Genomic DNA, 57,671 nt, shown 5'->3' with positions numbered 1-57,671 from the left:
TCTATTTTTTATATTTTTAGCAATGGTAATAATAGGAATAGGATCGTCTATGAATAATATTATTGTTACCATTTATATGCAGAAATTCGCAACTAATGACAACTCGGCTAAAATATTTGGCTTAACATCAATTTCTGTTGGTTTTTCCATGTTTTTTGGCCCTTTGATAGGTTCCACAATATCTTATTTTTTTTCCATAAGCATCGTTTTTTTTACAACATTTATAGGTGTTTTTTCAACCATAATTGTGGTTGTTTTAATAAATCGTAAATCTACGTCATGATACAGTTTTACTGAGGAGCAGTGGAGGGTGTATTTTAGAAAAGGTATTAAAAGACAATTTAATGTTGTAAATAAATGTCTTGTTGTTTTGTAGATATGCCAAGTTTATTTGTATTCATAACTTGGCTATTTGAATCAATATGGTTTATGACCAATAAAAATAAATTTATGATGGACCTAATTAAAATTTAAATTAAATTGATTAAGTTAAATTGATATGTATTTTATAGAGTTTTCTTTAATATGAAAATATACTTTTCATGAGCCATGTAAATAATTTTACTTATTTTAAATAATCATTTTACTGATTATTATTTCAGGTTATTTAATGATGAAAATGAATATTTATGTATCTAGGTAAATATTGAATGTGTGAGATTATCCTTCCAAGAAAAATAATGGTTTCTATTGTATTCTATAATTAAAGTGAGGTAAATAGATTTTACCTGAATGAATTATTCACAATAGCTATTCAGAAACGATGAAATTATGATTAAATTATCTGAGGCATTCGTCCGCACTTCCTTTATCAGATTTATGCTGTGGTGACTTAAACGATTTTGAAAACTGTTTTTTAGTTTTTTATCGTATATATACCGGATAATACCTATATGTTGTCGTTCTTTTCAGGTATAGCCACTCATATTCTACTTAATTTGAGCTTCTTGATAGTAAGATAGCGCTTACAGAAGGCATTTAGAATTGCCATAAAGTTGCTATTCTGCCTTTACTCACATTGCTAACACCCGTCTCTGGCGTTATGTTAATTAACTCAGCATCAATATATCGCTGAGAGGCCATTCGCCTTACTAAAATAAAAGTGGAAGGAACTTCCGATTTATTCACTTGCAAACAGAGCCTGGAGGAAAACCTATGGAGATGTTATCAGGAGCTGAAATGGTCGTCCGATCGTTAATTGATCAGGGCGTTAAGCATATATTCGGTTATCCGGGGGGGGCAGTACTGGATATTTATGATGCCCTGCATACGGTTGGGGGCATTGAGCATATCCTGGTACGTCATGAGCAGGGGGCAGTTCATATGGCTGATGGTTATGCTCGTTCTACCGGGAAGGTGGGGGTGGTATTGATTACTTCCGGTCCAGGAGCAACCAATGCCATTACCGGTATTGCCACAGCTTATATGGATTCAATTCCGATGGTTGTATTGTCCGGTCAAGTCGCCAGTTCCTTGATTGGTAATGATGCATTCCAGGAATGTGACATGGTAGGGATATCCCGTCCGATCGTGAAACACAGCTTTTTGGTGAAAAAAGCAGAGGATATTCCGAAGGTACTGAAAAAAGCCTTCTATCTAGCTTCCAGTGGTCGTCCGGGGCCGGTAGTCATTGATTTACCAAAAGACACGGTAAATCCAGCAGTAAAACACTCCTATATTTATCCTGAGCAAATAAGCCTGCGTTCTTATAATCCGACGGTGCAAGGGCATAAAGGGCAGATTAAACGGGCATTAAGAAAACTGTTGAATGCAAAGAAACCAATCATATATGTGGGTGGTGGGGCAATTAATGCAGATTGTTCAGCAGAATTGCTGGTATTAGCAGAAAAATTCAATATTCCGGTTGTAAGCTCCCTGATGGGGTTAGGCAGTTTTCCGGCAACTCACCAGCAGAGCCTGGGAATGCTCGGTATGCACGGTACATTTGAAGCTAACAAAGCAATGCATAATTCCGATGTGATTTTTGCTGTTGGTGTACGTTTTGATGATCGTACAACCAATAATTTGGCGAAATATTGCCCGGAAGCAACTGTTTTGCATATTGATATCGATCCAACATCAATTTCGAAAACGGTTGCCGCAGATATACCTATTGTTGGTGATGCTAAACAGGTGCTGCGGCAAATGTTGGAACTGTTGGAGACAGTGGAAGATACACAGGACCCGGATGCGCTGAAAGATTGGTGGTTATCTATTCAGCAATGGCGTAGCCGCAAATGCCTCGATTTTGATCGCAGTGGTGAAAAGATTAAACCGCAAGCGGCTATCGAGGTTCTCTATCGTCTGACTAAAGGTGAAGCTTATGTCACTTCGGATGTTGGACAGCATCAGATGTTTGTTGCATTGCATTACCCATTTGACAAGCCAAGACGTTGGATCAGTTCCGGTGGTTTAGGGACGATGGGATTTGGCTTACCGGCTGCATTGGGGGTCAAACTGGTGAAACCGGAAGCAACAGTAGTCTGTGTGACGGGGGATGGCAGTATTCAGATGAATATTCAGGAATTGTCCACGGCGTTGCAATATGGGTTGCCGGTACTGGTTCTGAACCTGAATAACCGTTTCCTGGGGATGATAAAACAGTGGCAAGACATGATTTATGCAGGCCGTCACTCTCAGTCCTATATGGAATCTTTGCCTGACTTTGTCAAACTGGCTGAGGCTTATGGTCATGTTGGCATTTCTATCCAGAGTTATGACGAGCTGGAAGGTAAATTGGCAGAAGCCTTGAAAGAGGTGACTGAAAATCAGCGGCTGGTATTTGTTGATGTCACAGTGGATGAAACTGAACACGTATATCCTATGCAGATCCGTGGAGGAGCAATGGATGAGATGTGGTTAAGCAAAACGGAGAGAACCTGATTATGCGCCGGATTTTATCTGTATTACTTGAAAACGAATCAGGGGCTTTGTCCCGTGTTGTTGGTCTGTTTTCTCAGCGTGGCTACAACATTGAAAGTTTAACTGTGGCGCCAACTGACGATCCAACGTTATCACGAATGACAATTCAGACTAAGGGCGATGCCAGGGTACTTGAACAGATTGAAAAGCAATTGCACAAGCTGGTAGATGTACTACGAGTCAGCGAGTTGGCATCGGGTTCTCATGTAGAACGTGAAATTATGCTGGTGAAATTGCAGGCCAGTGGGTATGGACGTGAAGAGATCAAGCGCAGTACCGATATTTTCCGTGGGCAGATCATTGATGTGACTTCTACTTTATATACCGTACAACTGGTAGGAACCAGCGATAAACTGGATGCATTTCTGGATGCCGTTCGTGACGTTGCTGAAATTGCTGAAGTTGCTCGTTCCGGTATTGTCGGTGTATCTCGTGGGGATAAAATTATGCGATGAAAAATCGCAAACTGCGGGGCAATATACATACATTTATGAGGCTCTGCGATAAAGTAGGGCCTTTTTTAGTGTCTATGAAGGAGTTAATGTGAAACTGGATGAAATCGCCCGCCTTGCAGGTGTTTCACGCACAACGGCCAGTTATGTGATTAATGGTAAAGCCAAACAATACCGAGTCAGTGATAAAACGGTAGAAAAAGTGATGGCAGTGGTCAAAGAGCATAATTACCATCCTAATGCTGTGGCAGCCGGTCTCCGTGCAGGACGCACTCGTTCTATAGGTCTGGTTATCCCAGATTTAGAAAATACCAGCTATACCCGCATTGCGAATTATCTCGAGCGTCAGGCTCGTCAGTGTGGTTATCAATTATTGATAGCCTGTTCTGAAGATCAGCCTGATAATGAAATGCGCTGCGTTGAGCACTTGTTACAACGGCAGGTGGACGCAATTATTGTTTCTACCGCATTACCGCCGGAGCATCCTTTTTATCAGCGCTGGGCAAACCGCTCTTTACCTATTGTTGCGCTTGATCGTGCATTAGAAAATGAACATTTTATCAGCGTAGTGGGCGATGACTTTGAAGATGCCAAAATGTTGGCCCAAGAGTTTCGTCAATTCCCCGCTGAATCTGTGCTGTATCTCGGCGCATTACCTGAACTGTCAGTCAGTTTTCTGCGTGAACAGGGATTTCGTGAAGCATGGAAAGATGATCCTCGTCAGGTTATGTACCTTTACTCAAACAGTTATGAGCGTGATGCTGCGGCTGAAGTGTTTGCCAAGTGGTTGGAAACTCACCCAATGCCACAGGCGTTGTTCACTACCTCTTTTGCTCTGTTACAGGGAGTCATGGATGTTACGCTTAAACACAGTGGCCGGTTACCCAATCAATTAGTAATTGCAACTTTTGGTGATCATGAATTATTGGATTTCCTCGAGTGTCCGGTGCTTTCTGTAGCGCAGCGTCATCGTGAAGTGGCGGAACGGGTATTGGAACTAGTATTGGCAAGTCTGGATGAAAAGCAGAAGCCAGGACCCGGTATCACACGGATACACCGTGACTTATGCCGGAGAGGAAGTTTGAGTCGGAAATGATGATAAAAGCGCCTCATTAATTCTTTGATGGGGCGCTTTTGCTACCAGATTTGTAGAAAAATATGCAAGGGCAACTTTAAGGCAACGTTTATCTGAGCGTTTCAGCGCGCTCAAATGCAATTTCGTTCATACATAAATTATTTAGTAGAGGGAAGGGCAGGTAGCAATGTCTTTTCAGATTGGTGTTTGCCTATTTTCTGCTTATTTTTACTGCTATTTATACATTAAATTGATTTTAATAATATTTATCGTATGGTGTTTTTATTGCCAATTGGTTTTAACGTTGAATGCATCAAATTAAATGATAAATATTTCTGTACAGTTGTCGAATAGTAATGAAATGTAAATTATGTAAATAAATTAATAACACAATTATTTTTTCATTATTTTGTCATAAACATTTATTCTCCTTTGCTGGTAAAATTATTCAAAATTATCATGGTCTTAATTATTATTGATATTGCTAAATTTAATAATTATCCCCCTTAACTGCCAAAATTCTTCTGCGAAATATAGCTAAAGCGCATCGGCTCTGGCTTGACAAGGTTTTCGTCCCATCCGTAAACTCCTTATTGTGGGGATTAGTGGGATAAAGTGGTAATTTTTGATCGCCTAAGGCAACCTGAAGATGTTTCGTGGAGCAACGTTGGTTAATCTCGATAGCAAGGGGCGGCTCGCCGTACCTACCCGATACCGGGTTATGCTAAACGAGGAATCACAAGGGCAAATGGTGTGTACCATTGACCTCCATCAGCCATGCCTGTTGCTTTATACACTACCTGAATGGGAAATTATTGAAGAAAAGCTCTCCCGCTTATCCAGCATGAATCCGGCGGAGCGCCGGGTACAACGTTTGCTCTTAGGTCATGCCAGTGAATGCCAAATGGATAGTGCAGGACGTCTTTTGTTAGCAAATACACTGCGCCAACACGCAGGGCTAGCCAAAGAGGTCATTCTGGTTGGTCAGTTCAACAAATTTGAACTGTGGAATGAGCAGACTTGGTATCAACAGGTTAAGGATGACATTGCGGCTGAGCGATCTACTCAGGAACCTTTATCAGTACGGCTACAGGACTTATCACTATAAACATGGCAAACAGTCATTTTAAACATACCAGTGTATTGCTGGATGAAGCAGTCAATGGACTGAATATTCGTGAAGATGGAATCTATATTGATGGCACATTTGGCCGTGGTGGGCATTCGCGTCTGATTTTGTCGCAACTGGGGACGGCAGGTCGTTTAATTGCAATTGATCGTGATCCGCAGGCAATTGAAGCGGCAAAAGCGATCACAGATCCACGTTTTTCAATAATATATGGGCCGTTTTCTGCATTGGCTCACCATGTAGAAGACGCCGGGCTGACCGGCAAAATCGATGGTGTATTACTGGATTTAGGTGTTTCCTCACCACAACTGGATGACCCGGAGCGTGGTTTTTCTTTTATGCGTGATGGGCCACTGGATATGCGGATGGATCCGACTCGCGGGCAATCAGCAGCCGAATGGCTAATGAAGGCAGAAGCGGATGATATTGCATGGGTGTTGAAAACGTTTGGTGAAGAACGTTTCGCTAAACGTATTGCCAGAGCCATTGTTACACGTAATCAGGAAGAGCCCATTACCCGGACAAAAGCACTGGCCGATTTGATTGCTCAGGCCAGTCCGGTAAAAGAGAAGCATAAGCATCCTGCGACCAGGAGCTTCCAGGCTATCAGGATTTATATCAACAGTGAGCTGGAAGAGATTGAGCAGGCGCTGGCAGGCGCATTACAGGCACTTGCACCACAAGGGCGGCTGTCAGTTATCAGTTTTCATTCACTGGAAGATCGTATTGTTAAGCGCTTTATTCGTCATAACAGTCGTGGGCCACAAGTACCGGCAGGATTACCACTGACAGAAGAGCAATTGAAAGCGCAAGGTGGGCGTAGCCTGAAATCTGTCGGCAAGATGAAACCGTCAGAGGAAGAAGTGGCTGATAACCCGCGGGCTCGTAGCTCTGTTTTGCGTTTTGCTGAAAAAGTTAGCGAATAATGGCAGGTGAACGTCACGGGTTAACCGGTATTATCGGCAGCGATTTGTTTAGGAATGCAAAAATACCGTTGATCCTTCTAATAGTTGTCATGATTTCAGCCATAGGTGTTGTAACCACGGCACATGAAACCCGTTTGTTGACGGCGGAAAGAGAACATCTGGTATTGGAACGTGATGCGTTAGATATTGAGTGGCGTAATCTGATCCTTGAAGAAAACGCCCTTGGTGATCACAGCCGGGTTGAACGGATAGCCGTTGAAAAAATGCATATGCAGCATGTTAATCCTGCACAGGAAAACATCGTTGTTTCACAGTGAATTAATTTGATGATTATAAGGTAAGCGATGAAAGCAGCACGCTTCGCGAAGTTAAAACGGCAAGAAGATAAAGCCAGTTTTGTCAGCTGGCGTTTTACTTTGCTGTGTGGAGGTATTGCCCTTGCTTTAGTTTGCTTGTTGCTGAGAGTGGCTTACTTGCAAGTCATCAATCCGGAGCAATTAGTTAAAGAAGGGGATTTACGTTCCCTGCGCGTGCAGTCAATTCCGACTGCACGCGGTATGATCAGCGATCGTCTGGGGCGACCTCTGGCTGTCAGTGTTCCGGTAAATGCTGTCTGGGCAGATCCGAAAGAGGTTTTTGAAAAAGGGGGAATTACTGATGATACCCGATGGAAAGCTTTGTCTGATGCGATTAATCTGCCGGTTGAACAGCTTACCAGTAAAATTAGTGCTAATCCTAAAGGTCGCTTTGTTTATCTGGCGCGTCAGGTTAACCCATCGGTTGGTGATTATATTCATAAACTGAAATTGCCAGGAATTTATTTGCGTCAGGAATCCCGACGTTATTACCCGTCAGGTCAGGTAACTGCCCATATTATCGGTGTGACTAACGTTGATGGTCAGGGCATTGAAGGTGTCGAAAAAAGTTTTGATCGCTGGCTGACTGGTCAACCAGGTGAGCGGACGGTACGCAAAGACCGTTTTGGCCGTGTCATCGAAGATATTTCCTCTGTTGATAGTCTGGCGGCACACAATCTGGTATTGAGTATTGATGAACGTTTGCAGGCACTGGTTTACCGCGAATTAACCAACGCGGTCGCCTTTAATAAAGCAGAATCCGGTACAGCGGTATTGGTGGATGTGAATACCGGCGAAGTGCTGGCAATGGCAAACAGCCCATCTTATAACCCAAATAATCGCATCAATACGCCAAAAGAAGCGATGCGTAACCGTGCTATCACCGATATTTTCGAGCCAGGTTCCACTGTTAAGCCTATGGTGGTCATGGCTGCGCTGAATAATGGTATTGTCAAAGAAAATACCGTTATTAATACAATACCTTATAGGATTAGCGGCAAGGAAATTAGAGATGTGGGCCGTTATTCTGAATTATCTATCACTGGTATCTTACAAAAATCAAGTAACGTTGGTGTTTCTAAGCTGGCGTTAGCGATGCCTGCGACAGAGTTAGTGGATGTTTATTCTCGTTTTGGGTTGGGAAAACCGACCAATCTGGGGTTGGTCGGAGAAAGCAGTGGCTTATATCCAATAAACAGACAACGGTGGTCAGATCTTGATAGGGCTACCTTTGCTTACGGCTACGGGTTGATGGTTACGCCATTACAGTTAGCGCGGGTCTATGCAACGATTGGCAGCATGGGTGTTTATCGTCCCTTGTCAATTACTAAGGTTGATCCACCCGTGCCAGGCACAAGAGTCTTTCCTGAGCCAATTATGCGTACGGTCGTTCATATGATGGAAAGTGTGGCCCTGCCCGGTGGCGGCGGAGTAATGGCCGCAATAAAAGGTTATCGGATTGCAATCAAAACGGGTACTGCGAAGAAAGTCGGGCCGGATGGCAAGTACATTTATCGATATATCTCTTACGCCGCAGGGGTTGCTCCTGCAAGTAATCCAAGATTTGCACTGGTTGTGATCATTAATGATCCACAAGCAGGTAAGTATTACGGCGGTGCGGTTTCTGCGCCGGTATTTGGCGCCATTATGGGCGGTGTTCTGCGCATCATGAATGTGGAGCCGGATGCTTTGGCAGCAGGTGATAAAAATGAATTTGTGATTAATAAGAAAGAGGATACAGGTGGCAGATCGTAATCTACGCGATTTACTCGCGCCATTGGGTATTGATGCCCCAGAGTGCGCGTTACGCGAAATGACATTGGACAGCCGTAAATCGGCTGCCGGAGATCTGTTTGTTGCCATTAAAGGGCATCAGGCAGATGGTCGACACTACATTCCTCAGGCCATCGCACAAGGTGTCGCGGCGGTTATTGCAGCAGCTCAGAGCGGAGCTGATAACGGGACTGTGCAGGTTATGCACGGTGTTCCGGTTGTTTATGTGAACGATTTGAATAATAAGCTATCACAATTAGCAGGTGAGTTTTATCGCCATCCTGGTAATAAATTGCGTCTGATTGGTGTTACTGGAACCAATGGAAAAACAACCACGACTCAATTGCTTGCTCAGTGGAGTCACGGATTAGGTGAAACCAGTGCAGTAATGGGAACTGTTGGTAATGGTTTACTGGGGCGTGTCGCGCCAAGTGAAAATACCACCGGTTCAGCCGTTGATATTCAACTGGATCTGCAACAACTTGTTCGGCAAGGGGCGACCTTTGCGGCAATGGAGGTCTCTTCTCACGGGTTGATTCAGGGGCGGGTGACCGCGTTGCCATTTGAGGCGGCGATATTCACCAATTTGAGCCGTGATCACCTTGATTACCACGGTGATATGGAACACTACGAAGCAGCCAAATGGTTGTTATTCTCTACTCACAATGTGAAACAGCAAATCATTAATGCTGATGATGATATTGGCCTGAAATGGTTATCCCGTTTACCACAAGCGGTAGCTGTGACGATGGAAAACCGTCTGCCGGAAAACTGGCAGGGGCGTTGGTTGGCGGCTCGTGAAATAAAATATTACGATAAAGGTGTATCTATTACTTTCGAGTCCAGTTGGGGAGGCGGTACAATTGATAGTTCCCTGATGGGAGCATTTAACGTCAGCAACCTGTTGTTGGCGCTTTCCACCTTATTAGCTTTGGGCTATCCACTGGAAAAGCTGCTTGAAACTGCTTCCTGCCTGTCGCCGGTCTGTGGGCGAATGGAAGTATTCACTGCACCGGGCAAACCGGTTGTCGTCGTCGATTATGCTCATACACCTGATGCGCTGGAGAAAGCTTTGGCGGCTGCACGCTTGCATTGTAAAGGTAAGCTTTGGTGCGTTTTTGGTTGTGGCGGCGATCGCGATAAAGGCAAACGTCCTCTGATGGGAAGTGTGGCAGAACAGTGGGCTGATTATGTGATTGTTACTGATGATAACCCGCGCAGTGAAGAGCCTCAGACAATTGTTGCTGACATTCTGACGGGTTTTATTGATCCGGGCCGCGCGATAGCGATTCATGGCCGTGTTGAAGCGGTAACCAGTGCGATTATGCAGGCAAGAGCAGATGATGTTGTATTGATAGCGGGTAAAGGCCATGAGGATTATCAATTGGTAGGTCATCGTCGCCTGGATTATTCAGATCGATTGACAGTTGCCCGGTTACTGGGGGTGATCGCATGATTTCCCTCACACTGCAACAACTGGCGCAAGTGACTAATGGCGCACTGAAACAGGTTACTGAACAGCAGGCCGCAGGTATCTGTATCAGTGATGTTACTACTGACAGCCGTAAAGTTGGAAATGGCAGTCTGTTTATTGCATTGAAGGGTGAACGTTTTGATGCCCATGATTTTTCTGCTGATGCAGTAAAAGCGGGGGCCAGTGCTTTGCTGGTCAGCCGTGTCCTGGATGTTAATTGTCCACAAGTTGTGGTCAAAGATACTCGTCTGGCTATGGGGCAATTGGCAAGTTGGGTTCGCCGACAGAGTAACGCCCGTGTCGTTGCGCTGACGGGGTCATCCGGTAAAACATCGGTGAAAGAGATGACCGCTGCGATTCTGCGTCAGTGCGGTAATACGCTCTATACAGCAGGTAATTTAAATAATGATATCGGTGTGCCGCTGACATTGTTCAGACTGACAGAACAACATGAGTTTGCTGTGATTGAATTAGGCGCAAGCCATATTGGTGAGATCACCTATACCACGGAAATGGCCCGACCAGAAACGGCATTGGTAAATAACCTGTCTACTGCACACCTAGAAGATTTTGGTTCTCTGGCTGGTATTGCAAAAGCGAAAGGAGAAATTTTTGTCGGTCTTCCAGAAAATGGAACTGCCATCATCAATATGGAAAGCAATGATTGGGCGCACTGGCAACAGGTTATCGGTGACAAAACAGTACAGCGTTTTTCTATACAACAAGCATCAGACACTGATTTTTACGCTACAGATATTCAGGTCAAACAGCTGACTACTGACTTTTGTCTGCATACCCCCGCCGGCAACACAGAAATCACTTTGCCATTACCTGGAAAACACAATGTTGCCAATGCATTAGCTGCCAGTGCGTTGGCAATTTCTGTTGGCGCAACGCTAAAAGATATCCGTCTTGGCTTATCCGGGCTGAAACCTGTACCAGGTCGGTTGTTTCCTATCAATCTGGCAGAAGGAAAATTGCTGCTTGATGACACTTATAACGCCAATGTCGGTTCGATGACCGTTGCGGCTCAAGTGTTATCACAGATGCCGGGGTACCGGGTGATGGTCGTTGGCGATATGGGCGCGTTGGGTGAGCAATCAGAAGATTACCATCGCCAGGTTGGTGAAGTTGTAGCTTCTGGTGGTATTGACAGAATATTTAGTGTGGGTACATCAAGTGTTTACATTAGTGAAGCAAGTGGTCGCGGTCAGCATTTTGCGGATAAAGCCGCGTTGGTTGCAGCATTGGTTCCACTATTACAACAACACAAAGTGATTTCAGTTTTAGTTAAAGGTTCGCGCAGTACCGCAATGGAAGATGTCGTCAGCGCATTACAGGAGAGCTTCACATGTTAGTTTGGCTGGCCGAATATCTGATCAAGTATCATACCGGCTTTAACGTCTTTTCTTACCTGACGTTTAGGGCTATCGTCAGCCTGCTGACTGCACTGGCTATCGCATTGTGGATGGGGCCGCGCTTAATCGCTTTCCTGCAAAAATTACAAATTGGGCAGGTTGTTCGCAACGATGGGCCGGAATCTCACTTTAGCAAACGTGGTACACCGACGATGGGTGGTTTGCTGATCCTGTTTTCAATCACGATTTCTGTGCTGTTGTGGGCACGTTTGAATAACCCCTATGTCTGGTGTGTGCTGATTGTTCTGATTGGTTACGGCATTGTTGGTTTTGTGGATGATTACCGCAAAGTTGTGCGCAAAGATACTAAGGGGTTGATTGCCCGTTGGAAGTATTTCTGGCAGTCCATCCTGGCATTGGGTGTGGCATTTGCGATGTACAGTGTCGGGAAAGATACCCCGGCAACACAATTAGTCGTGCCATTCTTTAAAGATGTGATGCCGCAACTGGGTGTGCTTTACATTCTGTTGGCCTACTTCGTGATTGTCGGAACCAGCAACGCGGTGAATCTGACTGATGGGTTGGATGGGTTGGCAATTATGCCAACTGTTTTTGTTGCGGCTGGTTTTGCCCTGGTGGCCTGGGCAACAGGTAACGTCAATTTTGCCAGCTATCTGCATATTCCTTACCTGAGCCATGCGGGTGAACTGGTTATCGTCTGTACTGCGATTGTTGGCGCTGGATTAGGTTTCCTGTGGTTCAACACTTATCCGGCTCAGGTTTTCATGGGTGATGTGGGTTCTTTGGCTTTAGGTGGTGCGCTTGGGACCATTGCTGTGTTGCTGCGTCAGGAATTTTTGCTGGTAATTATGGGCGGTGTATTCGTGGTAGAAACCCTGTCAGTTATCTTGCAGGTGGGTTCTTTTAAACTGCGTGGACAACGTATTTTCCGTATGGCGCCTATTCACCATCATTATGAATTGAAAGGCTGGCCGGAACCGCGCGTTATCGTGCGTTTTTGGATTATTTCTCTGATGTTAGTGCTGATTGGCCTGGCAACATTGAAGGTACGTTAATCATGGCAGATTATTTGGGTAAAAAAATCGTCATTATCGGGTTGGGGCTGACCGGTCTCTCCTGTGTTGACTTTTTTATGGCGCGCGGGGTGATCCCCCGTGTGATGGATACCCGTTCAACACCGCCTGGCAGAGATAAATTACCTGATGATATTGAGTGTCATAGTGGAAGCCTGAATGCTGACTGGTTGATGGATGCTGACTTGATTGTTGCAAGCCCCGGGATTGCTCTGACAACAGTCGAGTTGCAGGCTGCGGCTAATGCAGGCATTGAAATTGTCGGCGATATCGAGTTGTTTTGTCGTGAAGCAACAGCACCAATAGTCGCAATTACAGGTTCTAATGGCAAAAGTACTGTCACCAGCCTGGTTGGTGAAATGGCGAAAGCAGCTAATTGGCAGGTGGGGGTAGGCGGTAATATTGGCCTTCCTGCATTAGAATTATTGAAAAAATCCTGTCAGCTTTATGTCTTAGAACTTTCCAGTTTCCAGTTGGAAACCACATATAGCCTGAAAGCCGCGGCGGCGGCTGTGCTTAATGTGACGGAAGACCATATGGACCGCTATCCGCAGGGTTTATCTCAGTACCGGGCAGCTAAATTGAGAGTTTATCACCAGGCGAAGAGATGCGTTGTGAATGCTCAGGATGCTCTGACATTACCTGAAACGGGTATGGACAGCCGTTGTATCAGCTTTGGTGTCGAGTGTGGCGACTACCAGCTTGATAGTGAAAATGCACTTTTAAAAGTTCACAACCAATCACTGTTGGCGACAAATGAAATCAAACTGACAGGGCGGCATAACTACGTAAATGGATTGGCTGCACTGGCGTTAGCCGATGCGGTTGGGATCCCCCGTAAAGCCAGTTTAGCGGCATTGAAAGTTTATCCGGGGCTTGACCATCGTTTCCAACTTGTCCATATGAAGAATGGAGTGCGCTGGATTAACGATTCTAAAGCGACCAATGTTGGCAGTACAGAAGCGGCGCTTAATGGCCTGAAGCTGGATGGTACTCTTTATTTGTTGTTGGGCGGAGATGGTAAATCAGCAGACTTTTCTCCGCTCAAGCCTTTCCTTAGTGGAAATAAAGTTCGGCTTTACTGCTTTGGCCGTGATGGGAAACGACTGGCGCAACTCCGTCCAGAAATGGCGACATTGACTGAAACGATGGAACAGGCGATACGTGATATTGCACCGCGATTAGTTGCTGGCGACATGGTGCTGTTATCTCCCGCTTGTGCAAGCCTTGATCAGTTTCGTAATTTTGAACAGCGCGGTCATGAGTTTGCCCGTTTGGCAGAGGAGTTGGGCTGATGTCTATTCCGGGGTTCAGTAGGTTAAAAGACTGGGTTATTGGTGGTCGTGAAACTGATGTCACCAATATGGTGTTATACGATCGCACACTGGTTTGGCTGACACTCGGATTGGGGATTATCGGCTTTGTCATGGTGACTTCAGCGTCAATGCCGGTTGGGCAGCGTCTTGCAGAAGATCCTTTTCTGTTTGCCAAACGTGATGCGATTTATCTGTTGCTGGCTTTCGGGTTGTCATTAATCACATTGCGTATTCCGATGGATTTCTGGCAGCGCTATAGCAACCTGATGCTGCTTATTTCCGTTATTCTGCTGCTGGTTGTGCTGGTGGTAGGAAGCTCAGTAAACGGTGCATCGCGTTGGATTGCCCTTGGGCCTTTGAGAATTCAGCCTGCTGAATTATCGAAACTTTCTTTGTTTTGTTATCTCGCCAGTTATTTGGTGCGCAAAGTAGAAGAAGTACGGAATAACTTCTGGGGATTCTGTAAGCCAATGGGTGTGATGGTTGTGTTGGCCGTATTACTTTTGGCCCAACCTGACCTGGGAACTGTGGTCGTGCTGTTTGTAACAACATTAGCCATGTTATTTCTGGCGGGAGCAAAACTATGGCAGTTTCTGGCGATTATTGGTTCAGGGGTATTCGCGGTAGTTTTGCTGATTATTGCTGAACCTTACCGTATACGCCGGGTCACTTCCTTTCTGGATCCCTGGGAAGATCCTTATGGCAAAGGTTATCAGTTAACGCAATCTTTGATGGCTTTTGGGCGTGGGGAGTTTTTAGGGCAAGGGTTAGGAAATTCAGTACAGAAGCTGGCATACCTGCCGGAAGCACATACTGACTTTATTTTCTCTGTTTTGGCAGAAGAATTAGGTTACGTAGGTGTGGTTTTTGTGTTGTTAATGATATTCTTCGTCGCTTTTCGCGCGATGACTATCGGTCGTCGCGCATTGCAGATGGATCAGCGTTTTTCCGGTTTTCTGGCGTGTTCGGTTGGTATCTGGTTCAGTTTTCAGGCTCTGGTTAACGTTGGAGCAGCTGCGGGTATGCTGCCGACTAAAGGGCTGACTTTACCTCTGATTAGTTACGGTGGCTCAAGTTTGCTGATTATGTCGACAGCTATCGTATTGCTATTAAGAATTGATTTTGAAACACGCTTGGCAAAAGCACAGGCGTTTGTAAGGAGTCCACGATGAGTGGCAAAACCCGACGTTTGATGGTGATGGCAGGTGGAACCGGAGGGCATGTCTTTCCGGGTCTGGCTGTGGCTCATCATTTAAAAGATCAGGGCTGGGAAGTTTGCTGGCTGGGAACAGCAGATCGTATGGAAGCCGATTTAGTGCCAAAACATGGCATTGAGATTGAATTTATTCAGATTTCTGGCCTGCGTGGTAAAGGGATCAAAGCACTGTTAGTCGCTCCGGCACGAATTTTCAAAGCAATTCGTCAGGCAAAGGCGATTATACGTCGTTATCAGCCAGATGTTGTGCTCGGAATGGGGGGATATGTTTCTGGTCCGGGTGGTATTGCTGCGTGGATGTGTGGTGTTCCGGTTGTCCTGCATGAACAGAATGGTATTGCCGGGCTGACAAACCGGTGGTTGGCGAAAATTGCGACAACGGTTTTACAGGCATTTCCCGGTGCGTTCCCAAAAGCACCTGTTGTTGGGAACCCTGTTCGCGAAGATGTGCTGGCATTACCCACACCTGAGCAACGTTTGGCAGAGCGTGAAGGCCCAATTCGGATTTTGGTTGTTGGTGGCAGCCAGGGAGCAAGAATTCTGAACCAGACAATGCCTGAAGTTGCTGCCCGTATGGGTGATAAAATTACAGTTTGGCATCAGACAGGTAAAGGGGCTGAAGAAAGTGTCCGGAATGCCTATAACAATTCAGTTAAATGCGAACATAAGATTACTGAATTTATTGATGATATGGCGCAAGCTTATGCTTGGGCTGATCTGGTGATTTGCCGTTCTGGCGCGTTGACGGTCAGCGAAATGGCAGCGGCTGGATTACCTGGAATTTTTGTCCCATTTCAGCATAAAGATCGCCAGCAATACTGGAATGCGTTACCACTGGAAAAGGCTGGCGCGGCAAAAATACTGGAACAACCCCAATTTACGGTTGATGCAGTAATCGAATTATTAATTCAGTGGCAACGTCCACAATTGTTGAAAATGGCAGAGAAAGCCCGTTCAGCAGCAATTGTTGATGCCACTGAGCGAGTATCGGCGGCATTAATCAATGCAGCGAAAAAGTGATTCAGATCGTCTTAAACAGGACGGTGAAGTAAACCCATACAGTGAAGAAAAAAACGTGAATACACAACAATTGGCGAAATTAAGAGCTTTCGTGCCTGAGATGAGAAAAGTCAGGCATATCCACTTTGTCGGCATTGGTGGTGCTGGCATGGGGGGGATCGCCGAAGTGTTGGCTAATGAAGGTTATCAGATTAGTGGATCTGATTTGGCGCCAAATCCGATAACTCGGCAACTCACTAAACTGGGCGCTCAGATTTACTTTAACCATCGTCCTGAAAATGTACTGGATGCCAGTGTTGTTGTGGCTTCAACCGCAATACAGGCGGATAACCCGGAAATTATTGCTGCGCGTGAAGCCCGAATCCCGGTCATTCGCAGAGCAGAGATGCTGGCAGAACTGATGCGCTACCGTCATGGTATTGCTATTGCCGGTACTCACGGCAAAACAACAACAACAGCGATGATTTCCAGCATCTATGCACAGGCTGGCTTAGATCCCACTTTTGTTAATGGTGGTTTAGTTAAAGCCGCAGGAACACATGCCCGTCTTGGCAGCAGCCGCTATTTAATTGCGGAAGCTGATGAAAGTGATGCTTCTTTCCTGCATTTACAACCGATGGTGGCGGTAATTACGAATATCGAAGCGGACCATATGGATACCTATCATGGTGACTTTGAAAACCTGAAACAGACATTTATTAACTTCCTGCATAACCTGCCTTTCTACGGGCGTGCGGTGATGTGCATTGATGATCCAGTTGTCAAAGAGTTAATCTCTCGCGTGGGACGCTATATCACGACTTATGGCTTTAGTGAGGAAGCAGACGTACGTATTACTCACTATGAGCAAAAAGGTGCACAGGGGTATTTTACTGTCAGCCGTCAAGATATGGCTGATCTGAAGGTCGTATTGAATGCACCGGGCCGCCATAATGCGCTGAATGCAGCGGCAGCAGTCGCTGTTGCGACTGAGGAAGGCATTTCTGGCAGTCATATTCTGGCTGCGTTGGCGGATTTTCAGGGAACCGGGCGTCGTTTTGATTTTCTGGGGAATTTTTCTCTGGAACATGTTAATGGCAAAGAGGGCAGTGCAATGCTGGTTGATGATTATGGTCATCATCCAACGGAAGTGGATGCAACCGTTAAAGCTGCCCGTGCTGGCTGGCCGGATAAACGTATTGTGATGGTATTTCAGCCTCATCGTTATACCCGGACTCGTGATCTGTACGATGACTTTGCCAATGTATTGAATCAGGTAGATGTATTACTGATGCTGGATGTTTACTCTGCTGGCGAAGCCGTTATTCCAGGGGCGGACAGCCGTTCGTTGTGCCGTACAATCCGTAGCCGCGGTAAGTTGGATCCAATTCTGGTATCTGATCCGGAAAAGGTGGCTGCTGTCTTGGCACAGGTACTGGACGGTAATGATTTAGTTCTGGTTCAGGGTGCCGGCAATATAGGCAAAATAGCGCGTAATCTGGCTGAAACAAAATTGCAGCCATCTTTGAATGAGGAAAAACACAATGGCTGAGAAAGTCGCGGTACTGTTGGGAGGAACTTCCGCTGAACGTGAAGTTTCACTGTTATCGGGACAAGCCGTGCTGGCTGGATTGAAAGAAGCAGGTATTAATGCACATCCGGTTGATACAAAGGACTTTCCTGTAACTCAGTTGAAAGAGGCGGGATTTGAGAAAGTCTTTATCGCGCTTCATGGGCGAGGTGGGGAAGATGGTACTTTGCAAGGTGTCTTAGAATTTTTGCAGTTGCCTTATACCGGTAGTGGCGTGATGGCTTCTGCATTATCGATGGATAAATTACGGACAAAACAGTTATGGCAGGGGATCGGGCTAACTGTTTCACCTTATGTTCCAATTAATTCTAAGCAATTTGAACAATTTACTGATTTGCAACTCAAAGAGTATGTAGCCGATTTAGGTTTGCCATTAATTGTTAAGCCAAGTCTGGAAGGTTCCAGTGTTGGAATGACTAAGGTGAATGAGATTTCAGAGTTGCGTGGTGCTCTGGAAGCAGCATTTCATTATGACACTGACTTGCTGGTAGAAAAATGGCTGTACGGCCCGGAATACACGGTAGCTATCCTCGGTGATACGGCTTTACCTTCTATTCGTATTCAACCCGCTGCTGTTTTTTATGACTATGATGCAAAATATCTGTCTGAAGAAACAAAGTATTTTTGTCCAAGCGGCTTAAATGATGAAAAAGAGCAACAACTGACAGAAATAGCACTTAAAGCTTATCAATCAGTTGGATGCAGCGGTTGGGGACGGGTGGATATCATGATGGATACTGATGGCGGTTTCTATCTGCTGGAGGTGAATACTTCTCCAGGGATGACCAGCCATAGTTTGGTGCCGATGGCGGCGCGTCAGGCCGGGTTAAATTTTTCACAGTTGGTGGCAAAGATTCTGGAGTTGGCTGATTGATATGTCTCAAGCGGCCCTGAAAGTGAGGGAGCGGGATAACGAAAATAACAGTTCCCGCCCCAGTAACGGCTCTTATTTGGCTGGGCTTATTTTCTTTCTGATGGTACTTGGGACCATTATTTGGGGTGGCTTGGCCGTCCTGAACTGGATGAAAGATGCTAATAGATTGCCTATTTCAAAACTGGTGGTAACAGGTAAGCGTCATTACACTACCAACGATGATATCCGGCAGGCAATTTTGTCATTAGGGCAACCGGGAACTTTCATGACGCAGGATGTGAATATTATTCAGCAACATATTGAACGGATGCCGTGGATAAGACAAGTCACTGTTCGTAAACAGTGGCCTGATGAACTGAGAATTCATCTGGTAGAATATGTTCCTTATGCGCGTTGGAACGATTCACAGATGCTGGATGCTGAAGGGCTGGTATTCAGTATACCAGCTGAATGGGGAGCTAAAGGCAATTTTCCGATGCTTTATGGTCCACAAGGCAGCGAGAAAGAGGTACTTGATGGCTACCTCGCTATGGCTAAACTTCTTGCTGCCAATAAACTGAAATTGAAAGTGGCGGCAATGACTGCGCGTCGTTCCTGGCAACTGACACTGGATAATGATATCCGGCTGAAGCTGGGAAGAATGGATACAACAGGACGTATTAAACGTTTTATCGAGCTTTATCCGCTGCTACAGCAGAACACAGAGAAAAGAGTAGATTATGTGGATTTGCGTTATGACAGTGGTGCCGCGGTAGGTTGGGCACCTTTACCAATTGATGTTCCTAATGCCCGGGTCAATGGGCAATAAACAGTTACTGGCAATAATATAGAGGCAGGCAGAACAACAATGATCAAATCGACGGACAGAAAATTAGTAGTTGGCCTTGAAATTGGCACAGCAAAGGTATCTGCCCTTGTTGGTGAAATTCTGCCCGATGGTATGGTTAATATTATCGGGGTGGGGAGCTGTCCATCCCGCGGTATGGATAAAGGCGGTGTAAACGACCTGGAGTCGGTTGTCAAATGTGTGCAGCGGGCTATCGATCAGGCTGAATTAATGGCGGATTGTCAAATTTCTTCTGTTTATCTGGCGTTATCTGGAAAACATATCAGTTGTCAGAATGAAATCGGGATGGTTCCTATTTCTGAAGAGGAAGTCACCCAGGAAGATGTAGACAATGTTGTTCACACTGCCAAATCCGTTCGTGTACGTGATGAATACCGGATACTGCATGTTATTCCTCAAGAATATGCTATCGATTATCAGGAAGGCATTAAAAATCCGGTGGGGCTTTCCGGCGTGCGTATGCAGGCGAAAGTTCACTTGATTACCTGCCATAATGATATGGCAAAAAATATTGCAAAAGCCGTTGAACGCTGTGGTTTGAAAGTCGACCAGCTTATTTTTTCCGGGCTGGCTGCCAGCTATGCTGTTTTGACTGAAGACGAGCGTGAACTGGGTGTTTGTGTGGTAGATATTGGCGGCGGGACGATGGATATTGCAGTGTATACCGGCGGAGCACTGCGTCATACCAAAGTCATCCCTTATGCCGGTAACGTCGTCACCAGCGATATTGCTTATGCCTTTGGTACTCCACCAAGCGATGCAGAAACGATAAAAGTACGCCACGGCTGCGCGCTAGGTTCGTTGGTCAGCAAAGATGAAAGTGTGGAGGTACCAAGTGTCGGTGGGCGTCCACCACGTAGCTTACAGCGCCAGACGCTGGCTGAGGTCATTGAGCCGCGTTACATCGAATTACTGAATTTAGTGAATGATGAAATCCTGCGATTGCAGGAACAGTTACGCCAGCAGGGTGTTAAACACCATCTGGCTGCGGGTATTGTCCTGACCGGTGGTGGTGCTCAGATTGATGGTTTGGCTGAATGTGCCCAGCGTGTATTCCACGCTCAGGTGCGTATTGGTCAACCTCTTAATATTACTGGTCTGACGGACTATGCGCAGGAACCCTATTATTCAACAGCGGTAGGGTTGCTGCATTACGGAAAAGCCTCTCACCTTAATGGTGATGCGGATATTGAAAAACATGCTTCAGTGAGTCGCTGGTTTAAAAAAGTCAGTAGCTGGCTGAAAAAAGAGTTTTAATTTTATGCAGAGACTGCATCTGTTTTTTGGTCTCGATATAAAGGCACAAAGCGGAGAGAAACTATGTTTGAACCAATAGAATTAACCAATGACGCGGTGATTAAAGTCATCGGCGTCGGCGGTGGCGGCGGTAACGCTGTTGAGCACATGGTGCGTGAGCGCATCGAAGGTGTTGAATTCTTTGCAGTAAATACGGATGCTCAGGCATTGCGTAAAACTGCTGTCGGCCAGACTATCCAGATTGGTAATGGTATTACTAAAGGTCTGGGGGCTGGTGCAAACCCGGAGGTTGGTCGTACTGCTGCGCAAGAAGATCGTGATGCATTGCGCACTGCTCTTGATGGTGCGGATATGGTATTTATCGCTGCGGGTATGGGCGGTGGTACTGGCACTGGCGCAGCACCTGTGGTAGCTGAAATCGCAAAAGAACTTGGGATTTTGACTGTTGCCGTCGTTACCAAGCCTTTCAATTTTGAAGGTAAGAAACGTATGGCGTTTGCTGAACAAGGGATCACTGAACTATCCAAACATGTGGATTCATTGATTACCATTCCTAATGACAAACTGCTGAAAGTTCTTGGCCGCGGCATTTCACTATTGGATGCTTTCGGGGCAGCGAATGACGTCTTGAAAGGGGCGGTTCAGGGTATTGCTGAACTGATCACACGTCCGGGTCTGATGAACGTTGACTTTGCTGACGTGCGTACCGTGATGTCCGAAATGGGCTACGCGATGATGGGTTCGGGTATTGCACAGGGTGAAGACCGGGCAGAAGAAGCTGCTGAAATGGCGATTTCCAGCCCACTGCTGGAAGATATCGACTTGTCAGGTGCTCGTGGTGTTCTGGTTAACATTACGGCTGGCTTTGATCTGCGTTTGGATGAGTTTGAAACAGTGGGTAACACTATTCGGGCATTTGCATCGGATAATGCAACCGTCGTTATCGGTACTTCTCTGGATCCAGACATGAATGATGAGTTGCGTGTGACCGTGGTTGCCACCGGTATTGGTATGGATAAGCGCCCTGAAATTACGCTGGTTACCAATAAAACCTCTCAGTCAAGCGTAATGGAACACCGTCATCAGCAAATATCCGGCGGTATGTCTTCGCTGTCAGAAGAAAATAAACCCGCTGCAAAAGTGGTGAATGACCAAAGCGCACAAACCAGCAAGGAGCCCGATTACTTGGATATTCCTGCATTTTTGCGTAAACAGGCCGATTAATAGCTAAAAAATTGGATTCTCCGCTTTTTGTGCTAAACTTCCCCGCCAGCCATAGTGTATAGTGGTTGGCAGGATGGATAACATTGCGAGATAAAATGATGATCAAACAAAGGACACTTAAACGTATTGTTCAGGCGACTGGCGTCGGTTTGCACACCGGTAAGAAAGTCACGCTGACAATGCGCCCAGCACCGGCTAACACCGGGGTCATCTATCGCCGCACTGACTTGAATCCACCGGTTGATTTTCCGGCAGATGCAAAATCCGTGCGTGATACTATGCTCTGTACTTGTCTGGTAAATGAGCATGACGTGCGAATCTCAACGGTTGAGCACCTGAATGCAGCGCTTGCAGGGCTGGGTATTGATAATATTATTATCGAAGTTGACGCGCCAGAAATTCCTATTATGGATGGCAGTGCCAGCCCGTTTGTCTTCCTGCTATTGGATGCGGGTATTGAAGAGCTGAACACATCTAAAAAATTCCTGCGCATTAAAGAAGCTGTGCGTGTGCAAGAGGGCGATAAGTGGGCTGAGATGACACCTTATAATGGTTTCAGTCTGGATTTCACTATTGACTTTAATCACCCTGCGATTGATTCAAGTTCTCAACGTTACTGTCTGGATTTTTCAGCGGAAGCGTTTGTTCGCCAAATCAGTCGTGCGCGTACTTTCGGCTTTATGCGTGATATTGAGTACTTACAATCTAAAGGCTTATGTTTAGGCGGCAGCTTTGATTGTGCGATTGTTGTTGATGATTATCGCGTACTTAATGAAGATGGCTTGCGTTTTGAAGACGAATTTGTCCGTCATAAAATGCTAGATGCAATCGGTGATCTGTTTATGTGTGGCTATAACATCATTGGCGCATTTACTGCGTTCAAATCTGGTCACGCGCTGAACAATAAACTGCTGCAAGCAGTTTTGGCTCAAGAAAGTGCATGGGAACTCATCACTTTCGAAGATGAAGCTGAAATGCCGCTGGCTTTTCGTGCTCCATCGACTGTAATGGCATAACGTTTTAGTGTGCCAGAGAATAACTCAATGATGCATCTCAGTGAGTTATGTTATCAGTGATTGGGCTCTCGCTGATGTTCTTTACTCAGCGTTAGCATTTCTTCTTAGCTGTGCTGGCACTCTCTCCGGCCAGTGCAGCTAATCGCTCTAATCTTTCCTTCAGCTTCTTGGGACTACGATTCGCTAATATAATTAGTTCATTAGCGCTTTCCTGGCTTAACTGACGTACCGGTAAGGTTTTGTGATTGCCACTCGTTGTTTTTGCGAAGCTCTGCACACTATTGTTATGCTTAATCATTAGTGATGGATTAATCCTGATGTCGATGGAAGACAATGATGGTAGAATTTCGCTTCTTAACGCAGAGAGTAACGTTGGCAGCTCGTAACGTAATCTGGTCATCCAACTGGCGTTTCCTGCTTCCAGTACCAGAATTTGTTTGCGATAATTGGCGACTCTGCACCATGGATGTAACTGTGCGGGAAGCAGGCTGGTAACGGCACGGTTAAGTTTTAACAAAGCGACGGCACGTTGCTGGATAACATGTAGCGGGTTTTTCTCAACGGCAGCGGCGTCTTCAAAAAGAACATCTAATGATTGTGGGCGGCTATCGCGCATAATAAAAATAGCTCCGATATGATGAAGGATTAATGGGTATTCTAAATCTTTGGCGACAATTTGGCAGACGTTATTTCTGGTCACATCTGTTATTAGGGGTGGTTGCGGCAAGTATTGGCGTTCCTTCCATTTTTGCGGGTGTTACGGATAATATTCCACAAGCTAATACGTCATCCAGCCAGAGTTGGCAAAATCAGGCTCTATCGGCGTTTGATAACCTGTTTTCATTACAAAGTGTTCAACGTCAGCCTGCCAGTGGTATTAATTACTGGCAACAACATGCTGTACGCAATGTTATCCGGCAGCTTTCTTTTGCTTTTTCTGTTTCCCAGCCTATGAGTCATGAAACAGCAAAACAAAGTACCCGGTTAAGCTCTTCCAGTATTCAGCAGCTTGTGTTGGAAACACTGAATGCATTGTTAATTAGGGAACCTGTGCCACCTGAGCCGGTTTCAAATATACAGTTTCTGACTGTTGCACCACAATCTTCTCATACCCAAGTGTTTTGGATTGCCAAAGCTCAAGGTATTCGTGCAGGCCCTGCTGCTTACCTCTGAATCTTTTTTTTTACAAATTCCGAAATAAATAACTATTTGCTGGCTGCGAGATAACGGCCTTATCTGAGATGTAATTAACTATGCTGATTAAATTATTAACTAAGGTTTTTGGTAGTCGTAATGATCGTACACTGCGTCGCATGCGTAAAATTGTTGATGTCATCAACCACATGGAACCCGAATTTGAAAAATTATCTGATGAAGAGTTGAAGGGTAAAACAGTCGAATTCCGAGCTCGTTTGGAAAAGGGTGAGTCGCTGGAAGATTTGTTACCTGAAGCATTTGCAACAGTACGCGAAGCGAGTAAGCGTGTGTTTGCTATGCGTCATTTTGACGTTCAGCTACTGGGTGGCATGGTTCTGAATGAGCGTTGTATTGCTGAGATGCGTACCGGTGAAGGTAAAACGCTCACAGCAACTTTGCCAGCTTATTTGAATGCGCTAACTGGGCGCGGTGTTCACGTAGTCACCGTGAATGATTATCTGGCACAACGTGACGCTGAAAATAACCGTCCATTGTTTGAATTTCTGGGGTTGAGCGTGGGTATCAACCTGCCAGGTATGCCCGCACCCGCTAAACGCGAAGCATATGCAGCGGATATTACCTACGGCACAAACAACGAATATGGCTTTGACTATCTTCGTGACAATATGGCATTTAGCCCGGAAGAGCGTGTTCAGCGTAAATTGCATTATGCGCTGGTGGATGAGGTTGACTCCATTCTGATTGACGAAGCGCGTACCCCATTGATTATTTCCGGCCCGGCTGAAGACAGCTCTGAACTTTATATCAAGGTTAATAAGCTGATCCCTAAACTGATTCGCCAGGAAAAAGAAGATTCAGATACTTTCCAGGGAGAAGGCCACTTTTCTGTTGATGAAAAATCCCGTCAGGTTAACTTGACAGAACGCGGTCTGGTTCTGGTTGAGCAATTGTTAGTGGAAGCGAAATTGATGGAAGAAGGTGAATCTCTGTATTCCCCCACTAACATCATGTTGATGCACCATGTTACTGCTGCCCTGCGTGCCCATGCTCTGTTTACTCGTGATGTTGACTACATTGTGAAAGAGGGTGAAGTCATTATTGTCGATGAACATACTGGCCGTACTATGCAGGGGCGTCGCTGGTCTGATGGATTGCATCAGGCTGTCGAAGCTAAAGAAGGTGTAGAAATTCAGAATGAAAACCAAACTCTGGCTTCGATTACTTTCCAAAACTACTTCCGTTTGTATGAAAAACTGGCTGGCATGACCGGTACGGCCGATACCGAAGCATTTGAATTCAGCTCCATTTATAAGCTTGATACCATTGTAGTGCCGACAAACCGCCCAATGATCCGCAGTGATTTGCCGGATCTGGTGTATATGACCGAAGCTGAAAAAATTGATGCTATCATTGAAGATATCCGCGAATGTACCAGTAAGGGGCAGCCAGTATTGGTGGGAACGATTTCTATTGAAAAATCTGAACTGGTTTCCCGTGAGCTGACTAAAGCCGGTATTGAGCACAGCGTGCTTAACGCTAAATTCCACGCAATGGAAGCGGATATTATTGCTCAGGCGGGTCAGGCGAGTGCGGTAACTATTGCGACTAACATGGCTGGTCGTGGTACAGATATTGTGCTGGGTGGCAGTTGGCAGGCAGAAATTGCTAAATTGACGGAACCAACAGAAGCTCAGATTGAAGAGATTAAAGCTGCATGGCAGGAGCGCCATGATATCGTTCTGGCGGCGGGTGGTTTGCACATTATTGGTACCGAGCGTCATGAATCCCGTCGTATCGATAATCAGTTACGTGGACGTTCTGGTCGTCAAGGAGATGCTGGCTCATCCCGTTTCTATTTGTCAATGGAAGATTCACTGATGCGTATTTTTGCATCTGATCGTGTCACTGGCATGATGCGTAAACTGGGTATGAAACCCGGCGAGGCGATTGAGCATCCATGGGTAACCAAAGCTATCGCCAACGCTCAACGCAAAGTTGAAAGCCGTAACTTCGATATACGCAAGCAATTGCTGGAATATGATGATGTTGCTAACGATCAGCGTCGTGCTATTTATGCTCAACGTAACGATTTGCTGGATGTCAGTGATGTTAGTGAAACTATTAGCAGTATTCGTGAAGATGTATTTAAAGCAACCATTGATGCTTATATTCCGCCTCAATCTTTGGAAGAGATGTGGAATGTAGAAGGTTTGCAGCAGCGTTTAATGGCTGATTTTGATCTGGAGCTACCGATCAAAGAGTGGCTGGATAAAGAGCCTGATCTACACGAAGAAACTTTACGTGAGCGTATCCTTGAACAGGCTGTTGAAATCTATAAACGTAAAGAAGAAGTTGTCAGCACTGAAATGATGCGTAACTTCGAAAAAGGTATCATGTTGCAGACGCTGGATATGTTGTGGAAAGAGCATCTGGCAGCAATGGATTACCTGCGTCAAGGTATCCACCTGCGTGGTTATGCTCAGAAAGATCCAAAACAGGAATATAAACGAGAATCTTTCGCCATGTTTGCAAACATGCTGGAGTCGCTGAAATATGAAGTGATTAGCACATTGAGCAAAGTTCAAGTGAGATTACCGGAAGAAGTTGAGGCTCTGGAGCAGCAACGTCGTGCGGAAGCTGAACGTTTGGCAAGACAACAGCAATTAAGCCACGAAGTGGAAAAAGGCGCTTTGATGTCTAAAACAGAAGCTCAGATTGCCAGTGGTGCCCGTAAAGTGGGTCGTAATGATCCTTGTCCTTGTGAGTCGGGTAAAAAGTATAAACATTGCCATGGTCGCTTGCAGTAATGATAAAAAGGCGGGAAACCGCCTTTTTACTGTTAGCTTTAAGCGGGTGACTTTAGATATGAACCTTGATTGTTGGTTGCTTAGCAACCGAAACGAATAAATGAAGATAATAGTAATATGGAAAAAAGACACCTACATATAGCCGCTGGGATTATCAGAAACTCACAGCATGAAATTTTTATTACTCAGCGTCATGTCGATACTCATATGGGCGGCTTTTGGGAATTTCCTGGCGGGAAAGTCGAGAAAGAGGAAACATCTGAACAGGCTTTAGTGCGTGAGTTGCAGGAAGAAGTTGGTATTACCGCTACTCATTATGAATTGGTAAAAACGGTTGAACATGATTTTCCTGACAGGCTGATTACCCTGTATTTCTTCTTGGTGGATGGATGGGAGAATGAACCTTTCGGCAAAGAGGGACAACTTTCCCGATGGGTATTACAGAAAGATTTAATTGCTGACGAGTTTCCACCTGCTAATCGCAGCATTGTTGCATTACTTACTGCTTAAATTGCAAATAGCCGCATTATGATTAACGCGGCTATTTATTATTGTTCCGGTTGTTCACTCCAATCGTCACTATCGGAGTTTTCACTTTGGCTTGGTATCCGTTTCTCTTCACTTGCCCACTCGCCTAAATCAATTAACTGGCAACGTTTACTACAAAATGGGCGGTATGGACTTATTTCTCCCCAAACTACGGTCTTACTACATGTTGGACATTCAATCGTTAATAATTCAGACATAATCACTCTCCTGATAACTGGCTTGTCATGTTAGCAGCATGCTAATTCAAATGGTAAATGAACAGGTACGGATCCTTGTTCATTATCTAATGGTAAAAAACGGATAGCAAAGCGGGTCTTGTGACCAGAAATTTGAGGAAATAGTAAAGGTTTTAATGGCAAACGTAACCTCAGTAAATCTGCCCCTTCTGCTGTATCCTGATGAAAACCATTTTTACTGATCTCTGAACGGAAAATAGCCGATTGGCGGATTAATTCTAAAATACTTTCCAATGCTTGCTGGAGTGGTAACAAGCTATCAATCCAGAATGAAACTATTTTATCTCTTTCTGATTGCGGCAAGTGAAGCCATAAATGCAAGGTGGGTAGATCAAAACCACAACAACCACTTGGAATGCTGAGGCGCTGACGCACCATACTGATAATTTTATCTTCTTTAAGGGATTGCCCCAACCGTGGCGCTTTGCTTAATGCAGCAGCCCGCTCTTTCAATTTTAATCTGAAACTATTGACGATGTTAACATCAACATCAGGTATTTCAGCCCATTGTTTTAATTTTGCCTGTTGGCGTTCTAATTCTTTTAACAATTCTGAGCGCACCTCCCCGCGTTCCAGAACTTCAAGTAGTTCAGCAACTGTGCGGAAGAAAGCGAGGCTGCTTGCCAGCGAGTCTAAATAGCGTTGGCTGGTGAGTTGTTGCAAGGAGGATTCAATTCGCAACCATGATCGCATCTTTTCATTCAGTGGGTGTTCAAAAATGATTGTAGAAGTTGTGTCACTCATCATGATTATCCTGTCTGGCTGATTCAGCTAATCTTAAATATTGTTGATGTAGTTCGGTAACACGAGGAGCAATTGTCTGTGCGCTATCATGATTTGAGATAACATCATCGGCATAAGCCAGTCTTTCACTACGGGATGCTTGTGCAGCCAAAATATTTTCGACTTGTTGATAGCTGATACCATCACGGGTGGCTACCCGGCTAATTTGTACTTCAGGTAGTGAGTCAACGACCAGGATCCGATCTGCCAGATGCCCCAAATTATTTTCGACTAATAATGGAATAACCCAAATAACATAAGGTGCAATTATCTGTTCTAATTGCCGTCTGGTTTCTTGATGTATCAGAGGATGAAGAAGTTGGTTAATCCATTGTTTTTCTTGTTTATTTGTGAATATTTTCTGGCGTAACAGTGCTCGGTTAAGGCTACCATCCGGTATCAATATGTCATGACCAAAGTGTTCTGTGATGGCTTGTAAAGCAGACGTTCCAGGTGCAACGACTTCTCTGGCAATAATATCTGCATCAACAAGAGGAACACCGAGAGCTGCAAAAGCGTTGGCGATAGTGGTTTTACCGCTGCCAATCCCACCTGTGAGTGCAATAATATAAGTCATCCTATCCCTTACATATTTACCCTTCATCTTTCAAGTTGCTGCTTTGTTGGCTGCGTTCACTTACCCCAGTCACATCGTTATCTATGCTCCTGGGGATGCGTTCACTTGCCGCCGCGCTGCAACTTGAAATCTATTGGGTATTACTTGATAGTATTTTGGAATTGTAACCGAAAGGGGGCAGATGACCTAGAGGCAAAACCAGAGAATCGTTTTTACTTCAAGTAAGTACCGTACCCAGCTGAAAAATAGGTAAATACATTGCGAGCAATAGTATGCCGACAATAGCGGCTATTATGACTATAAGTATTGGTTCCAGTAACTGAGTCATATTATCAGAAATTTCCAATGCTTGTTGCTGGTACCAGTTGGCAAGATTTCCCAATAACAGTTCCAGATTACCAGACTCTTCGCCAACACTGACAAACTGTTGACACAATGCAGGAAAACAAGATTGTTGCTTCAGTGTTTCGCTCATTGGTATCCCTTGATTAATTTGGACTCGTAAAAATTTAGTCGCTTTTAAAAAGACCGGGTGATTTATTGATGCAATAACACTGTCTAACCCTGCGGTGAGTGTCAAGCCGGCTTTTTGTGTCATAAACAAAATATGAAAAAGTTGCCCTAATTGCTGACAGCTAATTAATTTTGCAATAACGGGTAAACGTAATATCAGATTTTTCTCACGGATAATCCATATCGTATGGTGTTGGCGTAATTGCAGGTAAAATAGAAATAATGCTATTAACCCAATAGCACTATAGACACCATATTGAATCAGCCAGTTTGATGCCATTAATAAAGTGCGGGTTAGCAGAGGAAGTTGTGCGTCAAATGAATGATAAATATGCTCAAATTCAGGTAAGACAAAAATCAGCATCAATAAAATAATGATACCGGCAACAACAGTAATAATCAGAGGATAGCGTAGTGCTTTTGTTATTTTTTTCTGCAATGTGTCTTGTTGTTCCTGTTGTTTAACCAATAATTGACAGCAGATTTCTAATTGCCCGGTTAGCTCTCCAACAGCAATGAGTTGGCAAAATAAAGGAGGAAAGAGAAATGGATAATTTTTTAATGAGGCGGAGAGTGATTCTCCCCGTGTAATTTTCTTACTGATATCTGACAATACACAATGCCATAATGGATTGCTACATTCACGAATAAGAATATTCAGGCAATTCAATAATGGCATTCCTGATAATAATAGTGTTGCCAATTGACGAATAAAGTTCAGACGGTAGCCAATCTGTTGTTGGTGGTAAAATATCCATTTCTCACATTTTATATTATAAGGTTGCAATCCAGCATGGAGAAGTTGCTGATATAAAACTTTACGGCTATCACATAGTGATTTACCTTTTGATATTTCGCCTTTGTTGTTAATTGCTTGCCAATTATAAAGATAATGAATTTTCATTACTCTTCCTGCCCTGTAACCTGGTAAATTTCTTCCAGTGTAGTGATTCCTTGCTCTACTAATAAAATACCCGATGAAAGTAAGGTATCTTTTCTTTGAGTCATAATAATATTCTTTATATTTTGGGGATTCTGTTCTGATAATACTTGTTGAATTTCATATGTTATTTCCAAAAATTCATAAATAGCGGTTCGACCATAGTAGCCGGAAAAACAATGTTCGCAACCGACGGCTAGCCATTGCTTGATAAATAAAGAATTATTTCCAATATTAATAATCGTTTCTTCTGTTTGTTGATTGCGACAATGAAGACATAATTTTCTGACAAGCCGTTGGGCGATAATTAATTTGATACAAGACGCTGCCATATAACCTGAAATACCCAGATTTTGTAGGCGGGATAATGTATCTACGGTAGAATTAGTATGTAGTGTAGAGAGCACTAAATGGCCTGTTTGTGCTGCTTTTACTGAGATTTCGGCTGTTTCGCTGTCACGAATTTCTCCTACCATGATGATATCGGGATCCTGCCGTAATAATGCCCGTAATACTTTGGCAAAATTGAGTTCAATTTTACTGTTCGTTTGTGTCTGATTAATACCGTTAAGTGGGATTTCAACGGGATCTTCTACACTGCAAATATTCTTTTTATTCTGATTCAGATATTGTAGGCAGCTATATAAAGTTACTGTTTTTCCACTGCCCGTTGGTCCGGTAACTAAAATCATTCCTTGTGGTAATCCTAGTTTTTGTTGGAGCTGATTTAATAATTGATCAGGAATACCTAATTGATCCAGTGACAGTTGCCGCATGGTGTTTAATATCCTGAGCACAACTTTTTCTCCGTGTATTGTTGGCAAGGTGGCCATACGGATAGCGTAGTTGTGCCGTGCGTCATACCAATCAAATTGTCCATCCTGAGGTAGTCGTTTTTCAGCAATATTCAATTTCGCCATTATCTTAAGACGTGCGGCAATACTTGCATTCATCTGAGGCGATGGAGAGGACAAGAGATGTAATGCACCATCAACCCGGATACGAATACGATAACCTTGCTGGAATGGTTCAAAATGAATATCAGATGCACGCCGTTGAATTGCAGTTAATAAAGTTTGATTAATAAGTTGAATGACTGGTGCATCATTCTCATCTGCATTGATATCAGTTGTGAGGGGTAATAAAGATGCCTCCTCCTCGGGTAAGTGATTGAGTGAAATATTTTGGTGCAATACTGATTCAATTTTTGCCCGTGGCCAAATCTCTACATTAACGATACGTCCGGAAATAAAGCGTAATGCTGATAATAAATCATCATTAGGTAATTCGCTGCTGGCAATTGTTATCTTATTATCATCTTTTTTTATCACAACAGATTGATGTCGCTGACAAATATCATGAATTTCTCTTTCCATCAATGTATTTTCTGTTTCCGAAGGTGAGTTCATTATTGTTTCCTGAGTAAATATATGTTCATAAGAATGATGAATTAAAACTTGAATATTTCCTGACACCGGTTCTTTAATGATACACTTGCTGACTCACATTTATTAATCCATCTGATCGTACCTGTTTGTATCTTTTGTGTCGGACTCAAAATAACCCTGATATCTTTCAGGCTTTGCTGACCATTAATGGTGATTTCTCCATCTTTAACTGAAATACTTCCAATATATCTGCTATTATGGTTATTGGGAATTGATGCTGCCCCTGAATTGCAACCTTTAAAATCTTCAGTTTCAAAACTGCAAAGTTCTATGCCTGATTTGTAAGGTACAATAGCTTGTAACATATCTGTTAAGGCGGCTTTCTGAATATATCCCTGATAACTGGGAATACCAATAGCACTTAAGATGGAAATAATGGCAATAGCAACCATAATTTCCATTAATGTGAATCCTTGTTGTTGGCTCATGTTTTTTCTCCGTGTTGTTGTATTGCGACATAAATAATGGAGGAAAAGGAAAAAAATAAAATAGAATATATAGAGATTATGGAATTGGCTCGAAAAAAGATTTTTGGATTGCAATGTTTTCAGAAATATTTACGGTGGTGTTCGCAAATCTGTTAGTTATGGATTGCTGATTTACACCACCATCAATATTATTGTTGATGTTTACTGAAAGCGCATAGATAGATCTAATGCTTTGATATGTTTGGTTAATGCTCCAACAGAAATGAAGTTAATGCCTGTTTCGGCATAGCTGCGCAGGGTATCCAGGGTTATATTACCTGATACTTCTAAAGCGGCTTTACCTGATGTAATAGCGACAGCTTCTTTCATCATTGGAATAGTAAAATTATCTAACATAATAATATCAACATTGGCTTTCAGTGCCAGAATCAGTTCATCCAGGGTTTCGACTTCGACTTCAACAGGGACATCAGGGTGAGAATAACGGGCTTTATCTACTGCCTGTTTAATAGAACCGTTGGCAATAATGTGGTTTTCTTTAATAAGGAAAGCATCAAATAATCCAAGACGGTGATTATTGCCCCCGCCGCAAAGTACCGCATACTTTAGGGCTGTGCGTAATCCTGGCAGTGTCTTACGGGTATCGAGTAGCTGTGTTTTTAAACCGGCAAGAAGGCGGACATAATGACTGACTTCTGTTGCAACACCAGAGAGAGTTTGAATAAAGTTAAGGGCGGTGCGTTCACCAGTCAGCAATACAGGTGCAGGGCCTCGTAATACACAGAGTTCTTGGTTGGCTGTAATTACATCACTGTCTTTTACCAACCATTCAATGGAGGTTTGGTCACCTAATTGAGTGAAAACTTCATTCAGCCATTGTTGCCCACAGAAAATACCCTCTTCCCGGGTAATAATTATTGCGGTGGCTTGTTTACCTGCCGGAATTAACTGACCGGTAATATCAGAAGTGAAATCTGTGTTGCCACCCAGATCTTCTTTTAGTGCGAGGGTTACACTGGCAGGAATGTCGTTCTGTAAGCGCTCCATCAGAACAACACGGCGCTGATCTGCACTGTAATTTTGTTTTGTCATTAAAAAGCTCCGGAAGTGATAACAATATTGATGGTCTTAACATGCTACCCTGTTGTGTAGTGAACAACTACTATCTTGGTTTTGTCGTCAGATTGAAGGAATAAAAGTGCGGTTGCTGAAAGTTGGATTGATGGAGTCAGGAAAATTTTTTACCTCACCATGATTTGCGGCCACAAGGTGAGCAGCCATCGCATAATATCAGTTTGCCTCCAGAGAAGTTTGGTGGCCCTTATTTCGATTGGATACATTATCAGCAATTGTTGCAGGAGTAGGAAAGAATGACCCTCTTTATACTGTTGTTAGTGTTGGCATGGGAACGAGTGTTTAAAATGGGTGAACATTGGCAATTGGATCATCGTGTTGAACCATTTTTTACCAACATGAAATCTTTTTCATTATGGAAAAGCCTATTGATGACATTAGCTGTCATGCTACTTACATGGCTACTGATTGAAATGCTTGATGATCTTATATTCGGGATCTTTGAGCTGATTTTATGGGTGTTGATTTGTTTACTATGCATAGGCGCGGGGCGCTTACGGCATGATTATCGTGAATATTTTCGTATTGTTCATCAGGGGGACAGGGAGCAATTAAGAGAACATCTCGCTCGCCTCGCCATCATTCATGGCTTACCCTCTGATGCCAGTAAAGAAAATGAGTTACGGGAGATGCAAAATGCACTTCTATGGATAAATTTTCGTTATTACTTGGCACCGATTTTTTGGTTGATTGTGGCGGGTCAATTAGGGCCGGTTGCTTTGATGGGATATTGTTTCTTAAGAGCTTATCAGGGGTGGTTGGCACAATATGGTACGCCACTTCAGCGCGCGCAATCTGGTGTTGATAGTTTGTTGAACTGGCTGGACTGGATCCCTGCTCGTTTGGCTGGAATTGCTTATGCCTTATTAGGGCATGGTGAGCGGGCTTTACCGGCGTGGGTTGCCTCTCTTAGCGATTTGAGAACTTCACAATATAAAGTGGTATGCCAGCTTGCTCAGTTTTCATTAAGCCGCGAACCCCATCTTGATTCAATTCTAACGCCTGTTGCCGCGGTGACACTGGCGAAAAAGGTGACTTTTTCTATCATTGTCGTTGTTGCTTTTCTGACAATTTATGGCGCATTGGTTTGATTTGTTTGTAGTCTCAATAGTTTAATTATCTATAAAGGGAGCGGTGTAAATAGCTCCTTTTTTCTTTTCTATCAATAAATTAATTATATCTGGCAACTATAATCACGGTGATTTACACATCATTCCAGGCGCCGTTCTGTTTATTTAATGATAAAAACTTATTGTAATACGATAAGTTTTCAAGTACTTTACCGAAAGTTTAGTCAAACATGTAAATGGAATGACACATTATGTGCGGTAAACAGGAGTTTGTGACTAACCCCAGAATCAGGCTTCTTAGCTTTCTGGCTATTATTATTGCTTCTGTGATGGCGGTTGCTGATATGGGCTTCCATATTGTTTCCTGGTCATTATGGGGTGATACCACTCGTCAGGCTGTTATTCAGGCGTACAGTGATCTTATGCCCGCATTGACTGAAAAGGGATTTAAGCAATCTTTGTTAAGCCAAGTGCTTTACATATCGTTGGATACAATACCTCGTGTCATATCGACTGCTTCCTATGTCTTAATCGGAATTTTGTTTTTTCGATTTGCTAAAGGTGAAATATGGAGTGACCGTAATATTTCCGGTTCATTTATTATTGGTTTCTTGATGATTCTGGAGCAGTTTCTTTACCCAGTGATTAATACATTACAAGGAATGGCCTTATCTGTGGATTTAGGAAAAGGACAACGCGTATTTAGTTTCTCGCTTGGCGTTAATTCAGAGTCTTTGTTTATTGTTATGTTTGGTGTATTCCTTCTGATATTTAGCTTAATTATGCGTGAATCAAAGAAAATAAGCGATGAACAGCGTTATTTTATCTGAGAATCTCCATGAGTATTATAATAAGATTGGATGTGCTCTTAGCTAAAAGGAAAGTGAAGTCTAAAGAGCTGGCTGCAATTATCGGTATTACTGAGCAAAATTTATCATTGCTGAAAAATGGGAAGATAAAAGGTATCCGTATTGATACGCTGGAAAAAATTTGTAAATATTTACAATGCCAGCCTGGGGATATATTGGAGTATGTGGAAGATGAAGAGGATAACAGCTAATTAAGTCACTGTGGGCCTTTTTGTATCTTGTAAGATGGAATTTAACATTAATTAATTTTAAATGCATTAAAATATCACTTATTTCATGTTTTTTATCTGGCTTATTATTCCTAAGTGTTCATGGGACACCAATAAAGATAATTTTTTCCAGTAATGAAGGGATGTTTTACTCTATGGGAAAATATTGTTCTGATATCCCTTGGAATGCCAGAAAGATAAAATGCATATGTAGATATTACTTACTCGATCGTAAGAAATGATCTCTCTTTTTATATGGTTTTAATTTAAGTTAAATTTTTATAATATATACAGAAAATTAAGGATGTTAAGAATGAATAAATTTCTCATTGCTTTATTGTCAATATTTGTGATTACAGGATGTTCTTCTGTGCCACGGCTTACTGATGGCTATATTTCAACCTGTGATTATTTTGAATGTAATGTTAAAGATATAATTTCGGGTACTGAAGTCAACGTAAATACTCCGCATCCTGTGCCTGATTTTGATAAAAACACATCAATCCAAGACAGACAAATTATACAATCTGGTGGACGGCCACCTTTTGAAGATAAGAGTTACCGTATTAGGGGAACTTTTAAATTCTAATTTAATTTCCTTGATTATTTTCTTTAGTTTTGTTTGAGGCATTTTTTTATGAATTCCGTAAAAAAAATCACTATTGTTCCTTTAATTATATTATTTACTTTATTAACTGGTTGTACATCGTGGGAAAAACCAGGCGCAAATCAGTATGAAAGAGACAGGGATTATGCTGAATGTAAGGCACTTGGTTATTCTCAATTACCATCAGACTGGACCAGCGAAGTTGTTCATTCTTTCGAGACAAAACGTTTTTCCTGCAAAAATGAAGACAAGGAAGAAGATAAATCTTGTAATCATTACGTTACTGTGCCAAAAACTGAAGTTAATCGTTGGGATAAAAATGAATCTTCAAGGCGTTGGGTAATTTCATCCTGTATGTATAAAAAAGGGTGGCATGAAGAAACCCGCTATTGGTTTTAATATAGTACGTTTTTCCATCAGTAAGAGTTATGTAGGACTTTTGCTGGTGGTTACTCACATATTTTGCAAATATTCCTTTCTGATCACAGGTTTTAACCATTCTGTTTTGCTGATTTGAGCTACATTTATAATCTAATGGAATAGTCGTTGTGTTTAAAATCAACAAATGATGATTTGGTATCTATACTTTTTAAATAAATATTCAACTATTTCTTTGCTGTAACGATTCATTATATCTATTTATACGTTCCAAAAGATTAGGTTAAAATATCATTGCAGAGGATTCATTAACCTATTAGTTATCAATTTTTGCTAATTTTTAAAAAAAATTGTTAAAATTTGCAGGTTTTTATGATTTAGCTCAAGGTCTTTATGGACAGCTGGTGAATACTTTGTTACTTTTATGGCCCTGTAGTTTAAATTGGTATTACCAATTGACTCCGGTAGGGACCGAAGCAATGTTTATCCATTAACTGGCTTACAGTAAATATGGCTTATAGCAAAATCCGCCAACCAAAATTATCAGATGTTATTGAGCAGCGTCTCGAGCATCTCATCCTTGAAGGATCTTTACGTCCAGGGGAGAAATTGCCGCCTGAACGTGAGTTGGCGAAACAGTTTGATGTGTCACGCCCTTCACTGCGCGAAGCTATTCAACGGTTAGAATCTAAAGGTTTTCTCTTTCGCCGTCAGGGTGGGGGAACGTTTGTTCAGAGTAACCTATGGCAAAGTTTCAGTGATCCACTGGCACAACTACTGGCTGGTCATCCAGAATCTCAGTTTGATCTCCTTGAAACCCGCCATGCTTTGGAAGGTGTCGCAGCCTATTACGCGGCATTGCGTGGAACTGACGAAGATTTTGAACGCATTCGGGAACATCACCTGATTATTCAACAAGCACAGCAAAGTGGTGATGTTAATGCTGAGTCCGATGCTGTTCTGCAATACCAGCTCGTTGTTACCGAAGCGGCACATAATGTGGTTATCCTTCATTTATTGCGCTGTATGGCACCTATGTTGGAACAAAATATCCGGCAGAATTTTGAGTTTCTGTATACCCGTCGGGAAACGCTGACAGCAGTCAGCGATCATCGAGCGAAAATTTTTGAAGCTATTATGGCGAGACAACCAGAGAAAGCCCGTGAGGCTTCCCATCGCCATTTAGCCTTTATTGAAGATGTTTTATTGGATCTCAGCCGTGAGCATACCCGCCGGGAGCGATCATTGCGGCATCTCCAACAACATCCGGAATAAAATTAGCTGTGCAGATCCTGAAGTTTGCTGCGTCTGCATAGCTAGTCGAGTCCCTTTACTGAGGGCGCTAGCGGCAACAACAGTGAGGGCCTATCTTCCAGTCATGACCGGCTGAACGTCAAAGGGTATGACGGGAAGATAGGCTCCAAAACAATCATTAGAAACAGATAACAGATAAGGAATACACCATGTCAGACATTTTGAAAAATGACGTGGATCCGATCGAAACTCGCGACTGGTTACAGGCGATCGAATCGGTCATCCGTGAAGAGGGTGTTGAGCGTGCCCAGTTCCTGATTGATCAGGTATTAAACGAAGCACGTAAAGGTGGCGTGAATGTTGCGGCAGGTGCTGCTAACCGCGATTATATCAACACCATTGCTGTTGAGGATGAGCCTGCTTACCCTGGCAACCTGGAGCTGGAGCGCCGTATTCGCTCTGCTATTCGCTGGAATGCTGTGATGGCTGTTTTGCGGGCATCTAAAAAAGATCTGGAATTAGGCGGCCATATGGCTTCATTCCAGTCTTCAGCAACCATGTATGAAGTTTGTTTTAACCACTTCTTCCGTGCCCGTAATGAGAATGACGGCGGTGATTTGGTTTATTTCCAAGGCCACATCTCTCCTGGCGTCTACGCACGTGCTTTCCTTGAAGGCCGTCTGACTGAAGAGCAGATGAATAATTTCCGTCAGGAAATTCATGGCAACGGTCTGTCTTCTTATCCGCATCCAAAACTGATGCCTGAGTTCTGGCAATTCCCGACGGTTTCCATGGGATTGGGGCCAATTGGTGCTATCTACCAAGCTAAGTTCCTGAAATATCTGGAACACCGTGGTTTGAAAGACACCTCCAAGCAAACCGTTTACGCATTCTTGGGTGACGGTGAAATGGATGAGCCGGAATCCAAAGGTGCGATTACTATCGCAACCCGTGAGAAACTGGATAATCTGGTATTTGTTATCAACTGTAACCTGCAACGCTTGGATGGCCCAGTTACGGGTAATGGCAAAATCGTTAACGAGCTGGAAGGTATCTTCAGCGGTGCAGGTTGGCAGGTTCTTAAAGTTCTTTGGGGTGAGCGTTGGGATGAATTGCTGCGTAAAGATACCAGCGGCAAATTGATCCAACTGATGAACGAAACTCTGGACGGCGATTACCAGACGTTCAAATCCAAAGATGGTGCTTATGTCCGTGAACATTTCTTCGGCCGTTACCCAGAAACGACCGAATTAGTCAAAGACATGACTGATGATCAGATTTGGGCGCTAAACCGTGGTGGTCACGATCCTAAGAAAGTATTTGCTGCCTTGAAAAAAGCGCAGGAAACCACCGGAAAACCAACCGTCATCCTGGCTCAAACCATCAAAGGTTACGGTATGGGTGATACGGCTGAAGGCAAAAACATCGCTCATCAGGTTAAGAAGATGAATATGGAAGGCGTTCGCCATTTCCGTGATCGTTTCAATGTCCCTGTTGCTGATGAGCAAATCGAAAATCTGCCATATGTGACTTTCGATAAAGACTCTGAAGAGTACAAATACCTGCATGAACGTCGTGCAGCGCTTGGTGGTTATTTGCCAAGCCGTCGTACTCACTTTGAAGAAAAGCTGGAACTGCCAACGCTGGCAGATTTTGGTGCATTGCTGGAAGAACAAAACAAAGAGATTTCTACCACTATCGCTTTTGTTCGTGCACTGAATGTGATGTTGAAGAACAAGTCAATCAAAGATCGTCTGGTTCCAATCATTGCCGACGAAGCGCGTACCTTCGGTATGGAAGGTCTGTTCCGTCAGATTGGTATCTACAGCGCTAATGGTCAGCAGTATACTCCGCAGGACCGTGAGCAGGTTGCTTACTATAAAGAAGACGCGAAAGGCCAGATCCTGCAAGAAGGTATTAATGAGCTGGGTGCAGGTTCATCATGGTTGGCGGCGGCGACTTCTTACAGCACCAACAACCTGCCAATGATTCCGTTCTATATCTACTATTCTATGTTCGGGTTCCAGCGTATTGGCGACCTGTGCTGGGCAGCAGGTGACCAACAGGCTCGTGGCTTCCTGATCGGCGGTACCTCAGGTCGTACAACCCTGAACGGTGAAGGTCTGCAACACGAAGATGGTCATAGCCACATTCAATCTCTGACTATCCCTAACTGCATCTCTTACGATCCGGCGTTTGCTTATGAAGTTGCTGTGATTATGCATGACGGTTTGGAGCGTATGTATGGTGAGAAACAAGAGAATATTTACTACTACATCACCACGCTGAACGAAAACTACCACATGCCGGCAATGCCACAAGGTGCAGAAGAAGGTATCCGTAAAGGTATCTACAAACTGGAAAGCCTGGAAGGCAGCAAAGGTAAAGTTCAGTTGTTAGGTTCTGGTTCTATCCTGCGTCATGTTCGTGAAGCGGCGCAGATTCTGGCTAACGATTATGGTGTGAGTTCTGACGTATACAGCGTCACTTCATTCACTGAACTGGCGCGTGATGGTCAGGATTGTGAACGCTGGAATATGTTGCACCCAACAGAAACGCCACGCGTACCTTATGTTGCTCAGATCATGAATGAAGCACCGGCAGTGGCTTCTACTGACTACATGAAACTGTTCGCAGAACAAATTCGTAACTTCATCCCTGCAAGCGAATTCCGCGTATTGGGTACTGATGGTTTCGGTCGTTCCGACAGCCGTGAAAACCTGCGTCATCATTTTGAAGTTGATGCTTCCTACGTGGTTGTTGCTGCTCTGGGTGAGCTAGCTAAACGTGGTGAAATTGATGTGAATGTTGTGGAAGAAGCAATCAAGAAATACAACATTAATCCAGAGAAAGTTAACCCGCGTTTGGCATAAGAGGTAAAGATCAATGACTATCAAAATCAACGTACCGGATATCGGTGCAGATGAAGTTGAAGTCACCGAAATCATGGTGAAAGTTGGCGATACAGTGGAAGCTGAACAATCGCTGATCACGGTAGAAGGTGATAAGGCTTCGATGGAAGTTCCATCCCCTCAGGCGGGTGTTGTTAAAGAAATCATCGTTGCGGTTGGCGATAAAGTTGAAACCGGCAAGCTGATTATGATTTTTGCTTCCGCAGAGGGTGCTGTAGAAGCTGCACCTGCTGAAGAATCAGCGGCGATACCATTATCCTCTCGTATGGCAGAGCCAGAACCTGTGGTTTCCGCAGCCAGAGATGTTCATGTACCCGATATCGGCGGTGATGAAGTTGAAGTTACCGAAGTGATGGTTAAAGAAGGCGATACGGTTACAGCGGAACAATCACTGATCACCGTAGAAGGTGATAAAGCCTCTATGGAAGTACCGGCACCGTTCGCCGGTACGGTTAAAGAGATTAAAATCAAGATCGGTGATAGAGTGAAAACCGATTCTATGATCATGGTATTCGAAGTCGTGGGGGCAGCCCCTGCGGCCTCTGCTCCGGCTCCGGCGGCTGAACCTGAGAAAGCAGTCCCTGTTCTGGAGAGCAGAAGCTTCGTAGAAGAAGACAAAAACGATTTCATTGAAAATAGTGCTTATGTCCATGCAACACCGGTGATCCGTCGTCTGGCGCGTGAATTCGGTGTTAATCTGGCTAAAGTGAAAGGTTCAGGTCGTAAAAACCGTATTCTGCGTGAAGACGTTCAATCTTACGTGAAAGACGCGATTAAACGTGCTGAATCTGCGCCTGCATCAGCCGGTGGTGGTCTGCCGGGGATGCTGCCTTGGCCGAAAGTGGATTTCAGCAAATTTGGTGAAATTGAAGAAGTTGAACTGGGTCGTATCCAGAAAATTTCGGGTGCTAACCTGAGCCGTAACTGGATGATGATCCCGCATGTTACACAGTTCGACGAAACGGATATCACTGAAGTTGAAAACTTCCGAAAACAGCAGAATCAGGAAGCTGAGAAGAAACAGCTTGGCGTGAAGATCACCCCACTGGTGTTCATTATGAAAGCGGTTGCAAAAGCGCTGGAAGAAATACCGCGTTTTAACAGCTCTATCTCGGCAGATGGTCAGAAACTGACGCTGAAAAAATACATCAACATTGGTGTGGCAGTTGACACACCTAATGGTTTGGTGGTTCCGGTGTTCCGTGACGTCAATAAGAAGGGCATCATCGACTTATCCCGCGAGCTGACAGAGATGTCTAAGAAAGCCCGCGCAGGTAAACTGACTGCATCTGATATGCAGGGTGGATGCTTTACTATTTCAAGCCTGGGCGGTATTGGTGGCACAGCATTTACGCCAATCGTTAACGCACCGGAAGTGGCTATCCTGGGCGTATCCCGTTCATCCATGAAGCCGGTTTGGAATGGTAAAGAGTTTGTACCACGCCTGATGCTGCCTATGTCACTCTCCTTCGATCACCGTGTGATCGATGGTGCTGATGGTGCGCGTTTCATTACATTTATTAATCATGCAATGAGCGATATCCGCCGTCTGGTGATGTAATCTCAAAGGCCGGCCATACGCCGGCCTGATTGTTATTGCTGTGGCAAGGAAACAGCTTGCATCTGGTTAGTTTGTTGCGAGTTCTGTCACGTTAACGCGCTTTTCAGGTTATTAACAATTCTGTAAACTGCTCGCGGTGTGTAGGTCCCGGTGGAATATATCGTTTTTGGCGTCTGACCCGCCGGACAAACAATTAAGAGGTCATGATGAGTACTGAAATTAAAACCCAGGTTGTGGTGCTTGGGGCAGGTCCAGCAGGGTATTCTGCTGCTTTTCGTTGCGCGGATTTAGGTTTGGAAACCGTCCTGGTGGAACGTTACTCTACCTTAGGTGGTGTTTGTCTTAACGTTGGTTGTATCCCTTCTAAGGCATTGCTTCATGTAGCAAAAGTTATTGAAGAGGCTAAAGCTCTGGCCAATCACGGCATCGTTTTTGGTGAACCAAAAACTGACATCGAAAAAGTCCGTGTCTGGAAAGAAAAAGTTATCAATCAGCTGACCGGTGGTCTGGCTGGTATGGCTAAAGGCCGCAAAGTTAAAGTTGTTAATGGTGTTGGTAAATTTACCGGTGCTAACACACTGGTTGTTGAAGGCGAAAGTGGCGCAACAACGATTAATTTTGATAATGCCATTATTGCCGCGGGTTCCCGTCCTATCCAATTACCATTCATCCCTCATGATGACCCTCGCGTATGGGATTCTACAGATGCACTGGCGCTGACAACGGTTCCTGGGCGTCTGCTGGTGATGGGCGGCGGTATCATCGGTTTGGAAATGGGAACGGTTTACCACGCTCTGGGTTCTCAGATTGATGTCGTTGAAATGTTGGATCAGGTTATTCCTGCGGCTGACAAAGATGTGGTGAAAGTATTCACCAAGCGTATCAGCAAACAATTCAACCTGATGCTGGAAACGAAAGTGACGGTAGTAGAAGCCAAAGAAGATGGTATCTACGTCACGATGGAAGGCAAAAACGCACCGGCAGAACCACAGCGTTATGACGCAGTTCTGGTTGCCATCGGTCGTGTACCTAACGGTAAGATGATGGATGCGGGTAAAGCAGGTGTTGAAGTTGATGACCGTGGCTTTATCCATGTTGATAAGCAAATGCGTACCAATGTACCGCACATTTTTGCTATCGGTGACATCGTTGGTCAGCCAATGCTGGCGCATAAAGGTGTTCACGAAGGTCACGTTGCGGCTGAAGTTATCTCTGGTAAGAAACACTACTTCGATCCAAAAGTTATCCCATCCATTGCTTACACTGAACCAGAAGTTGCATGGGTTGGCCTGACTGAAAAAGAAGCGAAAGAGCAAGGTATCAGCTATGAAACGGCAACTTTCCCGTGGGCCGCTTCTGGCCGTGCGATCGCTTCTGATTGTGCTGACGGTATGACCAAACTGATTTTCGATAAAGAAAGTAACCGTATTATCGGTGGTGCCATTGTAGGTACTAACGGTGGTGAGCTACTGGGTGAAATCGGTCTGGCAATTGAAATGGGTTGTGATGCAGAAGATATCGCGTTGACTATCCATGCTCACCCAACGTTGCATGAATCTGTCGGTCTGGCGGCTGAAATCTTTGAAGGCAGCATTACTGACTTGCCAAATGCTAAGGCGAAGAAAAAGAAATAATTTCTTAAATCGCCTGATGTAATTAACTAAGCGGCTTTCATTTATGGAAGCCGTTTTTTTGTACCTGGTATGACCTGTTCAAAAAAATAGGATATAAAAAGTGTGGTTTTTGTGGGTGCTACTGGCAAAAATCAGCGGAATAATCTGCTTTAATAGCGTTATCTACTACTAATTCAGAATATTACTATCAGTTAATGTTACTTTTATGTGAACGAATTAACATCGCATTCAAATTTTGGTATGCTGGGTGCCCGAAGCTCGGCATAACTTAACTTGAACTGATTAGGTTATGCCGGCAATCCTCTGACCTGGCACCCAGAACCATAACTAACAGCCTGTCCCAGTGGGCGTTGCGTTATTGTTGCGAAAACACAATAGCCTGATGATACAGGTTCTAAGGCGGGTGCAGACAGCCGGGTAGATAAAATGACAATGAGAGCGAGGAGAAAGTCGTGCTAGAAGAATACCGCAAGCACGTAGCCGAGCGTGCAGCCCAAGGCGTCGTCCCTAAGCCATTGGACGCGGCGCAAGCGGCGGCGCTGGTTGAGTTACTGAAGAGCCCACCAAAAGGTGAAGAAGATTTCCTGTTAGATCTACTGATTAACCGTATTCCCCCTGGTGTTGATGAAGCGGCATATGTAAAAGCCGGTTTTCTTGCCGCCATTGCAAAAGGTGAAACCACGTCACCGCTGATCACGCCAGAAAAAGCGGTTGAACTGCTTGGAACTATGCAGGGTGGTTATAACATTCACCCCCTGATTGATGCTCTGGATAATGAAAAACTGGCTCCCATTGCAGCTAAAGCGCTCTCACATACTTTGTTGATGTTTGATAACTTCTATGATGTAGAAGAAAAAGCGAAAGCCGGTAATCCACAAGCTAAACAAATTATGCACTCTTGGGCAGATGCGCAGTGGTATCTGGAACGTCCTGAACTGGCAGAAAAAATCACAGTAACTGTATTTAAAGTGACGGGTGAAACAAACACAGATGACTTATCTCCTGCGCAAGATGCATGGTCACGTCCTGATATTCCATTACATGCTCTGGCTATGCTGAAAAACGCCCGTGAAGGTATAGAACCTGATCAAGCTGGCACCGTTGGCCCAATCAAACAGATTGAAGAGTTGAACAAAAAAGGCCACCCATTGGCTTATGTCGGCGATGTTGTCGGTACAGGTTCTTCCCGTAAATCAGCCACTAACTCAGTGCTGTGGTTTATGGGCGAAGATATCCCATTTGTACCAAACAAACGCGGTGGTGGCGTTGTTTTGGGCGGTAAAATCGCGCCAATCTTCTTCAATACGATGGAAGATGCCGGTGCATTACCAATTGAGATAGATGTTACCAAGCTGAATATGGGTGATGTCATTGATATCTATCCCTATAAAGGCGAAGTACGCAATCACGAAACCAATGAGTTATTGGCTGAATTTGAACTGAAAACCGATGTGTTGCTGGATGAAGTTCGCGCGGGTGGTCGTATTCCACTGATTATTGGTCGTGGTTTAACCAGTAAGGCTCGTGAGTCGCTTGGCTTACCGCAAAGTGATGTATTCCGTCAGGCGAAAGCGGTTGAGAAAAGTAACCGTGGTTTCTCCTTAGCTCAGAAAATGGTTGGCCGGGCATGTGGTAGTGTGGGTATTCGTCCGGGTGAATATTGTGAACCTAAAATGACCTCCGTTGGTTCTCAGGATACTACCGGTCCAATGACCCGTGATGAGCTGAAAGACCTGGCATGTCTGGGTTTCTCTGCGGATTTGGTGATGCAGTCATTCTGCCATACGGCTGCTTATCCTAAGCCGGTTGACGTCACTACCCACCATACTCTGCCGGATTTCATCATGAACCGTGGTGGTGTTTCCCTGCGTCCGGGTGACGGCATCATTCACTCATGGCTAAACCGTATGTTGTTGCCTGATACCGTAGGAACGGGTGGTGATTCTCATACCCGTTTCCCGATAGGTATTTCCTTCCCGGCAGGTTCTGGTTTGGTGGCATTTGCGGCTGCGACGGGTGTAATGCCTCTGGACATGCCTGAATCTGTGCTGGTTCGTTTTAAAGGACAGATGCAGCCGGGCATCACTTTACGTGATTTGGTGCATGCGATTCCTTACTATGCGATTCAGCAAGGCCTTCTGACCGTTGAGAAGAAAGGTAAGAAAAACATCTTCTCTGGCCGTATTCTTGAAATCGAAGGTTTGCCAGAGCTGAAAGTTGAGCAAGCATTTGAACTAGCGGACGCTTCCGCGGAACGCTCTGCGGCAGGTTGTACGATTAAACTGGATAAAGCGCCGATTATCGAATATCTGCAATCTAATATTGTATTGCTGAAATGGATGATTGCCGAAGGTTATGGTGACCGCCGTACGCTGGAACGTCGTGTAACAGGTATGGAAAACTGGCTGAAAGATCCTCAACTGCTGGAAGCCGATGCTGATGTGGAATATGCCGCTGTTATTGAAATCGATCTGGCTGAAATCAAAGAACCAATTCTGTGTGCGCCGAATGATCCGGATGATGCGCGTTTACTGTCTGATGTAGCTAACAGCAAAATCGATGAAGTCTTTATCGGTTCTTGCATGACTAACATTGGTCACTTCCGTGCAGCCGGTAAATTACTGGATCAGCATAAAGGCCAATTGCCAACTCGCTTGTGGGTTGCTCCACCAACTAAGATGGATGCAGCTCAGCTCACTGAAGAGGGTTATTACAGCATCTTTGGTAAGAGTGGGGCACGGGTTGAAATACCTGGTTGTTCCCTGTGTATGGGTAACCAAGCGCGCGTTGCTGACGGTGTAACGGTGGTTTCTACTTCAACCCGTAACTTCCCGAACCGTTTAGGAACGGGAGCGAACGTCTATCTGGCATCGGCTGAATTAGCGGCGGTGGCTTCTCTGTTAGGACGTCTGCCTACACCGGAAGAATATCAGCAATTTATGGATAAAGTTGATGAGACCGCGGAAGATACTTACCGTTATCTCAATTTTGATCAACTGAATCAATACACTGAAAAAGCGGATGATGTGATTTTCCAAACCGCGGTGTAATTCCGATATATTGCAATACGAACAAATGGGAGGTAAAAACCTCCCATTTCAAAAATAGCTTTTAAGAAAAGCTGTTTTTGTCTATCAACATGGTTTTAAAATCTGGAGAAAATGGCAGGCGTATCATGAAAAAACAGGTAAAAACTTTAATCATTAAAGGTAAAAATAAGTGATTAAGGGTTTTTAAAGTCGAGTAAAAAATTTGATACTATTTTGACATCAGAAGAGAAAACATCAGAGAAAACAGGTTTTAAATCTAAAAAATCAAATACAGTAAACGAGAAAACCATAAAAATAACGTAATAAAAAAGAGATAAAATGGTTAATTTGGCAGGGTTTAGATCCTGAAAAAAAGAGAATTATTCGAAAAAACATAAAGGGTCATCTTTATATCACCAGGATATTTACTGGTTGACTTATGAAGAGAAAATAAAGGGTAGTGATTTATGAAAACCTCTCAAGATTGCCAGTAAGACAGCGTCAGTAAAGATAACATGTATGATTAACATTCGTTGAACTTAAAACACGATATACCATGATGATTAAACTTAATAAAAAGCAGATGTCAAAATTAGTAAAAAACGGTTAAAACTTTTTTAATAGCGTTTTCAACAGGGAATAAAGTTTTTCATAAACAAATTAAATAATCGATTATAAAAAATCGCAATACCTTAAATATGCCCGATTAAACTTACTTTACACTGCTTTAACCCGTCTAACTGTTATAATTTTTTGACCTGCGATTCAGAGTCTACAACCGATAACCGGCGCGCTTAAGTATTTTGAAGCACACTGGTAATATTCGCTATGTTGGTCACTGATGAGTTTCTGCAATGCAAACGCATTCTTTAACGAAAAGATATGTCATATCATAATGACTGCTGAAAGCATCTTCTTTTTCCAGACAAGATAGAAAATAAGTCGCTGTATTGCAATATTCTTGAATGTACCTCATCAATCAGAGGCAAAACGTTCGATTTTGCTGTTTTTGTTTCCCTGAGATATTATTAATGGTAAGTACCATTTTCCTGCTTTGCACTAACTGCCATAAACATACAAGGCTTTGAGGCTGAATTCGCTTCCAATGAAAGTTAGACATAATATCTTGGGGATACACATTTCGGTCATCCAAGTGCAGAACCACACTTGTTGTGTCAGTATCCTGTTCTAGCCGGTTTGTGGGCTGATTTGGGGCGGAATTGCAGGGGAAATATGAAAACGAAGAAGAACGCACCGGAGATAATGATGGACTACGAATTTTTGCTGGGTGTCACTGGGCAGGTGACTAGCCGATTCTCAATGGATCACGAAGCTATTGGTCAGTGGCTGAATGAAGAAGTTAAAGGTGACTTGACTGTGCTGGATAAGATCACCACAGCGCTGGCTGAAATCAAGGGCAGTGAACGCCAATGGCAACTTGTGGGTCATGAATATACGCTGCTAATGGATGATGAAGAAGTTATGGTTCGTGCTAATCAGCTTGAGTTTGAAACTGATGAGATGGAAGAGGGCATGAATTATTACGATAATGAGAGTCTGGCTTTTTGTGGTACTAAGGATTTTATTGATATGTTGTCCGATTATCGGGATTTTATTTTGCGAAAAGACTACTGGTAACTATTTGTATATAAACCAGAATAATTTTTTGATGTGATAGGTTTTTTTCTTGCTGTCGATACTTGCTATGAAGAGTAGCAATTAGGTAATTTTGTTAATTATAGTTTAATAGCTAAATAATCAAGGTGGTTTTAATGGAAGATATCAGTCTGTCTGGTGGTATTAATGAGGCTACAAGCTGGTTTATTAATCATCAGGATTTAATCATTCAGTATCTGGTCAATATGGTTGCTGCTGTTCTAATCCTTGTTTTGGGGTTGATGGCGGCAAAATTGATCAGCAAGGGTGCGAAACGAGTTATGTCGTTGCGTGACATTGATGTAACTGTGTCAGATTTCCTGGCTGCGATTGTCCGTTATTCGGTAATTGCGTTCACGATTATCGCTGTTTTGGGTAAATTAGGGGTTCAGACAGCGTCGGTAATTGCGGTTATCGGTGCCGCGGGTTTAGCCGTTGGCTTGGCCTTACAGGGTTCTTTGTCCAACTTTGCCGCGGGCGTGTTGTTGGTGGCTTTCCGCCCAATTCGTGCTGGTGAATATGTTATTTTGGGTGCAGTTGAAGGTACTGTGGTTCAGGTGCAGATTTTCTCTACAACATTGCGTACAGCCGATGACAAAATTATTGTTATCCCGAATGGGAAAATTATTGCAGATAATGTTATTAATACCAGCCGTGAACCGAACCGTCGGACGCAAATAATGGTCGGTGTTGCCTATAATGCAGATATTGATGAAGTCAAAAAAGTACTGGGTGATATTATTGCGGCAGACAGTCGTATTCAGCATGATAGCGGTGTGACAATCCGTTTGCATGAAATGGCGCCTTCTTCGCTGAATTTTATCGTGCGTGTATGGACGACCAATGGTGATGCTTGGGATGTTTATTGGGATTTGATGGAAAACTTTAAACGTACATTGGATAAACACAATATCGGTATTCCCTATCCACAAATGGATGTTTATTTGCATCAGAATCAGGTTGCGTCACAGAATAGGATGAACGATTAAAGTCTGCTTATTATTACGATCCTCTTCGCATATGTTGAGGTGTCGATGTTGGCGCTATTGTTGGTATAACCCAGTCCGGTTGGCGATTTATTAGTTTTGCGATTGCTATTCCGGATTGAGTTACTTTGAAATGTGAGCCATTGGGATAGACTCTAATCGTCCGGTATCAGTCATTCAACAAAGCTCAATTTCTTTTGTCATCCATAATACAGTATTAGTACCATCTAATTGCAAATCGATAGGTTTATACCCAACTTTTATATAGAGTCGTAAAATATACTCATTATTTTTATAGAGTTGTATAGCCAAGCCAACTTTTTTTACGTTAAGTCGCTGATGACAAATTTCCTCTAACTTGCGAGAGAAGGGAAGTGTTATGCCATTTCTCCTCCACTTTGGGTTAATCCAGAGGTCATGGAGTTCAATTATTCCCATGTCATTAAATGACGTACGCTCAGATATCAAGAGAATGTGTGCCATTCCTACAAACTCTGTGTTATGACGACATATTAGCACTATTCTCTTTGATTCTTTAATTTCATGTTGGCATAATTTAAAGTATCCAATAGGTCTTACCTCTCCTGAGTTCGTCATTATATCATGTATATCAATGATTTCTTCATTGCTTAATTTTGATTCTATAAAAGTGAATTTATTCATTTCGTTTTTATTAAAGTTAGTGTTTTTAGTATGATTTTCCATCATAAAACCCCTGAGATTGTATTAAGTAGCTTGTCAGTTCCGCAACATGCTAATGTATCTGAGTACATTTTATTATGCTTCCTGTTAGCTATTCTTGTTTGTGGGCACCCACCGTGACATAGATGAAACCATTGGCATTTTTCCATGTTGTTATTATTATCAATTTCTTCTTTTTCTGATTTTTCATAATGTAAAGAATTATCTAGTAATGTTCTTAAATCACTATCCAACAATGATCCATAGTAAAAATTTTCACTCCCGACGTATTTGTCACATGCAGATACAGTTGCATTTGGCTCAATTGTAACAACTTCTTGATGGCATTTTTCTGACCAATAACATGACATCAGAACATTGTTAGCGCCTTTTAAAACACCAACGAATGAGTTAAACAAAGGAATGTTAATTGTGTCTTTATATTCCTTCCACCAGATCAGGAATAGTTCTGAGAGAAAATCCATGTATTCGAAGTAATTGATATAACTGTCACCTGGATATTCTCCAGGAAGTAACCTGTTATCTGGAACTATATCTAGGAAAACGAGATCATTGAGGTTTATTCTTGCGAAATAGTCTAATAGTTCTTTTTTATTTGATTCAAGTATAAGTCGATCAACAACAACTAGCCCCCCATATTTAATGTTGTTATCTCTGAATGTTTGTATTGTTTTCTCTATTCTTCTAGAAGTACCGACACCTTTTAGATCAACTCTTCTGCTATCATTAATCTCGGGATGACCATCAAGGCTTATTCCAACACTAATCTTCAATCTTTTTATTAATGAGATCCATTTTTCACTTATATTTACAGCATTTGTTTGTATCGCATTAGTGATAAATTGGTTGTCTCTCTTAATATGTTGTTGCAACCAAATGAATTTTATGAAAAACTCTGGTCTTAATCTTGTAACTTCACCACCATGCCATACAAATTCCACTCTAATTAAATCAGGAATATCAAGGAGCCTTTTAGTTATGGCAACTAAGCTACTAAAACTCATTGTGTTATTTTTCCCTTCAGCCCATGAATGGCAGTAGGAACACCTTAAATTGCATAATCTGGTCGCTTTGGTAACAACAACAAGTTTATTAGATCCTAACGGCTTTACTTCTATTTCTTTCCGCATTTCATTTTCATAAATTTCTATTTCCTCATCAGAAAGGATATCTTGGATTGGAATTTTCTTTATATCTTCATATGCATATAGTTCATAAGGGATTTTAGATCTTTTTTTAGTGTAATTAGCCCTCATATCGCCATTCACATCTATGTTTCTTACTTCTATTTTTTCGTTCATCTTAGCCTCTTTTAAGTATTATTGTTGTAGATGGTTTTTCCTCAGACTGTGTGAAGCTATTAATATGTATATACAATACATTAGTATTGAGAATTAAAAATGAGAAATAAAATAGCGCTAATCGGATTAGTCTTGAGTATAAGTACTGACTACCAATGCCATTGTTTAAATTACATTATTATTCTTTAGAATCTATAAGTCCATTGAGAAAGTTCAGGATAGTTTTCGTATTCTGATTTATCTCTGTTATTATTAATCTCTCTATCATTATCTCTATTTTTACATTGTTTTATGTTATTTTCCCCTTGAAGGGGTAATTTAGCATCGTGATTTTTTGTGGATATGTTCATATATAAACCCCATTTTATATTGGCGTTTGATAGTCAGTAATTAAAGAGTAGTTAATGTTTTTAACAAATGCCAATAATCCATTCGTCTTTTATGGTTTTTTTTATTGTTATTTGATTTTATAGAATAAATAGTTGAGTGATTTGATGAATAGAGCGGTATTGATATCTGAATTCAGACTTGAAATACTTTATGTGAGGAGATCTCAGATAGCAAGAGCGATAATAATGATGATTGCTAACAGCGTGAAACCAATAAATTTTAAAAAATAATCTTTTTCTTTTTATTTCTATATAATTGACGGGTTTATTCATGTTTGAATGTGTATTTACCTGATTTTTTTAATTAATCAAATATTTTTACAGCAAAAATCTGGCTTTTAATGAGTGATTAAAGTTACTTATGATCTATTAGAACTATTTGTTTCCTATAATGAGCTATCCTTCCTAATATTCTGAACATTGGAAGAGCAAAGTGAATAATTATTGAGGAGTTTTTTTATGTTATCGACATTTTTGCAGGGTTTTCTTCTCAGTGCTGCAATGATTTTACCTCTTGGTCCACAAAATGCCTTTGTTATGCAGCAAGGGAGCCGAAGACAATTCCATCTGATGAGTGCAACTTTGTGTGCTATCAGCGACGGTTTTCTGATTGGTGCCGGCGTATTTGGAGGGAGTGCATTGCTTGGTCAGTCAACTTTACTACTGCAATTTGTCACTTGGGGAGGGGTTGCTTTTTTATTGTGGTATGGCTGGAGAGCTTTTCGTATGGCCCTGCTTGCGAATGCGGAACTCACACGGACTGACAATATAGCGAGGAGTCGCTGGCGGGTAATTGCGATTATCTTTGCTGTCACTTGGTTAAATCCACATGTCTATCTGGATACCCTGGTTATACTGGGAAGTATTGGTGGTCAATTATCTTCAGAACTCAGGCCTTGGTTTACTTTTGGTGCTGCAAGCGCTTCCATTAGCTGGTTTTTTGCTCTGGCATTCCTCGCTGCTTGGTTTTCCCCCGTACTGAATAAGCCACGTTCTCAACGAATTATTAATGGATTTATCTGTATTGTCATGTGGTATATAGCCTGGCAACTTGCTAAACAGGGATTGATAATTTCTGGTTAACCTGGACACTTTTTTTGCATACAGTGGGTGTGTTAGTGTTTTATTTATCCCATGCATGTTTCGGTTTTTCCGGGGATAAACTCTTTTTGTGACAGATTTTCTACGGAGGTTGTGGTGAAATTAAAATCATTAGGGTTAGCTGCAATGTTAAGTGCAGGAGGCGTACCGCTCTCTGCGCAGGCAGCTGATTTACCCGTGGTCCCTCATATTGTGACTTCTGGTAATGCGGTAATTAAAGCAGAACCGGATATGGCAACATTGATAATTAACGTCGATATTTCTGCCAAAGATGCTTCCGGCGCTAAAAAACAGGTTGATGAGCTTGTTGCTAAGTATTTTGATTTTCTAAAAGAGAATGGTATTGAAAAGAAAGATATTAATGCGGCGAATCTGCGTACTCAACCTGACTATGAGTATGACAGAGAATCCGACAAGTCTGTGCTAAAAGGTTATCGTGCAATCCGTTCGGTGGAAGTGAAGGTTCGTAAGTTGGATCATCTTAATATTCTGCTTGATGGTGCATTAAAAGCTGGCTTGAATGAGATCTCATCCGTTCAGTTTGGTGTGGACGATCCACAAAAATATCGTGATGAAGCCCGACAAAAAGCCATTCAGAATGCGATTGAGCAGGCTGATGTATTAGCGAAAGGCTTTAACAGTAAACTTGGCCCGATATACAGCATCAATTATCGAGCACCAGATATTTCCTATATGAAATACCGCAATAATGATGTCGTGCTGGCGGCAGGGGCTGCTGGTGTGAATGAAACTTACCAACAGGACACCATCAGTTTTAGCGATCAGGTTGATGTTGTATTTGAGCTAAAACCTTAATCCGTGTCATATTGTCTTAACATCTGACGCCCAATTTTCAACAGGGCGTCAGTCACTTTTTTCATTGTTCTGCTTTCCGGTGCGAAACGATGCCAATAGAGCATCCGGCGCTGACATAAACCTGGCGTCAGGTCGAGTAATTTGCTCTCTTTCAGTTCCTGATCAATTTGTAAATGAGGGATCATACAACAGGTAGAACCCTGTTTTGCCAGTTGCACAAAAGCTTCAGATGAGTTGACGATATGGCATGGAACACTGCCCGGCGATAAATCGAAGTTCTGTTGTAAAAATACCTGATGCATATCATCCAGGTGATCGAATGCTACCGCGGGTGCCTTCAATAATGCTGAACGGGTAACCCCATTTGGAAAATATCGGGTAGCAAATTCTGGTGACGCAACAAACAGGTAATCCAGTGCTCCTAGTTTATCTACCAGACAACCCGGTAATGGTTGTGGTTGAATACTGACTGCCCCAACAACTTCGCCTCTTCTTAATTGTTCTTGAGTACGGGTTTCATCTTCAACCTGAATATTCAGCCGAATCGGTAAATCACCGAGCACTGGGTGCAGTGCCGGTAACAACCAGGTTGCCAGGCTATCGGCGTTAACTGCCAGTGAAAGCAGCAGTGGAGTATCTGTACCAGATTCATCACCTAGCCATTGTTCTTCCAATAATTCTACTTGATGCAGTAGCGCCAGCAGCTTTTGCCCTTGTTCGGTGGGGCGTGGAGGAACGGTGCGCACTAACAGAGGCTGACCGAACAGATTTTCCAACTGCTTGATACGTTGAGAAACTGCGGACTGAGTGATACAGAGTTTCTGGGCTGCGCGTTCGAAACCGCGCTCACGGATCACAGCATCCAAAGCTTGCAGTGTTCGGTAATCAGGGCGTTTCATTACAGAAAGACTCTCCATTGATTGTTCTGCATAGCACTATGCCATATTTTTCCGGTGGATGAGGCAAATTATCTGGTGTGCCATAAATCCTGCCTTATCAATGATAGCCGATACTGGTACCGGGCTCATCTCCAGCTTGAATAGATGTTGTTGATTCGTGGCCTTATGGGAAGGTGCTTCCATTTCTGGAAGTCAAATTTGTTAAAGTGGCTAAGTAGGAGATATGCTCAGAAGGTAGCTCTGAGTGAGGGTGTTTTTGTTAACTTGGCAATTAATTTTTGATTGATCCAAGGATGGTTTACATATTTCGTTTTTCCAACTATCTAATAACAATGTAATGAGGTTGCTTTATATGCTTTCACTGAAGCATGTTGCACAGTTGACATATAATATTTTACAGTTGTATATGAACCAGAGAGGAATAGATTTGGTTGTTGGGCCTATCTCTGATAATGATGCAAACATGCTGACAAGAGCGTATGGCGATATTAACTGGGAATATTATATTACAGAAGTGGGCAATCGTGATAACTGCTTCAGCTTGTGTATAAAGTTTGTCAAATCAAGGGAACCTTTCCAAGTTGAGTCTGTTCCGGCTGGAGCCGCCTTATCTACATATGATCTGAACGATAAGAGCTTTAACATTTATGTGTTGGAAAACTTTGTTAAGGATACTGAAAATCACCCATTGCGCAGAAAGATGCTTTTGTATACTCTGTATACAGCATTGATTTTCATGAATATGGTTGATGGTGAAATTGTAAGGATCCATGAACCAGTTGAGGATAAAATAGCTTATTATTGTTCGTTTGGTTTTGAGCTAGAACGTTGTGGATATGTGATGTCATGTGACATCCAAACTTTAATCGAAAAGGTGAAAAGCAGATCCGAGAGTTTGGCTCTTTGATAGTTAGTCTCTGGATGCGTATATAATGTTCAGGCAGAGCAGCTGTTTTTTCATATTTGTCCTGCATTATGAATCAATTTAGTAACAAGGTTGCCTTAGAGGTGTTGCTATGAAAGCACAAAAAGAACCGATGTTCGATACTGTTCAAGCCTACAAAAAGGCTGGAGAATCCTTAGATTTCCTAATGAAAGTAGGTCCAGCTTTGGAAGAGAAAGCGCAAGCGCCGAGCCAAGAGAAGCAAGGTCGTCATCGCAGCAAAGTAGCTGCATAAATATCAGTCTTTTTGTAGCCCGCCTTATGGCGGGTTTTTTAATTTTATGGCTTTAGCCAGTTTAAGTAGCGTCAGCTTCTTAAACATAAAACCTGTAGTGGTCAACTAATTCCGGACAAACCGAAATACGCAGGGGATCCCTCAGGCGCAGAGCCAATATAAATGAAGGCTATCTTGTGCAGGTTTTACTGGCCGGTTTAAATATGAATGAAAAATGAGCCTTCACGCTCTTGCCCTGATCAAATGTTGATGACATGATAGGCAATCCATGCTAGGTAAAAATGCTGTATTCATAGTAAATCATATTTAATAATTTATTGTTAATTCCTCATGATTTTAGGAGGTATTGTTGAATCTATTTTTATAGTCATATTACTTATTTAATGAGAGTAACGTACAGTGATTTGTCAGACAATCCTGTATGAGCGTTTAAAAATTATATATAAATAAAAGGGAAAATGTATGAGCGATTGGGAGGCTGTCCCTGTATTGGCTGCATTGGATCTAGATGAATTGGTTGACTTTTACACAAGTAAACTTGGGTTCCATTGCGACAATTTTGTTCCTAATGAATATGCGATAATTAGCAGAGGGGAAGCTGAAATCCATTTTTGGGCATGTAACGATAAGTACATTGCAGAGAACACTTCTTGCTATATTTTCGTGAAAGATATCCAAAGTGTGTTTCAAGAACTACAAGCGCAGACTGAAGTCTCTCCGCTTGCGGAAACTCCATGGGGCATGTTGGAGTTCCACCTAATTGATCCAAGTGGAAATTTACTTAAGTTTGGGCAGCCAGTTTAGCTGTTTAACGTTCTCCCCAACTCCTGTTTATTCAAAGTATATGGACATCGAACTTGAAAAATCCATTCAAACGTATGGCTTCTTTTTCCGCTGAAAAGAAGATAGAAATTGTCAGAAAGGTCAAGCAACACTGAGCAGAGTAAAAAAGAAAGGCATGCTGATGAAAAGGAGGGCGGAGAATCATTCATAGAGTGGTTGAAACTTCATCAGGAAAATAACAATGGAAATCAAAAAGAAGAAGCTCTGTCCCCTGTTACAAGTTCTCAGTTAAGGCTGTGGTATCTGAGTCAGATAAGCGACACCCATTCTATTGCCTACAATATTCCTGTTGCACTACAGATAACAGGCAGTCTTGATGTTGCCAAGTTAAAGCAAAGTTTTGTAAAACTGGTTAAACGCCATGCATGCCTGAGAACGTGCTTTCCGGTGTTCGACGGCATTCCTTCTCAATGTGTCCTGGAGCAATTACAACCTGTTTTTATACAAAGTGTAAAAACACATGAAGAGGTGACTGACTACATACACAAGCGGGTAAAGATACCATTTGATTTGGAAAACGGCGCCTTGTTTAGGGTGGAATTGATGAATCTATCCAACACCGAGCATCTACTGCTGGTGTGCTTTCACCATATTATTGCCGATGGATGGTCAGTTTCAATTCTCGTTAGAGATCTCGTCGCACTCTTTACCGATGAACAGACTCTCGCACAGACTCCCCTCAATGTCAGTTACCAAGGCTATTTCCGCTGACAGAACTCATCCGGTTATACAATGCTGACAGCAAAAAATAAACAATACTGGATTGACAGACTTATGCCTGTTCCTGAGCGGCTCAGCCTTTGTT

Annotated in this window: 53 protein-coding genes and 1 pseudogene (1 of these 54 running past the window's edge); 42 read left to right on the top strand and 12 right to left on the bottom strand. The window is 43.2% G+C overall.

Annotated elements, in window-relative coordinates:
• The 20 genes from LGZ99_RS10075 to lpxC all read left to right on the top strand — a co-directional run.
• Window positions 1-283 carry the 3' end of an MFS transporter gene (locus LGZ99_RS10075; RefSeq protein ID WP_262979086.1) on the top strand. Its footprint begins 899 nt before the window's first position, so 283 of the gene's 1,182 nt are visible here — the last part of the coding sequence; its start codon lies beyond the left edge, outside the window; the stop codon is at window positions 281-283.
• A gap of 872 nt (window positions 284-1,155) precedes the next feature.
• Window positions 1,156-2,883 (top strand): acetolactate synthase 3 large subunit, encoded by a 1,728-nt coding sequence (gene ilvI, locus LGZ99_RS10070; protein ID WP_262979085.1) that lies wholly within the window; start codon window positions 1,156-1,158, stop codon window positions 2,881-2,883.
• A 2-nt stretch (window positions 2,884-2,885) separates the two neighbouring features.
• Entirely contained in the window at window positions 2,886-3,377 is a 492-nt protein-coding gene (gene ilvN / locus LGZ99_RS10065) for an acetolactate synthase small subunit (RefSeq protein ID WP_023043363.1), read from the top strand.
• Window positions 3,378-3,465: 88 nt separating this feature from the next.
• Complete coding sequence (gene cra, locus LGZ99_RS10060; protein ID WP_021323946.1) at window positions 3,466-4,470, top strand: catabolite repressor/activator; 1,005 nt, start codon at window positions 3,466-3,468, stop codon at window positions 4,468-4,470.
• Window positions 4,471-5,098: 628 nt separating this feature from the next.
• The gene (mraZ, locus tag LGZ99_RS10055) at window positions 5,099-5,557 is read left to right on the top strand and encodes a division/cell wall cluster transcriptional repressor MraZ (RefSeq protein WP_262979084.1); all 459 of its coding nucleotides are present in this window, start codon (window positions 5,099-5,101) and stop codon (window positions 5,555-5,557) included.
• A gap of 2 nt (window positions 5,558-5,559) precedes the next feature.
• On the top strand, window positions 5,560-6,504 hold the full coding sequence (gene rsmH, locus LGZ99_RS10050; protein ID WP_021323948.1) for a 16S rRNA (cytosine(1402)-N(4))-methyltransferase RsmH: 945 nt from the start codon (window positions 5,560-5,562) through the stop codon (window positions 6,502-6,504).
• Window positions 6,501-6,821, top strand: coding sequence for a cell division protein FtsL (gene ftsL / locus LGZ99_RS10045; RefSeq protein WP_031280465.1), 321 nt, complete (start codon window positions 6,501-6,503; stop codon window positions 6,819-6,821). The genes rsmH and ftsL overlap by 4 nt, the downstream gene beginning before the upstream one ends.
• Before the next feature lie 27 nt (window positions 6,822-6,848).
• Window positions 6,849-8,615, top strand: coding sequence for a peptidoglycan DD-transpeptidase PBP3 (locus LGZ99_RS10040; RefSeq protein ID WP_021323950.1), 1,767 nt, complete (start codon window positions 6,849-6,851; stop codon window positions 8,613-8,615).
• On the top strand, window positions 8,602-10,089 hold the full coding sequence (gene murE, locus LGZ99_RS10035) for a UDP-N-acetylmuramoyl-L-alanyl-D-glutamate--2,6-diaminopimelate ligase (protein WP_036839006.1): 1,488 nt from the start codon (window positions 8,602-8,604) through the stop codon (window positions 10,087-10,089). The genes LGZ99_RS10040 and murE overlap by 14 nt, the downstream gene beginning before the upstream one ends.
• Window positions 10,086-11,465, top strand: coding sequence for a UDP-N-acetylmuramoyl-tripeptide--D-alanyl-D-alanine ligase (gene murF / locus LGZ99_RS10030; RefSeq protein WP_036839009.1), 1,380 nt, complete (start codon window positions 10,086-10,088; stop codon window positions 11,463-11,465). The genes murE and murF overlap by 4 nt, the downstream gene beginning before the upstream one ends.
• Window positions 11,459-12,541: a phospho-N-acetylmuramoyl-pentapeptide-transferase gene (mraY, locus tag LGZ99_RS10025; protein WP_021323952.1), complete on the top strand. Its 1,083-nt coding sequence runs from the start codon at window positions 11,459-11,461 to the stop codon at window positions 12,539-12,541. Before murF ends, mraY begins: the two co-directional genes overlap by 7 nt.
• A gap of 2 nt (window positions 12,542-12,543) precedes the next feature.
• A complete protein-coding gene (gene murD / locus LGZ99_RS10020) occupies window positions 12,544-13,854 on the top strand; it encodes a UDP-N-acetylmuramoyl-L-alanine--D-glutamate ligase (protein WP_036839011.1) in 1,311 nt (436 codons plus the stop codon).
• Window positions 13,854-15,047 carry a cell division protein FtsW gene (ftsW, locus tag LGZ99_RS10015; protein ID WP_036839013.1) on the top strand — a complete coding sequence of 398 codons (1,194 nt, stop codon included), beginning with the start codon at window positions 13,854-13,856 and terminating at the stop codon, window positions 15,045-15,047. The genes murD and ftsW overlap by 1 nt, the downstream gene beginning before the upstream one ends.
• Entirely contained in the window at window positions 15,044-16,111 is a 1,068-nt protein-coding gene (gene murG, locus LGZ99_RS10010; RefSeq protein WP_036839014.1) for an undecaprenyldiphospho-muramoylpentapeptide beta-N-acetylglucosaminyltransferase, read from the top strand. The genes ftsW and murG overlap by 4 nt, the downstream gene beginning before the upstream one ends.
• A 55-nt stretch (window positions 16,112-16,166) precedes the next feature.
• Window positions 16,167-17,642, top strand: a complete 1,476-nt coding sequence (gene murC / locus LGZ99_RS10005) for a UDP-N-acetylmuramate--L-alanine ligase (protein WP_036839043.1) — start codon at window positions 16,167-16,169, stop codon at window positions 17,640-17,642.
• Window positions 17,635-18,555, top strand: coding sequence for a D-alanine--D-alanine ligase (locus LGZ99_RS10000; protein ID WP_021323959.1), 921 nt, complete (start codon window positions 17,635-17,637; stop codon window positions 18,553-18,555). The genes murC and LGZ99_RS10000 overlap by 8 nt, the downstream gene beginning before the upstream one ends.
• 1 nt (window position 18,556) lies before the next feature.
• Window positions 18,557-19,363: a cell division protein FtsQ gene (ftsQ, locus tag LGZ99_RS09995; RefSeq protein WP_021323960.1), complete on the top strand. Its 807-nt coding sequence runs from the start codon at window positions 18,557-18,559 to the stop codon at window positions 19,361-19,363.
• A gap of 39 nt (window positions 19,364-19,402) precedes the next feature.
• A complete protein-coding gene (gene ftsA, locus LGZ99_RS09990) occupies window positions 19,403-20,659 on the top strand; it encodes a cell division protein FtsA (protein WP_012777290.1) in 1,257 nt (418 codons plus the stop codon).
• 63 nt (window positions 20,660-20,722) lie between these two features.
• Window positions 20,723-21,883, top strand: a complete 1,161-nt coding sequence (gene ftsZ / locus LGZ99_RS09985) for a cell division protein FtsZ (RefSeq protein ID WP_021323962.1) — start codon at window positions 20,723-20,725, stop codon at window positions 21,881-21,883.
• Between the two features lie 98 nt (window positions 21,884-21,981).
• A complete protein-coding gene (lpxC, locus tag LGZ99_RS09980) occupies window positions 21,982-22,899 on the top strand; it encodes a UDP-3-O-acyl-N-acetylglucosamine deacetylase (RefSeq protein ID WP_036839045.1) in 918 nt (305 codons plus the stop codon).
• Window positions 22,900-22,990: 91 nt separating this feature from the next.
• On the opposite strand, the gene LGZ99_RS09975 is transcribed toward lpxC, so the two are convergent.
• Complete coding sequence (locus LGZ99_RS09975; protein ID WP_036839016.1) at window positions 22,991-23,515, bottom strand: DUF721 domain-containing protein; 525 nt, start codon at window positions 23,513-23,515, stop codon at window positions 22,991-22,993.
• A 32-nt stretch (window positions 23,516-23,547) separates the two neighbouring features.
• Here LGZ99_RS09975 and secM point away from each other — a divergent pair, with 32 nt between their 5' ends.
• From secM to mutT, 3 genes are all read left to right on the top strand, one after another.
• Window positions 23,548-24,072, top strand: coding sequence for a secA translation cis-regulator SecM (gene secM, locus LGZ99_RS09970; RefSeq protein ID WP_021323965.1), 525 nt, complete (start codon window positions 23,548-23,550; stop codon window positions 24,070-24,072).
• Between the two features lie 80 nt (window positions 24,073-24,152).
• The gene (gene secA / locus LGZ99_RS09965) at window positions 24,153-26,864 is read left to right on the top strand and encodes a preprotein translocase subunit SecA (RefSeq protein ID WP_036839019.1); all 2,712 of its coding nucleotides are present in this window, start codon (window positions 24,153-24,155) and stop codon (window positions 26,862-26,864) included.
• A gap of 117 nt (window positions 26,865-26,981) precedes the next feature.
• Entirely contained in the window at window positions 26,982-27,374 is a 393-nt protein-coding gene (mutT, locus tag LGZ99_RS09960) for an 8-oxo-dGTP diphosphatase MutT (protein ID WP_021323967.1), read from the top strand.
• A 38-nt stretch (window positions 27,375-27,412) separates the two neighbouring features.
• On the opposite strand, the gene yacG is transcribed toward mutT, so the two are convergent.
• The 7 genes from yacG to nadC all read right to left on the bottom strand — a co-directional run bounded on the left by yacG (window position 27,413) and on the right by nadC (window position 33,430).
• The gene (yacG, locus tag LGZ99_RS09955; protein WP_023043350.1) at window positions 27,413-27,610 is read right to left on the bottom strand and encodes a DNA gyrase inhibitor YacG; all 198 of its coding nucleotides are present in this window, start codon (window positions 27,608-27,610) and stop codon (window positions 27,413-27,415) included.
• A 30-nt stretch (window positions 27,611-27,640) separates the two neighbouring features.
• Window positions 27,641-28,393 (bottom strand): cell division protein ZapD, encoded by a 753-nt coding sequence (gene zapD, locus LGZ99_RS09950; RefSeq protein WP_021323969.1) that lies wholly within the window; start codon window positions 28,391-28,393, stop codon window positions 27,641-27,643.
• Window positions 28,386-29,009 carry a dephospho-CoA kinase gene (coaE, locus tag LGZ99_RS09945; protein ID WP_036839021.1) on the bottom strand — a complete coding sequence of 208 codons (624 nt, stop codon included), beginning with the start codon at window positions 29,007-29,009 and terminating at the stop codon, window positions 28,386-28,388. Before coaE ends, zapD begins: the two co-directional genes overlap by 8 nt.
• 217 nt (window positions 29,010-29,226) lie before the next feature.
• Window positions 29,227-30,426 carry a protein transport protein HofC gene (gene hofC, locus LGZ99_RS09940; RefSeq protein WP_036839023.1) on the bottom strand — a complete coding sequence of 400 codons (1,200 nt, stop codon included), beginning with the start codon at window positions 30,424-30,426 and terminating at the stop codon, window positions 29,227-29,229.
• Entirely contained in the window at window positions 30,426-31,871 is a 1,446-nt protein-coding gene (gspE, locus tag LGZ99_RS09935; RefSeq protein ID WP_051769461.1) for a type II secretion system protein GspE, read from the bottom strand. The genes hofC and gspE overlap by 1 nt, the downstream gene beginning before the upstream one ends.
• A gap of 41 nt (window positions 31,872-31,912) precedes the next feature.
• On the bottom strand, window positions 31,913-32,338 hold the full coding sequence (gene ppdD, locus LGZ99_RS09930; RefSeq protein WP_021323973.1) for a prepilin peptidase-dependent pilin: 426 nt from the start codon (window positions 32,336-32,338) through the stop codon (window positions 31,913-31,915).
• Between the two features lie 201 nt (window positions 32,339-32,539).
• Window positions 32,540-33,430: a carboxylating nicotinate-nucleotide diphosphorylase gene (nadC, locus tag LGZ99_RS09925; RefSeq protein ID WP_021323974.1), complete on the bottom strand. Its 891-nt coding sequence runs from the start codon at window positions 33,428-33,430 to the stop codon at window positions 32,540-32,542.
• 126 nt (window positions 33,431-33,556) lie between these two features.
• On the opposite strand from nadC, the pseudogene LGZ99_RS09920 reads away from it, so the two are divergent.
• The 13 genes and pseudogenes from LGZ99_RS09920 to mscS all read left to right on the top strand — a co-directional run.
• A pseudogene (locus tag LGZ99_RS09920) lies at window positions 33,557-33,669 on the top strand (1,6-anhydro-N-acetylmuramyl-L-alanine amidase AmpD); the annotation flags it as partial.
• Between the two features lie 39 nt (window positions 33,670-33,708).
• Complete coding sequence (ampE, locus tag LGZ99_RS09915; protein ID WP_021323975.1) at window positions 33,709-34,563, top strand: beta-lactamase regulator AmpE; 855 nt, start codon at window positions 33,709-33,711, stop codon at window positions 34,561-34,563.
• A gap of 230 nt (window positions 34,564-34,793) precedes the next feature.
• On the top strand, window positions 34,794-35,372 hold the full coding sequence (locus LGZ99_RS09910) for a hypothetical protein (RefSeq protein WP_021323976.1): 579 nt from the start codon (window positions 34,794-34,796) through the stop codon (window positions 35,370-35,372).
• A gap of 8 nt (window positions 35,373-35,380) precedes the next feature.
• Entirely contained in the window at window positions 35,381-35,602 is a 222-nt protein-coding gene (locus LGZ99_RS09905; protein WP_021323977.1) for a helix-turn-helix domain-containing protein, read from the top strand.
• A gap of 331 nt (window positions 35,603-35,933) precedes the next feature.
• Complete coding sequence (locus LGZ99_RS09900; RefSeq protein WP_036839026.1) at window positions 35,934-36,209, top strand: putative periplasmic lipoprotein; 276 nt, start codon at window positions 35,934-35,936, stop codon at window positions 36,207-36,209.
• A 48-nt stretch (window positions 36,210-36,257) separates the two neighbouring features.
• A complete protein-coding gene (locus tag LGZ99_RS09895) occupies window positions 36,258-36,626 on the top strand; it encodes a hypothetical protein (protein ID WP_023044560.1) in 369 nt (122 codons plus the stop codon).
• 489 nt (window positions 36,627-37,115) lie between these two features.
• Window positions 37,116-37,880, top strand: a complete 765-nt coding sequence (gene pdhR / locus LGZ99_RS09890; protein WP_021323980.1) for a pyruvate dehydrogenase complex transcriptional repressor PdhR — start codon at window positions 37,116-37,118, stop codon at window positions 37,878-37,880.
• A gap of 188 nt (window positions 37,881-38,068) precedes the next feature.
• Entirely contained in the window at window positions 38,069-40,732 is a 2,664-nt protein-coding gene (gene aceE / locus LGZ99_RS09885) for a pyruvate dehydrogenase (acetyl-transferring), homodimeric type (protein ID WP_021323981.1), read from the top strand.
• Window positions 40,733-40,745: 13 nt separating this feature from the next.
• On the top strand, window positions 40,746-42,332 hold the full coding sequence (gene aceF, locus LGZ99_RS09880; RefSeq protein WP_036839029.1) for a pyruvate dehydrogenase complex dihydrolipoyllysine-residue acetyltransferase: 1,587 nt from the start codon (window positions 40,746-40,748) through the stop codon (window positions 42,330-42,332).
• Between the two features lie 206 nt (window positions 42,333-42,538).
• Entirely contained in the window at window positions 42,539-43,966 is a 1,428-nt protein-coding gene (lpdA, locus tag LGZ99_RS09875) for a dihydrolipoyl dehydrogenase (RefSeq protein ID WP_021323983.1), read from the top strand.
• A 452-nt stretch (window positions 43,967-44,418) separates the two neighbouring features.
• On the top strand, window positions 44,419-47,016 hold the full coding sequence (gene acnB, locus LGZ99_RS09870) for a bifunctional aconitate hydratase 2/2-methylisocitrate dehydratase (protein WP_021323984.1): 2,598 nt from the start codon (window positions 44,419-44,421) through the stop codon (window positions 47,014-47,016).
• A 1,245-nt stretch (window positions 47,017-48,261) separates the two neighbouring features.
• On the top strand, window positions 48,262-48,633 hold the full coding sequence (locus LGZ99_RS09865; protein WP_262979090.1) for a YacL family protein: 372 nt from the start codon (window positions 48,262-48,264) through the stop codon (window positions 48,631-48,633).
• 134 nt (window positions 48,634-48,767) lie between these two features.
• Window positions 48,768-49,640, top strand: coding sequence for a small-conductance mechanosensitive channel MscS (gene mscS / locus LGZ99_RS09860; protein ID WP_262979083.1), 873 nt, complete (start codon window positions 48,768-48,770; stop codon window positions 49,638-49,640).
• A gap of 174 nt (window positions 49,641-49,814) precedes the next feature.
• On the opposite strand, the gene LGZ99_RS09855 is transcribed toward mscS, so the two are convergent.
• The 3 genes from LGZ99_RS09855 to LGZ99_RS09845 all read right to left on the bottom strand — a co-directional run bounded on the left by LGZ99_RS09855 (window position 49,815) and on the right by LGZ99_RS09845 (window position 51,990).
• On the bottom strand, window positions 49,815-50,342 hold the full coding sequence (locus tag LGZ99_RS09855) for a GNAT family N-acetyltransferase (RefSeq protein WP_262979082.1): 528 nt from the start codon (window positions 50,340-50,342) through the stop codon (window positions 49,815-49,817).
• Entirely contained in the window at window positions 50,342-51,640 is a 1,299-nt protein-coding gene (gene darE / locus LGZ99_RS09850; RefSeq protein ID WP_023044553.1) for a darobactin maturation radical SAM/SPASM protein DarE, read from the bottom strand. Before darE ends, LGZ99_RS09855 begins: the two co-directional genes overlap by 1 nt.
• 185 nt (window positions 51,641-51,825) lie before the next feature.
• Window positions 51,826-51,990, bottom strand: coding sequence for a hypothetical protein (locus LGZ99_RS09845; RefSeq protein WP_021323988.1), 165 nt, complete (start codon window positions 51,988-51,990; stop codon window positions 51,826-51,828).
• A gap of 498 nt (window positions 51,991-52,488) precedes the next feature.
• Here LGZ99_RS09845 and argO point away from each other — a divergent pair, with 498 nt between their 5' ends.
• Together argO and LGZ99_RS09835 are read left to right on the top strand one after the other, a co-directional pair.
• The gene (gene argO, locus LGZ99_RS09840; protein ID WP_021323989.1) at window positions 52,489-53,112 is read left to right on the top strand and encodes an arginine exporter ArgO; all 624 of its coding nucleotides are present in this window, start codon (window positions 52,489-52,491) and stop codon (window positions 53,110-53,112) included.
• 114 nt (window positions 53,113-53,226) lie between these two features.
• On the top strand, window positions 53,227-53,946 hold the full coding sequence (locus LGZ99_RS09835; protein WP_036839039.1) for an oxidative stress defense protein: 720 nt from the start codon (window positions 53,227-53,229) through the stop codon (window positions 53,944-53,946).
• Here the strand turns inward: LGZ99_RS09835 and LGZ99_RS09830 are convergent.
• On the bottom strand, window positions 53,943-54,845 hold the full coding sequence (locus LGZ99_RS09830) for a LysR family transcriptional regulator ArgP (protein ID WP_036839040.1): 903 nt from the start codon (window positions 54,843-54,845) through the stop codon (window positions 53,943-53,945). The two genes, LGZ99_RS09835 and LGZ99_RS09830, sit on opposite strands and share 4 nt — an antisense overlap.
• A 352-nt stretch (window positions 54,846-55,197) precedes the next feature.
• Here LGZ99_RS09830 and LGZ99_RS09825 point away from each other — a divergent pair, with 352 nt between their 5' ends.
• The 4 genes from LGZ99_RS09825 to LGZ99_RS09810 all read left to right on the top strand — a co-directional run bounded on the left by LGZ99_RS09825 (window position 55,198) and on the right by LGZ99_RS09810 (window position 57,577).
• Window positions 55,198-55,752, top strand: a complete 555-nt coding sequence (locus LGZ99_RS09825) for a hypothetical protein (protein ID WP_021323992.1) — start codon at window positions 55,198-55,200, stop codon at window positions 55,750-55,752.
• A 109-nt stretch (window positions 55,753-55,861) separates the two neighbouring features.
• Window positions 55,862-56,023, top strand: a complete 162-nt coding sequence (locus tag LGZ99_RS09820; protein WP_200875282.1) for a hypothetical protein — start codon at window positions 55,862-55,864, stop codon at window positions 56,021-56,023.
• A gap of 462 nt (window positions 56,024-56,485) precedes the next feature.
• The gene (locus LGZ99_RS09815) at window positions 56,486-56,827 is read left to right on the top strand and encodes a bleomycin resistance protein (RefSeq protein ID WP_021323994.1); all 342 of its coding nucleotides are present in this window, start codon (window positions 56,486-56,488) and stop codon (window positions 56,825-56,827) included.
• A gap of 108 nt (window positions 56,828-56,935) precedes the next feature.
• The gene (locus tag LGZ99_RS09810; RefSeq protein ID WP_036839041.1) at window positions 56,936-57,577 is read left to right on the top strand and encodes a condensation domain-containing protein; all 642 of its coding nucleotides are present in this window, start codon (window positions 56,936-56,938) and stop codon (window positions 57,575-57,577) included.
• Window positions 57,578-57,671: the final 94 nt, after the last annotated feature.

This window comes from Photorhabdus temperata, assembly GCF_025384845.1.
Lineage (GTDB): Bacteria > Pseudomonadota > Gammaproteobacteria > Enterobacterales > Enterobacteriaceae > Photorhabdus > Photorhabdus temperata.
The sequence above is the reverse complement of the archived record's forward strand: the minus strand, read 5'-3'. Positions and strand labels throughout refer to the sequence as shown.

Excerpts from the sequence above, each read along its gene's own strand:
- ilvI (WP_262979085.1), top strand. The coding sequence starts at position 1,156 with ATGGAGATGTTATCAGGAGCTGAAATGGTCGTCCGATCGTTAATTGAT.
- ilvN (WP_023043363.1), top strand. The coding sequence starts at position 2,886 with ATGCGCCGGATTTTATCTGTATTACTTGAAAACGAATCAGGGGCTTTG.
- mraZ (WP_262979084.1), top strand. The coding sequence starts at position 5,099 with ATGTTTCGTGGAGCAACGTTGGTTAATCTCGATAGCAAGGGGCGGCTC.
- rsmH (WP_021323948.1), top strand. The coding sequence starts at position 5,560 with ATGGCAAACAGTCATTTTAAACATACCAGTGTATTGCTGGATGAAGCA.
- LGZ99_RS10040 (WP_021323950.1), top strand. The coding sequence starts at position 6,849 with ATGAAAGCAGCACGCTTCGCGAAGTTAAAACGGCAAGAAGATAAAGCC.
- murF (WP_036839009.1), top strand. The coding sequence starts at position 10,086 with ATGATTTCCCTCACACTGCAACAACTGGCGCAAGTGACTAATGGCGCA.
- mraY (WP_021323952.1), top strand. The coding sequence starts at position 11,459 with ATGTTAGTTTGGCTGGCCGAATATCTGATCAAGTATCATACCGGCTTT.
- murD (WP_036839011.1), top strand. The coding sequence starts at position 12,544 with ATGGCAGATTATTTGGGTAAAAAAATCGTCATTATCGGGTTGGGGCTG.
- ftsW (WP_036839013.1), top strand. The coding sequence starts at position 13,854 with ATGTCTATTCCGGGGTTCAGTAGGTTAAAAGACTGGGTTATTGGTGGT.
- murG (WP_036839014.1), top strand. The coding sequence starts at position 15,044 with ATGAGTGGCAAAACCCGACGTTTGATGGTGATGGCAGGTGGAACCGGA.
- LGZ99_RS10000 (WP_021323959.1), top strand. The coding sequence starts at position 17,635 with ATGGCTGAGAAAGTCGCGGTACTGTTGGGAGGAACTTCCGCTGAACGT.
- ftsQ (WP_021323960.1), top strand. The coding sequence starts at position 18,557 with ATGTCTCAAGCGGCCCTGAAAGTGAGGGAGCGGGATAACGAAAATAAC.
- ftsA (WP_012777290.1), top strand. The coding sequence starts at position 19,403 with ATGATCAAATCGACGGACAGAAAATTAGTAGTTGGCCTTGAAATTGGC.
- ftsZ (WP_021323962.1), top strand. The coding sequence starts at position 20,723 with ATGTTTGAACCAATAGAATTAACCAATGACGCGGTGATTAAAGTCATC.
- lpxC (WP_036839045.1), top strand. The coding sequence starts at position 21,982 with ATGATCAAACAAAGGACACTTAAACGTATTGTTCAGGCGACTGGCGTC.
- LGZ99_RS09975 (WP_036839016.1), bottom strand. The coding sequence starts at position 23,515 with ATGCGCGATAGCCGCCCACAATCATTAGATGTTCTTTTTGAAGACGCC.
- secM (WP_021323965.1), top strand. The coding sequence starts at position 23,548 with ATGGGTATTCTAAATCTTTGGCGACAATTTGGCAGACGTTATTTCTGG.
- secA (WP_036839019.1), top strand. The coding sequence starts at position 24,153 with ATGCTGATTAAATTATTAACTAAGGTTTTTGGTAGTCGTAATGATCGT.
- mutT (WP_021323967.1), top strand. The coding sequence starts at position 26,982 with ATGGAAAAAAGACACCTACATATAGCCGCTGGGATTATCAGAAACTCA.
- yacG (WP_023043350.1), bottom strand. The coding sequence starts at position 27,610 with ATGTCTGAATTATTAACGATTGAATGTCCAACATGTAGTAAGACCGTA.
- zapD (WP_021323969.1), bottom strand. The coding sequence starts at position 28,393 with ATGAGTGACACAACTTCTACAATCATTTTTGAACACCCACTGAATGAA.
- coaE (WP_036839021.1), bottom strand. The coding sequence starts at position 29,009 with ATGACTTATATTATTGCACTCACAGGTGGGATTGGCAGCGGTAAAACC.
- hofC (WP_036839023.1), bottom strand. The coding sequence starts at position 30,426 with ATGAAAATTCATTATCTTTATAATTGGCAAGCAATTAACAACAAAGGC.
- gspE (WP_051769461.1), bottom strand. The coding sequence starts at position 31,871 with ATGAACTCACCTTCGGAAACAGAAAATACATTGATGGAAAGAGAAATT.
- ppdD (WP_021323973.1), bottom strand. The coding sequence starts at position 32,338 with ATGAGCCAACAACAAGGATTCACATTAATGGAAATTATGGTTGCTATT.
- nadC (WP_021323974.1), bottom strand. The coding sequence starts at position 33,430 with ATGACAAAACAAAATTACAGTGCAGATCAGCGCCGTGTTGTTCTGATG.
- ampE (WP_021323975.1), top strand. The coding sequence starts at position 33,709 with ATGACCCTCTTTATACTGTTGTTAGTGTTGGCATGGGAACGAGTGTTT.
- LGZ99_RS09910 (WP_021323976.1), top strand. The coding sequence starts at position 34,794 with ATGTGCGGTAAACAGGAGTTTGTGACTAACCCCAGAATCAGGCTTCTT.
- LGZ99_RS09905 (WP_021323977.1), top strand. The coding sequence starts at position 35,381 with ATGAGTATTATAATAAGATTGGATGTGCTCTTAGCTAAAAGGAAAGTG.
- LGZ99_RS09900 (WP_036839026.1), top strand. The coding sequence starts at position 35,934 with ATGAATAAATTTCTCATTGCTTTATTGTCAATATTTGTGATTACAGGA.
- LGZ99_RS09895 (WP_023044560.1), top strand. The coding sequence starts at position 36,258 with ATGAATTCCGTAAAAAAAATCACTATTGTTCCTTTAATTATATTATTT.
- pdhR (WP_021323980.1), top strand. The coding sequence starts at position 37,116 with ATGGCTTATAGCAAAATCCGCCAACCAAAATTATCAGATGTTATTGAG.
- aceE (WP_021323981.1), top strand. The coding sequence starts at position 38,069 with ATGTCAGACATTTTGAAAAATGACGTGGATCCGATCGAAACTCGCGAC.
- aceF (WP_036839029.1), top strand. The coding sequence starts at position 40,746 with ATGACTATCAAAATCAACGTACCGGATATCGGTGCAGATGAAGTTGAA.
- lpdA (WP_021323983.1), top strand. The coding sequence starts at position 42,539 with ATGAGTACTGAAATTAAAACCCAGGTTGTGGTGCTTGGGGCAGGTCCA.
- LGZ99_RS09865 (WP_262979090.1), top strand. The coding sequence starts at position 48,262 with ATGGACTACGAATTTTTGCTGGGTGTCACTGGGCAGGTGACTAGCCGA.
- mscS (WP_262979083.1), top strand. The coding sequence starts at position 48,768 with ATGGAAGATATCAGTCTGTCTGGTGGTATTAATGAGGCTACAAGCTGG.
- LGZ99_RS09855 (WP_262979082.1), bottom strand. The coding sequence starts at position 50,342 with ATGGAAAATCATACTAAAAACACTAACTTTAATAAAAACGAAATGAAT.
- darE (WP_023044553.1), bottom strand. The coding sequence starts at position 51,640 with ATGAACGAAAAAATAGAAGTAAGAAACATAGATGTGAATGGCGATATG.
- LGZ99_RS09845 (WP_021323988.1), bottom strand. The coding sequence starts at position 51,990 with ATGAACATATCCACAAAAAATCACGATGCTAAATTACCCCTTCAAGGG.
- argO (WP_021323989.1), top strand. The coding sequence starts at position 52,489 with ATGTTATCGACATTTTTGCAGGGTTTTCTTCTCAGTGCTGCAATGATT.
- LGZ99_RS09830 (WP_036839040.1), bottom strand. The coding sequence starts at position 54,845 with ATGAAACGCCCTGATTACCGAACACTGCAAGCTTTGGATGCTGTGATC.
- LGZ99_RS09825 (WP_021323992.1), top strand. The coding sequence starts at position 55,198 with ATGCTTTCACTGAAGCATGTTGCACAGTTGACATATAATATTTTACAG.
- LGZ99_RS09820 (WP_200875282.1), top strand. The coding sequence starts at position 55,862 with ATGAAAGCACAAAAAGAACCGATGTTCGATACTGTTCAAGCCTACAAA.
- LGZ99_RS09815 (WP_021323994.1), top strand. The coding sequence starts at position 56,486 with ATGAGCGATTGGGAGGCTGTCCCTGTATTGGCTGCATTGGATCTAGAT.